The sequence below is a fragment of the Massilia sp. LMS1-1-1.1 genome (assembly GCF_040815535.1).
Classification (GTDB): Bacteria; Pseudomonadota; Gammaproteobacteria; order Burkholderiales; family Burkholderiaceae_D; genus Janthinobacterium; species Janthinobacterium aestuarii.
In genome coordinates this window covers 1-55,857 of the sequence record NZ_JBFPNG010000056.1, presented here as the reverse complement: position 1 = coordinate 55,857, position 55,857 = coordinate 1, and the positions used below count along the sequence as shown (strand labels likewise).

55 protein-coding genes (1 of these 55 only partly in view) are annotated in these 55,857 nt (G+C 62.5%); 35 read left to right on the top strand and 20 right to left on the bottom strand.

What is annotated here, in order from left to right; genetic code table 11:
- The 4 genes from MRBLMS1_RS24985 to MRBLMS1_RS24970 all read right to left on the bottom strand — a co-directional run.
- Window positions 1-1,437 carry the 5' portion of a serine hydrolase domain-containing protein gene (locus tag MRBLMS1_RS24985; RefSeq protein ID WP_485882748.1) on the bottom strand. It extends 9 nt beyond the left edge of the window, so the window shows 1,437 of its 1,446 coding nt (coding positions 1-1,437); the start codon lies at window positions 1,435-1,437; its stop codon lies off the left edge, out of view.
- An 85-nt stretch (window positions 1,438-1,522) separates the two neighbouring features.
- A complete protein-coding gene (locus MRBLMS1_RS24980; RefSeq protein ID WP_189396469.1) occupies window positions 1,523-1,864 on the bottom strand; it encodes an immunity protein Imm33 domain-containing protein in 342 nt (113 codons plus the stop codon).
- A gap of 7 nt (window positions 1,865-1,871) precedes the next feature.
- On the bottom strand, window positions 1,872-2,255 hold the full coding sequence (locus tag MRBLMS1_RS24975; RefSeq protein WP_485882745.1) for a hypothetical protein: 384 nt from the start codon (window positions 2,253-2,255) through the stop codon (window positions 1,872-1,874).
- Between the two features lie 281 nt (window positions 2,256-2,536).
- On the bottom strand, window positions 2,537-2,923 hold the full coding sequence (locus MRBLMS1_RS24970) for a hypothetical protein (protein ID WP_485882743.1): 387 nt from the start codon (window positions 2,921-2,923) through the stop codon (window positions 2,537-2,539).
- Between the two features lie 44 nt (window positions 2,924-2,967).
- On the opposite strand from MRBLMS1_RS24970, the gene MRBLMS1_RS24965 reads away from it, so the two are divergent.
- The 10 genes from MRBLMS1_RS24965 to MRBLMS1_RS24920 all read left to right on the top strand — a co-directional run bounded on the left by MRBLMS1_RS24965 (window position 2,968) and on the right by MRBLMS1_RS24920 (window position 9,952).
- Window positions 2,968-3,162 carry a hypothetical protein gene (locus MRBLMS1_RS24965; protein ID WP_034748139.1) on the top strand — a complete coding sequence of 65 codons (195 nt, stop codon included), beginning with the start codon at window positions 2,968-2,970 and terminating at the stop codon, window positions 3,160-3,162.
- Between the two features lie 66 nt (window positions 3,163-3,228).
- Window positions 3,229-4,242 carry an ATP-grasp domain-containing protein gene (locus tag MRBLMS1_RS24960; protein ID WP_485882741.1) on the top strand — a complete coding sequence of 338 codons (1,014 nt, stop codon included), beginning with the start codon at window positions 3,229-3,231 and terminating at the stop codon, window positions 4,240-4,242.
- Window positions 4,224-5,090 (top strand): SDH family Clp fold serine proteinase, encoded by an 867-nt coding sequence (locus MRBLMS1_RS24955; RefSeq protein WP_485882739.1) that lies wholly within the window; start codon window positions 4,224-4,226, stop codon window positions 5,088-5,090. Before MRBLMS1_RS24960 ends, MRBLMS1_RS24955 begins: the two co-directional genes overlap by 19 nt.
- Window positions 5,084-5,599, top strand: coding sequence for a MauE/DoxX family redox-associated membrane protein (locus MRBLMS1_RS24950; RefSeq protein ID WP_485882737.1), 516 nt, complete (start codon window positions 5,084-5,086; stop codon window positions 5,597-5,599). The genes MRBLMS1_RS24955 and MRBLMS1_RS24950 overlap by 7 nt, the downstream gene beginning before the upstream one ends.
- The gene (locus tag MRBLMS1_RS24945) at window positions 5,599-6,153 is read left to right on the top strand and encodes a hypothetical protein (protein WP_485882735.1); all 555 of its coding nucleotides are present in this window, start codon (window positions 5,599-5,601) and stop codon (window positions 6,151-6,153) included. The genes MRBLMS1_RS24950 and MRBLMS1_RS24945 overlap by 1 nt, the downstream gene beginning before the upstream one ends.
- Window positions 6,150-7,922, top strand: a complete 1,773-nt coding sequence (locus MRBLMS1_RS24940; protein WP_485882733.1) for an ABC transporter ATP-binding protein — start codon at window positions 6,150-6,152, stop codon at window positions 7,920-7,922. Before MRBLMS1_RS24945 ends, MRBLMS1_RS24940 begins: the two co-directional genes overlap by 4 nt.
- A 10-nt stretch (window positions 7,923-7,932) precedes the next feature.
- Window positions 7,933-8,334 (top strand): GFA family protein, encoded by a 402-nt coding sequence (locus MRBLMS1_RS24935; protein WP_485882731.1) that lies wholly within the window; start codon window positions 7,933-7,935, stop codon window positions 8,332-8,334.
- A gap of 160 nt (window positions 8,335-8,494) precedes the next feature.
- Entirely contained in the window at window positions 8,495-8,809 is a 315-nt protein-coding gene (locus MRBLMS1_RS24930) for a hypothetical protein (RefSeq protein WP_051990946.1), read from the top strand.
- Between the two features lie 33 nt (window positions 8,810-8,842).
- Window positions 8,843-9,649, top strand: a complete 807-nt coding sequence (locus tag MRBLMS1_RS24925) for an OBAP family protein (RefSeq protein WP_485882729.1) — start codon at window positions 8,843-8,845, stop codon at window positions 9,647-9,649.
- Between the two features lie 54 nt (window positions 9,650-9,703).
- Entirely contained in the window at window positions 9,704-9,952 is a 249-nt protein-coding gene (locus tag MRBLMS1_RS24920; RefSeq protein ID WP_010398340.1) for a DUF3297 family protein, read from the top strand.
- Window positions 9,953-10,028: 76 nt separating this feature from the next.
- Here MRBLMS1_RS24920 and MRBLMS1_RS24915 read toward each other — a convergent pair whose 3' ends face one another.
- The 7 genes from MRBLMS1_RS24915 to MRBLMS1_RS24885 all read right to left on the bottom strand — a co-directional run bounded on the left by MRBLMS1_RS24915 (window position 10,029) and on the right by MRBLMS1_RS24885 (window position 17,442).
- On the bottom strand, window positions 10,029-10,895 hold the full coding sequence (locus MRBLMS1_RS24915) for an HvfC/BufC family peptide modification chaperone (protein WP_485882728.1): 867 nt from the start codon (window positions 10,893-10,895) through the stop codon (window positions 10,029-10,031).
- Entirely contained in the window at window positions 10,885-11,814 is a 930-nt protein-coding gene (bufB, locus tag MRBLMS1_RS24910; protein ID WP_485882726.1) for an MNIO family bufferin maturase, read from the bottom strand. The genes MRBLMS1_RS24915 and bufB overlap by 11 nt, the downstream gene beginning before the upstream one ends.
- The gene (locus tag MRBLMS1_RS24905; RefSeq protein ID WP_485882724.1) at window positions 11,814-13,838 is read right to left on the bottom strand and encodes a ferritin-like domain-containing protein; all 2,025 of its coding nucleotides are present in this window, start codon (window positions 13,836-13,838) and stop codon (window positions 11,814-11,816) included. The genes bufB and MRBLMS1_RS24905 overlap by 1 nt, the downstream gene beginning before the upstream one ends.
- A gap of 271 nt (window positions 13,839-14,109) precedes the next feature.
- Window positions 14,110-14,757, bottom strand: a complete 648-nt coding sequence (locus MRBLMS1_RS24900; RefSeq protein WP_070302371.1) for a hypothetical protein — start codon at window positions 14,755-14,757, stop codon at window positions 14,110-14,112.
- Window positions 14,754-15,608 (bottom strand): hypothetical protein, encoded by an 855-nt coding sequence (locus tag MRBLMS1_RS24895; RefSeq protein WP_485882722.1) that lies wholly within the window; start codon window positions 15,606-15,608, stop codon window positions 14,754-14,756. Before MRBLMS1_RS24895 ends, MRBLMS1_RS24900 begins: the two co-directional genes overlap by 4 nt.
- Before the next feature lie 81 nt (window positions 15,609-15,689).
- Window positions 15,690-16,508: a glutaminyl-peptide cyclotransferase gene (locus MRBLMS1_RS24890; RefSeq protein WP_485882720.1), complete on the bottom strand. Its 819-nt coding sequence runs from the start codon at window positions 16,506-16,508 to the stop codon at window positions 15,690-15,692.
- Between the two features lie 25 nt (window positions 16,509-16,533).
- A complete protein-coding gene (locus tag MRBLMS1_RS24885) occupies window positions 16,534-17,442 on the bottom strand; it encodes a LysR substrate-binding domain-containing protein (protein WP_485882717.1) in 909 nt (302 codons plus the stop codon).
- 102 nt (window positions 17,443-17,544) lie between these two features.
- Here MRBLMS1_RS24885 and MRBLMS1_RS24880 point away from each other — a divergent pair, with 102 nt between their 5' ends.
- From MRBLMS1_RS24880 to MRBLMS1_RS24805, 16 genes are all read left to right on the top strand, one after another.
- On the top strand, window positions 17,545-18,003 hold the full coding sequence (locus tag MRBLMS1_RS24880; protein ID WP_485882715.1) for a CidA/LrgA family protein: 459 nt from the start codon (window positions 17,545-17,547) through the stop codon (window positions 18,001-18,003).
- Entirely contained in the window at window positions 18,000-18,689 is a 690-nt protein-coding gene (locus tag MRBLMS1_RS24875) for an LrgB family protein (RefSeq protein ID WP_485882713.1), read from the top strand. The genes MRBLMS1_RS24880 and MRBLMS1_RS24875 overlap by 4 nt, the downstream gene beginning before the upstream one ends.
- Before the next feature lie 94 nt (window positions 18,690-18,783).
- A complete protein-coding gene (locus MRBLMS1_RS24870; RefSeq protein ID WP_485882711.1) occupies window positions 18,784-19,890 on the top strand; it encodes a hypothetical protein in 1,107 nt (368 codons plus the stop codon).
- A 64-nt stretch (window positions 19,891-19,954) separates the two neighbouring features.
- The gene (locus tag MRBLMS1_RS24865; protein ID WP_485882709.1) at window positions 19,955-21,040 is read left to right on the top strand and encodes an HBL/NHE enterotoxin family protein; all 1,086 of its coding nucleotides are present in this window, start codon (window positions 19,955-19,957) and stop codon (window positions 21,038-21,040) included.
- A gap of 5 nt (window positions 21,041-21,045) precedes the next feature.
- Window positions 21,046-21,849 (top strand): hypothetical protein, encoded by an 804-nt coding sequence (locus MRBLMS1_RS24860; RefSeq protein ID WP_485882707.1) that lies wholly within the window; start codon window positions 21,046-21,048, stop codon window positions 21,847-21,849.
- Window positions 21,850-21,939: 90 nt separating this feature from the next.
- Window positions 21,940-23,031: a tRNA 2-selenouridine(34) synthase MnmH gene (gene mnmH / locus MRBLMS1_RS24855; protein WP_485882705.1), complete on the top strand. Its 1,092-nt coding sequence runs from the start codon at window positions 21,940-21,942 to the stop codon at window positions 23,029-23,031.
- 45 nt (window positions 23,032-23,076) lie between these two features.
- Window positions 23,077-24,141 (top strand): selenide, water dikinase SelD, encoded by a 1,065-nt coding sequence (gene selD / locus MRBLMS1_RS24850; RefSeq protein ID WP_485882703.1) that lies wholly within the window; start codon window positions 23,077-23,079, stop codon window positions 24,139-24,141.
- A gap of 35 nt (window positions 24,142-24,176) precedes the next feature.
- The gene (locus MRBLMS1_RS24845; protein WP_485883330.1) at window positions 24,177-25,049 is read left to right on the top strand and encodes a putative selenate ABC transporter substrate-binding protein; all 873 of its coding nucleotides are present in this window, start codon (window positions 24,177-24,179) and stop codon (window positions 25,047-25,049) included.
- 130 nt (window positions 25,050-25,179) lie between these two features.
- Window positions 25,180-25,992 carry a phosphonate ABC transporter ATP-binding protein gene (locus MRBLMS1_RS24840; RefSeq protein WP_485882701.1) on the top strand — a complete coding sequence of 271 codons (813 nt, stop codon included), beginning with the start codon at window positions 25,180-25,182 and terminating at the stop codon, window positions 25,990-25,992.
- A gap of 11 nt (window positions 25,993-26,003) precedes the next feature.
- Complete coding sequence (locus MRBLMS1_RS24835) at window positions 26,004-26,816, top strand: PhnE/PtxC family ABC transporter permease (protein WP_485882699.1); 813 nt, start codon at window positions 26,004-26,006, stop codon at window positions 26,814-26,816.
- On the top strand, window positions 26,813-27,616 hold the full coding sequence (gene phnE, locus MRBLMS1_RS24830) for a phosphonate ABC transporter, permease protein PhnE (RefSeq protein WP_485882697.1): 804 nt from the start codon (window positions 26,813-26,815) through the stop codon (window positions 27,614-27,616). The genes MRBLMS1_RS24835 and phnE overlap by 4 nt, the downstream gene beginning before the upstream one ends.
- A 25-nt stretch (window positions 27,617-27,641) precedes the next feature.
- Complete coding sequence (locus MRBLMS1_RS24825; RefSeq protein ID WP_128141428.1) at window positions 27,642-28,007, top strand: hypothetical protein; 366 nt, start codon at window positions 27,642-27,644, stop codon at window positions 28,005-28,007.
- Between the two features lie 56 nt (window positions 28,008-28,063).
- Entirely contained in the window at window positions 28,064-28,708 is a 645-nt protein-coding gene (locus tag MRBLMS1_RS24820) for a hypothetical protein (RefSeq protein ID WP_485882695.1), read from the top strand.
- 2 nt (window positions 28,709-28,710) lie between these two features.
- Complete coding sequence (locus tag MRBLMS1_RS24815; RefSeq protein WP_456149811.1) at window positions 28,711-29,196, top strand: N-acetyltransferase family protein; 486 nt, start codon at window positions 28,711-28,713, stop codon at window positions 29,194-29,196.
- Between the two features lie 27 nt (window positions 29,197-29,223).
- Window positions 29,224-29,808: a hypothetical protein gene (locus tag MRBLMS1_RS24810; RefSeq protein ID WP_485882692.1), complete on the top strand. Its 585-nt coding sequence runs from the start codon at window positions 29,224-29,226 to the stop codon at window positions 29,806-29,808.
- Between the two features lie 290 nt (window positions 29,809-30,098).
- Window positions 30,099-30,689 (top strand): hypothetical protein, encoded by a 591-nt coding sequence (locus tag MRBLMS1_RS24805; protein ID WP_485882690.1) that lies wholly within the window; start codon window positions 30,099-30,101, stop codon window positions 30,687-30,689.
- Here the strand turns inward: MRBLMS1_RS24805 and MRBLMS1_RS24800 are convergent, their stop codons facing one another.
- From MRBLMS1_RS24800 to cyoA, 7 genes are all read right to left on the bottom strand, one after another.
- Window positions 30,690-31,226, bottom strand: coding sequence for a response regulator transcription factor (locus MRBLMS1_RS24800; RefSeq protein ID WP_034748067.1), 537 nt, complete (start codon window positions 31,224-31,226; stop codon window positions 30,690-30,692).
- On the bottom strand, window positions 31,216-32,565 hold the full coding sequence (locus MRBLMS1_RS24795) for an ATP-binding protein (protein WP_034748064.1): 1,350 nt from the start codon (window positions 32,563-32,565) through the stop codon (window positions 31,216-31,218). Before MRBLMS1_RS24795 ends, MRBLMS1_RS24800 begins: the two co-directional genes overlap by 11 nt.
- Window positions 32,549-33,376 carry an SURF1 family protein gene (locus tag MRBLMS1_RS24790; protein ID WP_485882687.1) on the bottom strand — a complete coding sequence of 276 codons (828 nt, stop codon included), beginning with the start codon at window positions 33,374-33,376 and terminating at the stop codon, window positions 32,549-32,551. The genes MRBLMS1_RS24795 and MRBLMS1_RS24790 overlap by 17 nt, the downstream gene beginning before the upstream one ends.
- The gene (gene cyoD / locus MRBLMS1_RS24785) at window positions 33,373-33,759 is read right to left on the bottom strand and encodes a cytochrome o ubiquinol oxidase subunit IV (RefSeq protein WP_034748058.1); all 387 of its coding nucleotides are present in this window, start codon (window positions 33,757-33,759) and stop codon (window positions 33,373-33,375) included. The genes MRBLMS1_RS24790 and cyoD overlap by 4 nt, the downstream gene beginning before the upstream one ends.
- Window positions 33,756-34,394, bottom strand: a complete 639-nt coding sequence (cyoC, locus tag MRBLMS1_RS24780) for a cytochrome o ubiquinol oxidase subunit III (RefSeq protein ID WP_034788486.1) — start codon at window positions 34,392-34,394, stop codon at window positions 33,756-33,758. The genes cyoD and cyoC overlap by 4 nt, the downstream gene beginning before the upstream one ends.
- Window positions 34,387-36,390, bottom strand: coding sequence for a cytochrome o ubiquinol oxidase subunit I (gene cyoB / locus MRBLMS1_RS24775; protein ID WP_034748052.1), 2,004 nt, complete (start codon window positions 36,388-36,390; stop codon window positions 34,387-34,389). Before cyoB ends, cyoC begins: the two co-directional genes overlap by 8 nt.
- Window positions 36,391-36,474: 84 nt before the next feature.
- A complete protein-coding gene (gene cyoA, locus MRBLMS1_RS24770) occupies window positions 36,475-37,458 on the bottom strand; it encodes a ubiquinol oxidase subunit II (protein ID WP_046682726.1) in 984 nt (327 codons plus the stop codon).
- Window positions 37,459-37,675: 217 nt separating this feature from the next.
- Between cyoA and MRBLMS1_RS24765 the strand changes: the two genes are divergently transcribed.
- Complete coding sequence (locus MRBLMS1_RS24765) at window positions 37,676-39,022, top strand: MFS transporter (protein WP_485882682.1); 1,347 nt, start codon at window positions 37,676-37,678, stop codon at window positions 39,020-39,022.
- A 365-nt stretch (window positions 39,023-39,387) separates the two neighbouring features.
- On the opposite strand, the gene MRBLMS1_RS24760 is transcribed toward MRBLMS1_RS24765, so the two are convergent.
- The gene (locus MRBLMS1_RS24760; protein WP_485882680.1) at window positions 39,388-39,840 is read right to left on the bottom strand and encodes an Hsp20/alpha crystallin family protein; all 453 of its coding nucleotides are present in this window, start codon (window positions 39,838-39,840) and stop codon (window positions 39,388-39,390) included.
- Window positions 39,841-40,122: 282 nt separating this feature from the next.
- On the opposite strand from MRBLMS1_RS24760, the gene MRBLMS1_RS24755 reads away from it, so the two are divergent.
- From MRBLMS1_RS24755 to MRBLMS1_RS24740, 4 genes are read left to right on the top strand one after another with little or no spacing between them, the layout of a single operon-like run.
- Window positions 40,123-43,605, top strand: a complete 3,483-nt coding sequence (locus MRBLMS1_RS24755; protein ID WP_485883328.1) for a response regulator — start codon at window positions 40,123-40,125, stop codon at window positions 43,603-43,605.
- Complete coding sequence (locus MRBLMS1_RS24750; RefSeq protein WP_139089123.1) at window positions 43,605-44,486, top strand: CheR family methyltransferase; 882 nt, start codon at window positions 43,605-43,607, stop codon at window positions 44,484-44,486. Before MRBLMS1_RS24755 ends, MRBLMS1_RS24750 begins: the two co-directional genes overlap by 1 nt.
- Complete coding sequence (locus MRBLMS1_RS24745; RefSeq protein ID WP_128143197.1) at window positions 44,476-45,666, top strand: hybrid sensor histidine kinase/response regulator; 1,191 nt, start codon at window positions 44,476-44,478, stop codon at window positions 45,664-45,666. The genes MRBLMS1_RS24750 and MRBLMS1_RS24745 overlap by 11 nt, the downstream gene beginning before the upstream one ends.
- Before the next feature lie 7 nt (window positions 45,667-45,673).
- Window positions 45,674-48,565, top strand: a complete 2,892-nt coding sequence (locus MRBLMS1_RS24740) for a hybrid sensor histidine kinase/response regulator (RefSeq protein ID WP_485882677.1) — start codon at window positions 45,674-45,676, stop codon at window positions 48,563-48,565.
- Window positions 48,566-48,574: 9 nt separating this feature from the next.
- Here the strand turns inward: MRBLMS1_RS24740 and MRBLMS1_RS24735 are convergent, their stop codons facing one another.
- Window positions 48,575-51,775 carry a PAS domain-containing protein gene (locus tag MRBLMS1_RS24735; protein ID WP_485882674.1) on the bottom strand — a complete coding sequence of 1,067 codons (3,201 nt, stop codon included), beginning with the start codon at window positions 51,773-51,775 and terminating at the stop codon, window positions 48,575-48,577.
- Window positions 51,776-51,915: 140 nt separating this feature from the next.
- Between MRBLMS1_RS24735 and MRBLMS1_RS24730 the strand changes: the two genes are divergently transcribed.
- The 4 genes from MRBLMS1_RS24730 to MRBLMS1_RS24715 all read left to right on the top strand — a co-directional run bounded on the left by MRBLMS1_RS24730 (window position 51,916) and on the right by MRBLMS1_RS24715 (window position 55,718).
- Window positions 51,916-52,821, top strand: a complete 906-nt coding sequence (locus MRBLMS1_RS24730) for an alpha/beta hydrolase (protein ID WP_485882672.1) — start codon at window positions 51,916-51,918, stop codon at window positions 52,819-52,821.
- Window positions 52,818-53,327, top strand: coding sequence for a hypothetical protein (locus MRBLMS1_RS24725; RefSeq protein WP_485882670.1), 510 nt, complete (start codon window positions 52,818-52,820; stop codon window positions 53,325-53,327). Before MRBLMS1_RS24730 ends, MRBLMS1_RS24725 begins: the two co-directional genes overlap by 4 nt.
- A gap of 216 nt (window positions 53,328-53,543) precedes the next feature.
- A complete protein-coding gene (locus MRBLMS1_RS24720) occupies window positions 53,544-53,714 on the top strand; it encodes a hypothetical protein (protein WP_485882668.1) in 171 nt (56 codons plus the stop codon).
- A gap of 1,212 nt (window positions 53,715-54,926) precedes the next feature.
- Entirely contained in the window at window positions 54,927-55,718 is a 792-nt protein-coding gene (locus MRBLMS1_RS24715; protein WP_485882666.1) for a hypothetical protein, read from the top strand.
- The last annotated feature ends 139 nt before the right edge of the window (window positions 55,719-55,857 follow it).

Genomic DNA, 55,857 nt, shown 5'->3' with positions numbered 1-55,857 from the left:
ACCCAGCACGCGCAGGCGCGCCACGGCGTGCGCATTGCCCGGGTCCAGTTCCAGCGAACGGCGGTAATGCGTGACAGCCAGCGCCTTGGCGCCGTCCGCCTCGCAGGCTTCGGCCAGGCTGTCGTGGCCATTCGCCCCTTGCGGGTACAGTTGCACACCCAGCTGGAAGACGGCCACGGCCTGTTTCGGCTGCTGCCGGCCCAGCAGGCGGTAGCCCCAGGCATTCAGGTCGTCTTCCGTGGGTTCCGGCAGGCCATGCTGGCGCAGGATGGCCGCCAGTTTCTTGTCCAGCCCGTCGAAACCGGCGCTGGCCGCCTGCTTGCGCAGCAAGTGCGCGGCATACGCGCCGCCGCGCTGCTGGCGCAGGGCGGGAAGATAAAAGCCGGCGACGGTATCGATCAGCTGTTCCGGCTGGCCGCCAGCCAGGTTGCTGAGGATAATGACGGCCAGACCATCGTTCGGATACACATAAAATGCCGAGCGGCCACCGCCGATGCCGGCCACGGCGCGGTGGCCATCGCGGCCGATGGTGGGCCAGCCCAGCGCCCACGGCGCCGGCTTGCCGTCATTCAGGCTGGTCGGCTGCCACAGCCGCTCCACACTGGCAGGTGCAAGCAAGCGTCCCGACTGCAGCGCGATGAGCCAGTTGGCCAGTTCGCCCGCATTGCTGTTGATGCCGGCCCCGGCGCGCATAAACAAGGGAAAGTCTTCGATCACGTTGCGGTAGCCGTTGCCGCCCCGGCCCAGCACGTAGGAACTGGCCTTGTTGGCGACCACGTCCTTCGCGTCGCCAAAGCCGCTGTGCCGCATGCCGGCCACGTCAAACTGCCGGCGCTGGATAAAAGTAGTAAAGGGCTGGCCGCCTAGCCGCTCGATCAATTGCGCCAGCAACACATAATTGGTCTGGTTGTAGCGGTAGCGCTGGCCTGGCGGGGCTTCCACGACCAGCGCCTGCACGGCTGTCCAGGCCGCATCGGCGTCGTCCGGCAGCGGCCCCACCAGCTTGCCGCTGCGCTGGTCCAGCACGTCGGGCAAGCCCGAGGTATGGTTGAGCAATTGCGTCACCGTCACGGCTCGCCAGGCGACAGGCAAGTCCGTCAGGTACTGGCCAATCGGTGCGGCCAGGTCGATCTTGCCCTCTTGCACCAGCTGCATCACAGCCACGCCAGCAAACGCTTTCGTTGCCGAGTTGATGGAAAACAGGCTCGTGCCCGTCACGGGCACCTGGTATTGCAGGCTGGCCAGGCCAAAGTTGCGCTTCAGCACAACCTTGCCATGCTGTATCACGGCCAGTTGCAGCCCTGGAATCTGGCGCTCCTGCATTTCGCTGCGCACGAAGGCGGCAATATCATGTTCGGCACGCGATGTCTGCGCATGGCTGGCGGGAACGGCGGCAAGCGCCATGACGAGCAGGACGGACGGGAGGCGTGGCTTCACGATGCGGCTTTCGGCAGGAGAAAACGGAACCGCAGCATCCCATACCTATTTGTCAACGTCAACGACAATCTTGCCAGTCAGAAAGTTACTCGTCCAGCCACACATCCTCGTACCCTTCGCGGTCGAGAATGAACCTGGCACCGCTGGGCAAGGCCAGGTAATCGACCACCTGCGGCAGCATCTCGTGCAGGTGTTCCGCATGCAGGGGCTGGTAAAAGCCACTGGCGTCGTCGTGTTCGCCGCAGTGGATGAACCAGCTGATGGTGCCGTTTTCCGGCAACTCGATGCGCGTGCCGTAGATCGGCGACTGCGCCAGGCTGCCGATGGCCAGGGCCACCATGGGTTCGGGCGCTTGCGCCGGCAAGCCGAATTTGTCGCAGATGCGCTGCTGTTTTTCGCTGATCAGTTCAGTCAGGTTCTTCATCATCTTGTTCTCAGGATCCGATGTAGCGGTAATGGAGGCGCAGCGCGCCATCGTGGCCAGACATTTCAAGGTGCAAAATCGCTTCGCCCGGCTTGCCATCGGCCAGCAGCAGGCATTCCAGGCCCAGCGACCCGGCGTCGGTGGCATACACGTCGACGGGAAGACGGCCGCCCTTGCCCGGCACGAAGGCTTGCGCCAGCGGCGCCAGTGACAATGCCTGGTCCGCCGCAAAATAGCTGTCGAGCATTTCGATGATCTCGTCGGCCACGCCCGGCGACAGGCCCCAGTCGCGTTGCAGCGCAACAGGATCGCGCCCGTCGAGCGTCTGCACGAAGGCCGCTGCCTGCGCGTATGCCAGCTGACGCAGGCTGTCGGTAACTGCCATTTCCATCATGTGGCTCCTGCCCTGTCCATTCAACAGGCGCCATTATAGTGCGTGGCCGCGCGCCTAGGCTATCCGTTTGCCATCCATAATCAGACCGCTTGCCGGTCATTTAAATCGGTACTCTTATTATTTATCGCACTGCAATAATATAATCGGTCGGCGTGATATTTGGTGAGTATTCAAAACAGATAATCGCGAATACGATTGATTTTCAATTGACGCTTATTTATTCCGGCGCTAATATCGAATGGCCATAGACCATGGCATACAGTGCAAGCAGTACTTAACCATCACAAGAGGATAGTACAATGCAAAATCAAACCAAATTGTTCGCGTTCAAACTGGCTGAAAAACAGGTGCAAAAACAAGCGGCGCCCGCCACTGCCTGGAAAGTGCGCGACGGCGTCGCCGTGGCTGGCTGCACCGCAGTCGGCACCCATGATCAATATCGCGACTCTTCGCGTCTCAGGCCGAACGACAGCGGCCAGTATTGCTGATCTTCGCAGCACCCTGGAACCTCGCCCCTGGCGGGGTTTTATTCCAATCCCGACTTGATGAATTGGCGCCAATTGCGGCGCAGTATATTTCTGCGCGCGGCATTCATAATAAATACCAACATTAACTGATTCTTTATCGACGAAGAATTTTAAAATCCGGTATTTAAAAACCGGCGCCACTGGATATTCAATAAGCGGTACTTAACCACGACAAGAGGATGACAATGCAAAAACAGAATCAAACCAAGCTGTTTGCTTTCAAACTGGCGGAGAAAGAGGCAGACAAGGAAGTCAAGCAACCATGGCAGGTGCGCGATGGCGTAGCCGTGGCCGGCTGCACGTATTACGGCGATCCGGAAGATTACAATCTGCGCGACAGTTCGCGTTTTTCCCCGAACGATACGGGCGTGTATTGCTGATACCCTAGCCAACTGAAGGCCTTGCCACGGCAAGGCCTTTTACTTTCCTTCGCCGCAGGCCCCTGAATGCATAAAAAGGTATTGATTATCAGCCATAGCGGCGATCTGCACGCCGACCTGGTTTCCCCTATCCTGGCCGAGCGCGGCCATGCCCCCTTCCGTATCGATCTCGACGCCTTTCCCCGCGATTACCAGCTGTGCCAGCGTCTGCTGGACGGCCGCGCCAGTGCGCGCCTGCGCCGCTTGCCCGATGGTGACTGGCTTGATTTGCAGCAAGTGGGCGCCGTCTGGCTGCGCAAGCCGGCCGACTATGCCTACCTCAGCGCCGACCTGACGCCGCAGGAACGTGCCTACGCCCAGCTGGAAACGGAGCAAGCGATCTTCAGCGTGCTGTACAGTCTCGATTGCTACTGGCTCAGCCATCCGCTGGCCCTGCGCGGCGCCCAATGGAAAGGTGAACAGCTGGCGCGGGCCGCGCGCATAGGTTTCCGCGTGCCCGCCACCGTGATTACCAACGTACCCGACGACGTGCGCGCTTTCCGCGCCACCGTCGGCGGCCCCATCATTTTCAAATCCATGTCCACACCCAGCCTGGCCGCCGAAGCCGTCGAAGACGTGGACAGGGTCAGCAGCGGCCTCGGCACCACCATCGTCGACGACGCCATGCTCGATAGCCTTGACGCCGTCAGCGAACTGAGCTGCCAGTTCCAGGAATATATCGCCAAGCAATATGAATTGCGGGTCACCGTAATCGGCAAGCGCCTGTTTGCCGCGCGCCTGTATTCCCAGGACGATGCGCGCACGGCCATCGATTCGCGCGACATGTCGGCCCCCATCCGCTATGAAGCCACGGCCTTGCCCGATGACATACGGCAGCGCTGCCTCGCTTTCGTGCACAGCTATGGGCTCGAGTATGGCGCGCTGGACCTCATCGTCACGCCCGAAGGCGAATATGTTTTCCTGGAAAACAATCCTGTTGGTCAATTTTTGTATGTGCAACAACTGGTGCCCGCCTTGCCCCTGCTGGAAAGCGTGGCCACTACCCTGATCGAAGGAGCCTTATGCCGCAGCCAGACCTGAACCAGATCCCCGTCCAGCTGCGCGAACTGGAACTGGCGCGCGACAGCCGTGCCATCGTCCTGGCCGCCTCGCACCTGGACATGGAACTGCTGCCCGCTCTGTATGAACTGTGCCAGGGCATCGGCCCCGTGGCGCGCCTCGACGTGGTGCTGCACGGCCGCGGCGGCATCGTCAACGCGGCGCGGCGCATCGCCCTTCTGCTGCGCCAGCATGCGCGCCACCTGAGCTTTATCGTGCCCTTCCACTGCCAGTCGGCCGCCACCTTGCTGGCCCTGGGCGCCGATGAGATCATCGCCGGCGACCTCGCCCTGTTCTCGCCCATCGACCCGCAGCTCGATGGCGCCGACGGCGGCTCAATATCCAGCCTGGACATCAAGGTGTTTGGCGACATGGCGCAGCAGTGGTTCGGCGTCGATGCGGCCGAGGCGCGCCAGCAATCGCTGTCCCTGCTGTGCGGCAGCATCTTTCCCCCTTCCCTGACGGCCTTCTATCGCACCACCCTGGAGCTGGCGCAGATCGGCGAGGAATTGCTGGCCTGGCAATTGCCCGATGCCACGCCAGAAGCGCGGCGCGCCATTGTCGCGCAACTGGTGACCGGGTACCACTCGCACAACTATGCGTTGACGCGCGAAGAGCTGGCGCAGCTGGGCTTGAACATGGCCCGCGATGCCCACGCCGAACGGCTGGGCTGGGCCATCTCGACGCAGTTGCAATCGAGCATAGGCGGCGCCCTGCGCAGCGCGCCCGACGAGCCGTGGAACGATGCCCTGCTGGCGTCGCGTGACGGCGTGCAGCTGCGGCGCCAGCGTCCGGGCGGCTTCGCGCCGCTGTGGAGCACGCAATGCTGACATCTCTCGCGTTTTTGTCCGATATCGCGCGCTATGTCATCGCCTTGCTGCTGCTGGCGGCCAGCGTGGGCAAGCTGCGCAGCTACGGGGACTTTCGCGGCAACCTGGCCACCTCGTTCGGCGTGCCGCCCGCTGCCGCCAGAGCGGTTGCCCCGGCCCTGGTGGCGGTGGAACTGCTGCTGGCCGGCTGGCTGCTGGCGGGCGGCACGCAGCAGCCCATGCTGCTATCGCTCTTGCTGTTGAGTACCCTCACGGCCGTGCTGGCCTGGCGCTACTTCACGCACAGCGTGGTGCGCTGCAGCTGCTTTGGCGAAGCGGCGCGGCCCGTGTCGCAGTACGACCTGCTGCGCAACGTGCTGGCGGTCGGCATCAACGGTGCCTATTTCGCATTTGAGCAGACGGCATCCCTGCCCGTCGCCACCTCAATCCTGGCCGCCGGACTGGCGGCCATCGTCTGCGTGGCCGTGATTTCCCTGCACGATATCGCCACGTTGGCAAAGGCCGGCTGATGGATGATACGACCTTGCAACTGGCGCTGGCGGCGCTGGCGTTTGCCCTCGCCGGCAATATCTGGCTGACCCTGGCCGTGCTGCGCGCCAGCCGCCGCGAACGCATCGCGCCCACGGCTTTGGCACCGGGCGAGCCGCTGGCGGCAGTGCAAGCCCGTCCGCTGCTTGGCGGCGCGCGTTTCCAGCCGGGCGCCAGCGGCCAGGCGGCCGTGCTGCTGTTCCTGGCCAGCCGCTGTCCGAAATGCGCGGAAAAGCTGGCCGGCATCGAGCAGTTGCTGCCGCTGGCGCGCGAGGCCGGTCTGGCCCTGTGGCTGGTCAGCGAAGAGCCGGCCCGCCGGCTGCGCGCCTTTTTGCCCAGCAGCATCTTGCGGGAAGCCACGGCGCGGCTGACGCTGCGCGATTACCGGCGCGTGAACCCGCTGATGAGTTCGCCTTCCTATGTGTTCGTCAATCACGAGGGCACGGTGGAAGCAGCCGGCCTGGTCGGTGATGAAGACTGGCTGGCCCTGGCCGAACAATTGAACGCCGAACCGTCGCAGGAGCGCGCCGCATGAACCATGTAAACATCGGCCCCCATCTGGAACGCCTGCGCCTGCTGTACCCGGTGCGCTGGCGCATCGCCGCCGGCCTGCTGTGCATGGCCCTCACCGTGGGCGCGCAGCTGGCCTTTCCGCAAGCCATCGCGTATTTCATCGATAACGTGGCGGAACTGACGCGGCGCGGCGTTACGCCGGGCATGGTGGGCGCCATGCTGGCCTTCAGCCTGCTATATGCGCTGGCCTCTGCCGCCCGCTTCTACCTGCTGCAATCGAGCGGCCACATGATCGTCATGGGCGTGCGCCGGCGCCTGTTCGACGTGGTCATCAACCAGCCCATCGCCTTCTTCGACAAGCACCATGGCGGCGAGCTCAACAGCCGGCTCACGTCCGACGTGTCGGCCCTGCATGAAAGCCTGACCATCGGCGCGGCCAATGCCCTGCGCTCGCTGTGCGTGTTTTTGGGCGGCATCGCCATGCTGCTACAGCTGTCACCCATGCTGAGCCTGCCGCTGGCCTTGTTCATTCCCATCAGCCTGTATCTCGGCAAATTATCAGGCAGCAATTACCGGCAGCGTTCGCGGGCCATTTCCGCCACCCTGGCCGCCAGCGGCAAGGTGGCGCAGGAATACTTTGCCCATGCGCGCCTGGTGCAGGCGTTCAACCAGCAAGGCGGCGCCATGGCCCGCTACGCGCAAGCGATGCGCGAACTGCTGGGTGTGTCCCTGGCCGGCACGCGGCTGCTGGCCGTGTTCCAGGGCGCGCAGGGCTTGCTCGCCTTCGTTGCCCTGCTGACCACCCTGTGTTTCGGCGCCCACCTGATCGGCCAGGGCCGCTTGAGCGTGGGCGAGCTGACGGCCTTCGTCATCTATGCCAGCATGGTGACGGACACGGCCGGCTCCATCAGCGAATTCTGGAACACGTGGATGCGCACGATGGGCTCGACCGACCGCATCTTCGAGATCCTGCGCAGCCACCGTCCCGTGCCCGAAGCGGCGCCGCAACCGCCGCTGGCCGGCCATATCGCGCTGCGCGACGTGCGTTTTTCCTACCCCGAGCGCACCCAAGTGACGGCCCTCGACGGCGTCAGCCTGTCCATCCGCGCGGGCGAAAAAATCGCCCTCGTCGGCGCTTCGGGCGCGGGCAAGTCCACCATCGCCAGCCTGGTGCTGGGCCACTACCAGATAGACGCGGGCAGCCTGCAGTTCGACGGCATCGATGCGCACGTGCTGGGCGTAACGCAGCTGCGGCGGCAGATGGCCGTGGTGGAACAGGAACCGGCCCTGTTTTCCGGCAGCATCGCCGACAATATCGCCTTTGCCGTGCCGGACCGGGTAGTGGCGCGCGAAGCGATGGTGGCGGCGGCGCGCCTGGCGCATGCCCATGATTTCATTGCGGCCTTTCCGGACGGCTACGAGACCCTCGTCGGCGAACGGGGCGTGCAATTGTCCGGCGGACAGAAGCAGCGCATCGCGATTGCCCGCGCCATCCTGCGCGCGCCGAAAATCCTCGTCCTGGACGAAGCGACGAGCGCGCTCGATGCCGCCAGCGAACAGCAGGTGCAGCTCGCGCTCGATACCCTGATGCAAGGATGCACCACCATCATCATCGCCCACCGTTTTTCGACGATTGTGAAAGCGGACCGCATCATCGTCATGGACAAGGGCCGGATTTGCCAGCAAGGCACGCACGCCGAGCTGCTGCGCGCGGGCGGCCAGTATGCGCGGCTGATGCAGCAGCAGCTGTCGCAATTCCAGCAGTTGCATGACAGTACGGCAACCCTGTAAAGTGGCCCAGATGAAAAAAACCTACCATGGCAGTTGCCACTGCGGCGCCGTGCGCTTTGCGGCCCAGATCGACCTGGCGGCCCCCAGCCTGCGCTGCAACTGTTCCTACTGCCTGAAAATCCGCTGCTGGGCCAGCCTGGTCCCGCCTGCGGATTTTCGCCTGCTGGCCGGTGAAGCGGACTTGAGCGAATACCGCTTCGGCGAGCGCCGCGAACGCCATTATTTTTGCCGCCATTGCGGCGTGCGCCCGTTCGGCCGCGGCGATTCGCCCCGCAGCGGCCCGTTCGTCGGCATCGGCGTCAACTGCCTCGATGACGCATCAGCCGCCGAGCTGGCGCAAGTGCCCGTCACCTTTGTCGATGGCCGGCATGACGAGTGGGATGCGCCGCCGCAGGAAACGCGGCATCTGTAGTAGCAATCTAGAAATGGTTGTCATCCACCACAGAGTTTTCCTACGTGGCGACAAGTCGTGTCCCTATGGCTAAGCCCGACGCAGGCAGCGAGAATGGTCTCAACGGTGCAGCCAATGTTGAACCGGATGATTACGCAAACCAACCATAGGGGACATGACCATGACTTCGAACAGCAACGACAAATCGGGCGGCCAATCGGACAAACAGCAATCGGGCCAATCGGGCAGCCAGCAGTCGGACAAACAGTCCGGCACCCGCCAATCGTCGGGCGGTACCCAGGGCGGCACGCACGAGCAGCATGTCGAGGCAGGCCGCCAAAGCCACAAGAATGACGGCGACAAGCAATCGGGCTCGCAGCAATCGGGCCAACAGTCGGGCCAGCAATCGGGTTCCGGCACGGGCACGCGCGGCGGCACGCATGAGCAGCACGTGGAAGCGGGACGTCAAAGCCACAAAAATGACGACAAATCCTGATCCCGGTGGCATGGCCCGAGGCGCCTTCTTGATATGAAAGCATTGACGGCCATGCTGTGCACCGGGCTGGCCATGGGCCTTGCCGCCTGCGGCGCCAGGAATACGGCATCAAACGTGGAGGCTCCGGGCGCACCGGCCGGGGTCTCCACGCGCGTGCTGGACGCGGGTGCCGACGCATTGCAAGCCCGGCCGCCGATTGCGGCGCTGAACGCCTACCTTGACGGTTTTCATTTTTATAATGGGAATCTGCGCGGCCAGATGGAAGCGCACCATTATTGCGCCATCGTCAATGAAGAGCTGATCCAGTGCGTGATCTACGATGGCAATGTCAAAGATGCCAAGCTGATGGGCGTCGAATATATCGTCAGTGCCAGGCTGTACGAAGGTTTGCCTGCGGCGGAAAAAGCGCTGTGGCACAGCCATGTGCATGAAGTCAAATCAGGCCAGCTGATCGCCCCCGGCATTCCCGCCGTGGCCGAGAAGGCCTTGATGCAAAAACTCGTCGCCACGTATGGCAAGACCTGGCATACCTGGCACACGGATGTACACAAGACCTTGCCCTTGGGCGTGCCGCAACTGATGATGGGTTTTACGGCCGATGGCCAGGCCGACGCCGCCATGGTTGCCGCGCGCGACCGCCGTTTCCGCATCGATTCGGCCGAAAGACGCCGCCAGCGGGCCGATATCGCCGCGCCAGCCATCATAGACGGGGCCGATGCCTGGCAGCACGGCACGACCATCCAGCTGGCCGACCCGACCGGAACGCAGCACGGCTCCTCATTGCCACCGTCACCGTCCACGCACACGGCCGAACCCGCCATTTCGCGTCCGGCCAGATAGCCGGCACGCGAAAGGCCGTTGTCTGTAACCGCATTCTGGGCGATAATGACGGCCATGAACGATACCACCACCTTACCCCCATTGCCCGATCGCCTGTCGATCGACCCCAGCAGCCCTTATCACGTTGCAGCCGTGTTCGAGAACGACGTCGGCATCCGCTTCAACGACAAGGAACGTCTTGACGTGGAAGAATATTGCATCAGCGAACGCTGGATCAAGGTCGCTTCCACCAAGTCGCTCGACCGCCGCGGCCGTCCGCTGCAGATCAAGCTCAAGGGCAAAGTCGAAGCGTTTTACCGTTAAGTAATACTTGCAGTTGTTGCTGCAGTGTCATCGAGGCCGATTTTTATCGGCCTTTTTTGCGTCCGCCGCCGTCCGCTCACGCATCGGTGGTGACCAGCCCCGCTGCGGCCGCCATGGGCAGCCACAGCATCGTGTCGGCCAGCACCTCGTCCGGCTCCCGGCCACTGGACTGCGCCGCCTGCCGCGCACACTGCGCGAGCGGCGCGCCGCCGGCCTGCGCCTGCAGGCAATAAAACTGCCACGGCTGCAACTCCTGCATGGCAAGCCGGTAATGCAGGCGCGAAATGGCGACAAAGGCAGGACTGGCATCCGGCTGTGCCGGCACGGCGTCGTCGGGCGCGGCTTGCGCCTGCTGCCAGTAGGCGCACAGGGGGAACGACAGCGCCAGCAGCCGCGTGCACGGCGCCAGACGCCAGGCCGGTGCCATTCCCAACATCAAGTCCAGGCCGGAAGGCAACAGGGGTGGCGCCAGCTTTTCCAGCCCCGGCGCCCTGCCCGCCTCGCTGCGCGCCCGCTCCAGCTGCGCCAGTTCGACGGCAAAGCGCAAGGCGTCCCCCGGTGCGCCGGCGCCACGCTGGCTGGCGGCGAGAAACTCGGCAAAACCGCCGCCCAGGTCATACAAGGTGGGGGAAGCGGATGGGTGGCGCCACACATAGGCGCGGGCAAAAAAGGCGAACAGCTCGTCGCCCATGACCTTGCGCAAGACGGGATAGTCGGCCTGCAGGCATTCGAGCAGGCGCTGCACGTAGCCGTCCGCATGGATGTGCAGCGGTGCCGGCCCGCCCCGCGCCCGTTTCAACACTTGCTCCTGCGTCAGGCCGTGGCGCTCGCTGGCCAGCTGCGCGCCGTGCACGGCGCCGCCGGGCGCCGTCATGGCCGTCAGGAACCAGGCCTGCAATTGCGCCAGCGGTGTGTTGGCATCTCCGGCGGCGTTACGGCGCATGGGCCGCCTCCAGGTGAAAGCCCAGCGGCGTCGAGACGGCGGCGGCAACCTTGGCCGGCGCCGCGTCCGCGAATTCGCCCCGCACCGCCGCGCGCGCCTTGTCCAGTTCAAGCAGCAGTTGCGGATACGGGGGAATCTCCGCATCCCATTCCAGCAAGGCCGACACGCCGCCCGTCAGCTGCTGCGCCAGCGCGTACAGGCGCCAGACGGCGGCCGGCACGGGCGCATCGTGGGTATCGATCAGCATGGCGCCGCAGACGGTCGGCCCGGCCAGATGGATCTGCACGATGTGGTGGTGCGGCAACTGGCGGATGTAGGCGGCCGCATCATAGCCGTGGTTATGCGCGCTGACGTGGACATTATTGACGTCGAGCAAGAGCCCGCAGCCCGTGTCCTCGGCCAGGCGCCCCAGGAATTCCCATTCCGGCATGCTGGACTGCGCAAACTCCACATAGGTGCTGGGGTTTTCCAGGATCAGGGGACGTCCGAGAAATTCCTGCACCTGCCGCACGCGCGCGCCCACGTGGCGCAGGCTGGCTTCGTCCAGCGGCAGCGGCAGCAGGTCGTGGCTGTTGAGCGAGGCGGCGCCCGTCCAGCACAGATGGTCGGAAATCCACGCGGGCCGGATCTCGGCGGCCAGTTGGCGCAGCTTGCGCAGGTAGGCCAGGCTCAGGGGATCGCTGCTGCCGATCGACAGCGACACGCCATGCATGACGATGGGCACCTGCGCCGCCACCTGCTCGAGCACATGGCGCGCATAGCCGTGGTTGTCGATGAAATTCTCGCTGATGATCTCGAACCAGTCCACTTGCGGCCCATGACGCAGGATGTGCTCATAGTGCGGCGGGCGCAGCCCCACGCCCAGGCCCAGGTTCGGCAAGCCCAGGCGCGGCCGCGTCTCGTGCAGGATGCCCCGCATCAGGTCGACGGCGGCAAGGCCAGGCGCAGGTCGGTGGGCGCAGGCGACGCTCCCACCGGCGTGCCGCGCGCCGCCATCACCTTGCCGTAGGCTTCCCAGGCCTTGTCGTAGACATTGTCGCCCAGCGCAAAGCTCATCGTCTGACCCAGCGGCTTGCTGCGGTGGTCGGGCGCGGGGCCGAAATCGTACAGGGTCATGGTGGCGGGCTCGGGCGGTTCCTTGCCCGTGGTGTTCGGATACAGCTGCGAAGCCGAAATCGGCACGGCGCAGCCGCCGAAGCTCGCGCATTTGTTGTCGCTGGGCGCGCTGTAGACTTTATCGGCCTCCGGTGGAGGTGGCGGCACGTAGCATGGCGAACCCGGCGATGCGGCGACCTTGACCGAGTGACCGCAGGACGAACCGCCCGTGTCGGCCTGGGCAAAGCCGCAGCCGCCCTGGGCGTGGCAGCCGTTGGAGCCGCGGCACGTATGGTAGACGGCCAGTGCGGCGCAGGTGGACGACGCTTCGCCCTCCAGGTGCATGCCCTGGCAGGCGTGGTACAGCACGCTCTTGTCTGCCAGCGGCACGCCCGTCGCCAGGTTCGGCGCCTGGCCCAGCACGGCCCAGCAAATGGCCATGCGGTCGCCCGCGCCCACCATCGACGGATACGGGAAGTCCAGTTGCTGGTTCAGCCAGTACTGGTCCAGCACGGAAGTGATGCCGTAGATGGCGCCCGTGGCCACCGTGCTCAGCATTCCCAGGGTGCCGCTGGCATCCTTCAGGCGGTTCAGGGCGCCCGCCACGTCGGCCGGCGCGGGGATGTTCTTCGGCGCGGTGGCCGGGTTGTAGCGCTCGTTGGTCAGCATGGCCTCGCTCCAGCGCTGGCCTTCCCTGTGCCAGCCGGCCCAGGTCTTCACGGGCAGCATGGACTTGACCTGGCCGAAGCGCTCGTAATGGTCGAACGGGGCGCTGTCGTGACGCGCCTGGGCATCGCGCGATTCGGCCTCCTTGCCATTGTTCGTGTAGGACGGGTAATCGCACTGCAAGGCGGCCAGGTCTTCGCGGTAGTCGGGTTGCACGGCCATCAGACGCTGCGCAGCGTCCCGGCGGTAGCGCTGGATGGCCGCTTCGCTGCCCTCGCCCTGGTCCGTGATGGCCGCCATCATGTCGATGGCCTTGTTGAACGAACCCGTCTGGCCGCCATCCTGGTCCTGCGGGCCGAAGCAGGTGTCGAAGCGGGGAAATTCCGCCCGCGCATGGCCCTGGACACGGCTGTTGAACATGTCTTGCTGCACCGAACCGTTGACGAACAGTTTTTGCCACAGGGTCTGGCCATCCGTGTATTCGATGCTGATGTAGCGCGCATAGCATTCGTACATATAGCCGATGGTGCCGAACAGGGGCAGATCGTGCACGTGCTTGCCCGGCGTCCAGCCCGGCAGCGGCACTTCCGGGAAGTATTTCGTGTGGTCCTGGCTGTCGAACTCGGCCAGCTGCGCGCGGGCCTGCTGTTCCGGTTGCTCGATGGCGAGGAACAGCTCGCACTGGTTGTCGTTCAGCTCTTCCAGGTTGACGCGCACGTGGCGGTAGCCGGACGTGTCCTGCAAGTCGACGATGTGCGGGATCACCGTGCAGTGCTCGCCGTAGCAGGTCCAGCCATGGTCCTGCGATTGCAGCTCCGACCCCGTGAAGCATGGCGCCGTGCCGATGGCCGTGGCCAGGTTGGCCGCCATCTGCAGGTGCAGCATTTCCTGGATGAAGACGCTGAAGATGATATTGAAGGCTTTCTGCTCGGCCAGTTCGGGGCGGGCCGTCGTGCCCATGCCCGGCCACTGGCGGCCTTCATAATACGTGATGCCTTTCGAGTTGATCTGATGCGTGCCCTGGATCGAATACATGGTGGCCATGTACAGGGGAATGGTGAACAGTTCCACGCTGACAGCCGCCTGGGCGATGGCGCGCACGGCCGCCGTATCAGTGGCCAGCATGTCGAGCGGACGATTGCTGATGGCGGGCTGGGTGCTTCCTAAAACGGGCATTTTCATTCTGTCTCTCCACAGGAAGGATGCGTTTCGGATATCGCGGCCGCACCGCGCCATCTGCGCGCGCTGATTACGGCAAAGAAATCATACGCCTGGGAAAGATACTTTTGCGGCAAGATTTATGCGCTGACCGGGAGGCAGCGCAGCCTGCATTACGCCATGAAAATAGGCGTTTTCGGCCCACATTCGATGACAATTGAATAGAATCGGCAAAACGCACGCGTGTATAAGCGCCGCACCGGCAGGCGCCGGCGCGTGGCTTGCATGGTGATAGTCAGGCGGCCGGCGGCGGCTGGAAGGCGCAGAAACCGGGCCACTGCTCGCGGCTGTCGCATACTTTCAGGCAACCTTTATTATCCTTGAACGTGGCGACGACCTTGATGGGAAAACCATAGTGTGGCGTGGTGGCCAGGAAGGCCGATGAGCAGCTTTGCTCGTTGCTGAAGCGGAAAGTGATTTCTTCGCGGCGGCCCTTGCGCTCAAAGCTCAGCATGAAGGTTTCATTGCTGTTCCACTGCGCCTTGCCCGGCACGCGGAAGCGGTAGCGCGGGTTGCCCGCCTGCTGGCCATCCAGTTTCTGGCCAAAGACGCGGCTGCTGGCGGTGGCCGTCTCGACCTTGGCAACCGGATACACGACGCCAAAGATATAGGTGCCGGCAAATCCCTGGTCGAAGCCTAGTCCCTTCTGGTAAAACGGCACGACGATGTGCGGCGCGCCCGTGTACTCGACGGTATTACGCGCCGTCGTGCGCGACGTCAGCTTGTCATCGGGCTCTTTGCCGAAGACCACGTCCAGTTCCAGCAAGGCTTGCTGCTTGTCGATATCTTGCGCCAGATAATCCTTGGGGAACGTTTCGCCATGCACGCAGCCGGCCAGCAAGGAGGCGGCGCAGCAGCCGGCGATCAGTTTGGATATTGTCATGGCTGTTTTCCTTCCGGCGGCGCGGAAATGAGGCCCAGCCCCGTCACTTGCAAGCCGTTCTTGCCTTGTTTCCATTCAAATTGCTGGCCGAACCAGGCCAGTTCCAGTTCGCGCCGGATGCGGATCGAATCCGTGCGGCCCTTGCCCGCCTTGATGGCGGCGCCCGCCTGCGCGGAAGCGGCCTCCGACAAGGGTTTGAGCCACCGTTGATAGGTATCGGGCGGCAAGGCCAGCACGCCGGCGACGCCGTCGTCGCGCGTGGCGACAATAATCCCCACCTTCGTCAGCGCATTCGTCAGATAGGCGCCGCGCCGCCCGTCGGGCGAGACGGAGACCAGCATGGCATGCGGATAGTCGCCGCTGACGTTGCCCGGCACGTCAAACCATAGCAGTTCGCCCGTACCCGTATCAAGCGCGCGGCCGTCGCGGGGAAACAGCAGCATCTCGGGACGGCCAGGCTGCGGCACACCCCATTCGGGGTCGCGTTCCGTGCGCACCATGTTGTCGCGCTGCAAGGGACTGATGGGGCGCATCAGCGGTTCGCCATTCTGCACGCCGATCAGTATCGTGCCCTGGCCCGTATAGCCCTTGGTAAAGGCCAGCAGCATGGGCTGGCCTTCGCGCGTGGCCTTGATGGGCCGCACTTCCACCACTTCGCGCGCGCCGCCGGGCCAGTAGCCGTGCCGGCGGAAAGACAAGGTGACGAGAGCGTCGTAACGGCCATTCGTGACGGCAAAGTCGCCGTATTGCCTGACCACCGGCATGTTGGGCGTCTGGGCCTGTGCGGCGGGCCAGACGGCGGCAAGCAGGCTGGCGGCGGCCGCCAGGCGGCATAAAGAGAGAGACAGCATGGCATCCTGTAAAGGTCGCACCGGGCGAAGAATCAGAATTCTAAACGATTCCTCGCCAGCAACACTGCCCAATTGAAAACATCAACGGCGCTGGATTTCGATCAGCTCGATCTCGAACAGTTTCGGCCACAGTTTGCCCGTGACAAACAGGCGCTTGCCGCGCGCATCCCAGGCGATGCCGTTGAGCACGGCATCGGGATTGGCCGTGCCCCGCTGTTCCGGCGGCAGCAAGCCCGTCAGGTCGATCCAGCCGACAACCTTGCCGCTGGCTGGGTCGATGCGGGCGATCACGTCCGCGCCCCACACATTGGCGTACAGCTCGCCGTCGACCATTTCCAGTTCGTTCAGACGCTCGATGGCACGGCCTTCCGCCTTGACTTCGAAGCGACGCACCTCGGCCAGGGTTTTCGGATTGAGCACGCGGATGGCGGAGCTGCCGTCGCTCATGTAGACGAATTTGCCGTCACTGGCCAGGCCCCAGCCTTCGCCCTGGTAGCTGAAGGTGCGCTTGAGTTTGAAGGTTTTCTGGTCGAAGACATAACCGGTCTTCGACACCCAGGTCAGGCCCAGGATTTCATCGCCCACGTCCGTGATGCCTTCGCCGAACACCTTTTTGTCGAGCATGCTTTTCTGCAGGACCTTGCCTGTCGTCAATTCCACCTTGCGCAGCGAAGACTGGCCGTTCTGGCCCGTGCTTTCATACAGATGACCATCCTTGAACAGCAAACCCTGGGTAAATGCCTGAGGGTCGTGCGGATAGGTATTCTTGACGAAATAGCCATACACGGGAATGGCGGCCTGGGCATAGCCCATTTCGCTCATCAGTCCCACCGTGCATAACAATCCCAGCAGCAGCGAACCTGCCGTGCGTTTCAGTCTGGTTTTACCTGTGTTCTTCATATGCTTGGCGGTGGTTGGCGAGCGGCTATTGTAATCGCCCGGGCTGCGCCATGCGCGCCCTGACGAGCTCGAGCCAGGCCCGGGCGGCAAACGACAGCCGCCCTCCGCGGCGCCAGGCCAGCATCAGATTCCACTCCACGGGCGGACCTTCGAGGGGAATGACTGTAAATTGCGTTTGATCCAGCGTATCGCAATACATCTTCGGCAGCAGGCAGATGCCCACGCCCAGCTGTACCAGCGAGGCAATAAAATCCCACTGCCCGCTGCGGCCCGTGACGCGCGGGGCGAAACCGGCCCGCTGGCAAGCGTCGAGCACGATGTCGTTCAGGGCAAAGGCGGCGCCGTAGAAAATGAAGGGGCTGTCGGCCAGTTCGGCCAGGGCCACCGAGGCGCGTCCCTGCCACGGCGAGCCGGGCGCGGCCAGCAGGCACAGCGGCGAGCGCACGAGGGGCAAGGCTTCGAAATCCTGCCAGGTGGCCGCATTGCCCGGGTAATCGAGCATGGTGCCCAGTTCCACCGTGCCGGTGCGCAAGTCGCGCTCGATCGCTTGCGTGCCGCTTTCGTACATCTTCAGCTCGATACCGGGATAGCGCTGGTGGTACTCGGCCAGCCACGGCGCCAGGGTCGAGTGCGTTTGCGGCGACACGCCGACTCTCAGTTCCCCCCGTTCCAGCTGCTGCAGGTCGCGCAATTCCACCTTCAGTTCCGCGTGCAGGGCCAGCAGTTCATGCGCGCGCGACAGCACCACCTTGCCCGCGTCCGTCAGGGTAAAGCGCTTGCCCGCGCGGTCCAGCAAGGCCAGGTCCAGCGACTGTTCCAGCTGGGCGACCATCTTGCTGACGGTGGGCTGCGTCACGTGCAGCTTGGCGGCCGCGCGCGTAAAACTGGCTTGCTCGACCACTTCGACGAAGTAGCGCAGGGAGCGGATATCCATGATGCATTCCAAATTCGAATGATAATCATGAGTTTAAGTCATTTTATCTTTTGATGCGGGGTCCCTACAATGAAACCTTCCCCTGCCGCTTGAAAGCCTGCCGTGAAAGCCGTCCCTTATTCCACCACCGCCCCACTCTCCGTCCCTGCCTGGCGCCAACCCGCGCAGACCGTGTGGCAAGTGGGCATCTTGATCGCCGCTTGGTGGCTGGCCGACAGGGCAGCCTTCGCCCTGCACCTGCCATTTTCCGGCGGCGTCGTGGGCCTGTTCGTGCTGGTGGCCTTGCTGCTGGCAGGCTGGGTGCGGCCTGCCGCCATCGAACTGGGCGCGAACTGGCTGCTGGCCAATATGCTGCTGTTCTTTATCCCGCTGGTCGTGTCCGTGGTGCAATTTACGCAGCTGTTGAAGTCTCAGGGTGTGATGCTGTTCGTAAATATCGGCCTGGGCTTTGCCAGCGTGATGCTGGCCACGGCTTTCACCGTGGAATGGGTGTGCCGCTATGAACGCAGCTTGCGCCTGAAAAAACTGCTGCGCCAGCGCACAACCCGGGCGCAGGCATGAATACCGTGCTCCTGTCGCTGCTGTTCTTGCTGCTGACCCTGGTGCTGTTCTACGCCAACCAGGCGCTGCATCGCCGCCATCCGCACTTCTTGCTCACGCCCGCCATCTGCACCTCGGCGTTACTCATCATCATCGTGCAGGCAACCTCGACGCCGTTCGCCACGTATTTCGGCGAGACGCGCTGGCTGCCGTGGCTGCTGGGACCGGCCACCATCGCCTTCGCGCTGCCTATCTTCCAGGAGCGCAAGCTGATCCGCAAGCACTGGCTGGCCCTGTCGCTGGGCAGCTGCGCCGGCATCGTCGCATCGGTCGCCGCTACCCTGCTGCTGGACCGCTTGCTGGGCGTGCATGGCGACATGGCGCGCAGCCTGCTGGCCAGGTCTGTCTCGACGCCGTTCGCGCTGGAAGCGTCGCGCCACATGGGCGGCTCGGCCCAGCTGACGGGCATCTTCGTCGTCATGACGGGCCTGTTCGGCCTGATGCTGGGCAAACCGCTGCTGAAACTGCTGCCCTTGCGCATGCGCATCGCCCGAGGCGCCCCGTATGGCGCGGCCGCGCACGGCTTTGGCCTCTCCGTGGCGCGCCGGGTCGGCACGGAAGAAGGCGCCGTGGCCAGCCTGACGATGATTTTCTCGGGCGTCGTGACGGTGCTGCTGGCGCCGCTGCTGGGCAGAGTATTGGGCTAGGGTTCCCACGGCGCGATTGCGGCAGGTCAAAGCGGCAAGCGCGGGTTGGGCGATAGTGTGCGGACTCCCGTTCGCCCACCATCCCGGAAATCCTATGGCAAGCACATCCAATCCAGGGCCGCAGGCCCTGCAAGTCGACTATTTTTCCGCCAGCGACCAGTTCCTGTTTACACAGACGGCCGCCAATCTGCTGGAGCAGCAGGCCAGTCTCGACCTTGACGCGCAAGTCGATGCCGGCCTGGCCTATCAGGTCAGCCAGTTCCAGTCGCAAATGAAGAGCCGGGCGACGACCGCCGGCGACCGCATCCTGCCCGCCTACATCGGTTTGCTGAGCCAGGCGACGGCCTTTGCCGCGCTATGGAACGCCGCCTATCAGCTGCAACGGCCCCGGCTGGCGCAAGCGGCGCAGGATGGCGCCACGCGCGCCGACATCGCGCAGGTCTACCGGCAACTGGCCGTGCAATCGGGACACATCAACCAGCAAGCCCAGGCGCTGACGGGTAACATGCGCGTCATCGCCGGCGAACTGGCGCCGCTCAACGCGGGCTTCAACACGGCGCTGTCCGCCACCATCGCCGCCCTGGGCGCCGCTGCCAGCGCGTCATCGGCCAGCATCGACCAGCTGAAGGCCGCCATCAACACGAATATCGCCGATATCGTCGCCGGCGCCAACAAGACGGGCGCTGCCGTCACGGAATTGATCGTCAAGACCATGACCACCATCAGCGATGCCCAGGGCGATGCCAAGGCTGGCAGCGGCGATGCCGCGCCATCGGGCGACTTCGTGGTGCAAGGCATCGATGCGGCGGAACAGGGCGTGGCCGAAACGGCCCAGGCCCGCGCGGCCCTGAACGCCAACAATGCCCTGCTGGCCAGCGCCTATCAGCAGCTGGCCGGCGCCGATGCGCTGGTGGCCGTGGCCAAGGTGGTGCAGGTACAGAACAGCCAGTTCAGCAGCGCCTTTCACAACGCACTCGATACGGCCCAGGTGCTGGCCGAGGACTGGGGCCAGTCGCCGCAAGCACCGCCAGCGACGGGCGTCAGCGCCGGTCTGGCCGCCTTTGCCAATGCCGTCGCCGGCATGGCCAGCAGCGCCGACGCCGAAACGCTGGGCGGTCAGCTTGATTACGCCAACACGGCGTGGCAGCTGCTGGCCGCCAGCCTGGCGCCGCTGGAGCAAGCCATGACAGGCGCTTCCTGAACGGTGCGCCACCGCTTGTTTATCCGACCGCTCACACAATGACCCATCCGACCAGGAGCCGCGCATGTCGAATCAAAACCAGGCAGCACAAGGCATCAGCACCGCCAACAAATCGCAGTGTTCACAAGCGTTGCTGATACAAACCTACGCCAACAGCATCAACGAGCAGCCCAGCGTGGACTTTTCGGGCGACGCCAATTTGCTGAAATACCAGTCGCAAATCAACGATGGCCTGAGCCAGGCGCAAACCCACGCCACGGCCTACCTGAATGTCATCCAGCCCACGATCATTGCCAACATCGCCAATATCGGCAATTACTACGCGCTCAACAATGCCGTGCTGACGGCCTTGCCAACCGGCTCGACGGAAGCGCAATGGATCGCCACCCTGACGGCGCTGCAACAGCAATCCCAGCAATACCAGACGGCCGCGAATGGCGTCGTCAGCAGCCTGCAGACCTTGCACGACAACCTGACCACGGATTCCGCCTCGTTCGCCACCACCGTCAGCGACTTGAACGCTGCCGTGAATGGCGACAATGGCGTGCTCAATTCCATCAACAGCCAGCTCGGCACCATCCAGGGGCAGATCGACGGCGCCATTGCCGGCACCGTGCTGAGCGGCCTGGCCATCGTGGGCGGCACCTTCATGGTCGTCGTCGGCGGCGTGGCCGATTTCGTCACGGCAGGCACGTCGACGCCGCTCGTGGTGGCCGGTGTTGCCGTCGTGGCCGCCGGCATAGGCGGCGAAGTGGCGTCGGCCATCACCCTGAAAAACCTCAACGATGAAAAGGCAACCTTGCTGGGACAGGAAGCGTCGCTGACGGCCGAAGTCAAGCTGGCCACCGGCATCAGCAGCGGCTATGCCAGCCTGTCGAACCAGGTGCAGGCAGCCGTGCAATCGGCCACGCAGATGGAAAACGCGTGGGAATTTCTCAGCAGCGACCTCGGCAGCCTGATCAGCGACTTGCAGCAAGGCATACAAAACACGGACACCATCCGCACCCTGTTCCTGACGGCCGCCAACACGGAAATGCAGGCCGTCACCACGGACATCACCACCATCAAGGGCCAGATGACGGGCGTCACCAGCATCGTCGCGCCCAAGGGCCAAACGGTGGGCGAAGCGGCCGTTGCCGCGGCGGCGTGAGTGCCATGGCCGGCCTGCTGACGCAAACCATCGCCAACCTGCTGGCCGCGCAGCAGCAGATCGCGGCCCTCGGTGGCTTGCCGCCAGCCGCCCAGCAGATCCAGGCCGGCTGCAACTCCTTGATCCAGCCCATGGTGACGCAGACGCGCGCGCTGCAACACGATGTTGCCGCCTTCGTCCAGATGGCAACGCCGCAGCTGGCGCAAGTACAAACCATGCTGTCGGCGCAGGCGCCGCTGCCCGATATCAAGGCGGCGATGTCGGCCCTGCAGCAGCAGGCACAGCAGCTGCAAGGCACGGCCAATGGCACGGCCGGCACGCTGACGGCGCAAACGGCGCAATTGATGGGCTATTTCAACCAGCTTGCCGGTGTCGAAGCGGGCTTGCAAAGCCAGGTCACGGCCTTGCAGGGGCAACTGGGCGACGCGCAAAGCGAACTCGATGCGGCGCAGAAGCGCTATTACTATCTGCTGGCGCTGGGTCCGTTCGGCCTCGTCGGTCTGGCCGTGGCGCTGGGCCTGTACTTGAAATGGAAGTCCGATGTCAGCGACCTGCAAGGCCAGATCGGCGGCTTGAACGGCCAGATCGCCGCCTTCAATGGCATGAAGGCGGCGTGCCAGCAGCTGGGCACGGATTGCCAGGGTCTCGCCGCCAGCATTTCAGGCGTGCGCAATGCCGTCAATTTTCTCGTCAGCGACTTGCTCGAAGTCAGCGGCGACCTGGAAGCGGGCGATGCCAGCGTCGTCATTGCCCTGATGGCGACGGCCGCCAGCACGGAACTGGCCACCCTGGGTACGGATGCGGCTTGAGCCGCCTGGCACCCATTGCTTGCAGGGACTGACGGCACGGGCGTTTATCGGGGATAATACGTCTTTCCCCTTGCCAGCACCCGCGCCACGATGAAATACCCCGCAGTTCAGCCTTTCAGCGATATCCTGCCCCGCTTGAGCGAGTTCGATGCCATCATCGATGTGCGCAGCCCGTCCGAGTTCGCGGAAGACCACTTGCCGGGCGCCATCAACCTGCCCGTGCTCGACGACGAACAGCGCGTACGTGTGGGCACCTTATATAAACAGACGAGCGCCTTCGAAGCAAAGAAGCTGGGCGCGGCGCTGGTGGCGAAAAATATCGCGCGGCATATCGAAGACGGTTTCCTCGGCCACCCGCAGCACTGGAAGCCGCTCATCTACTGCTGGCGCGGCGGCAACCGCAGCGGCGCCATGGCGCATATCCTCGCGCGCATCGGCTGGCCCGTCACGCAACTGGAAGGCGGCTACAAGGATTACCGGCGCCACGTGAACGCCGAGCTGGCCACCCTGCCCGAGCGCTTCGACTTCATCAACGTGCTGTGCGGCCCCACGGGCAGCGGCAAGAGCCGCTTGCTGCAAGTACTGGACACGCAAGGCGCGCAAGTGATCGACCTGGAGCAACTGGCGGCCCACCGCGGTTCCGTGCTGGGCGGCTTGCCCGAGGAAGACCAGCCATCGCAAAAAGCGTTTGAAAGCGCGCTGTGGCAGCAACTGCGCACTTTCGACCCGCAGCAGCCCGTGTTCATCGAATCGGAAAGCAAGAAAGTGGGCCGTTTGCGCGTGCCCGATGCGCTGATGGACAAGATGCGCGCGGCCGATTGCACGGACGTGCGCCTGGCCACGGACCAGCGCGTGCAATTGCTGATGCAGGACTATGAACATTTCGTCGGCGACCCGGCCCGCCTGAACGTGCAGCTGGCCCTGCTGACGCAGTTGCATGGCAAGGAGAAAATTGCCCACTGGCAGCAGCTGGCCACATCGGGCCGCATGGCCGAGCTGGTGGAAGAATTGCTGGTCCAGCATTACGACCCCGTCTACCGCCAGTCGATCGCCCGCAACTTCAGCCGCTACGCCCAGGCGACGCCGCTGGTCTTGCCCGATATTTCAGAACATGCCTTTGAGCAAGCCGCGCGTGCATTATGTGCTATCGTCGGCGACAACCGTACCGCCAGCGCCGCGTGATGCCTGGCTTGCCACCCAACTACCTATTTCAGCAGGATGAAGACCATGTCCGATAGCGCAGCAACAGCCAATACACCGATCCGATTGACCGAATTTGCCCATGGCGGCGGCTGCGGCTGCAAAATTGCGCCGGGCGTGCTGGCCGACATTTTAAAAGGCAGCGGCGGCTTTCCCCTGCCGAAGGAATTGCTGGTCGGCATAGAGACCTCGGATGACGCGGCCGTCTACCAGCTCAACGACGAGCAGGCGCTGATCGCCACGACGGACTTTTTCATGCCCATCGTCGACGATCCGTTCGACTTCGGCCGCATCGCCGCCACCAATGCCATTTCCGACGTGTACGCCATGGGCGGCACGCCCATCATGGCGCTGGCCCTGGTCGGCATGCCGATCAACAAGCTGCCGGTGGAAACCATCGGCCTCATCTTGAAAGGCGGCGAAACCATCTGCGCCCAGGCCGGCATCCCCATCGCGGGCGGCCACACCATCGATTCCGTCGAGCCGATCTATGGCCTGGTCGTGCTGGGCCTGGTCCACCCGTCGCAGGTGAAACGCAATGCGGGCGCGCGCGCCGGCGACAAACTGGTATTGGGCAAGCCGATCGGCGTGGGCATCCTGTCGGCCGCGCTGAAAAAAAATGCACTCGATGCGGGCGGTTACGCTTCCCTGATCGACAACACCACCAAATTGAATACCCCGGGCAAGAAACTGGCCCTGCTCGATGGCGTGCATGCGCTGACGGATGTGACGGGCTTCGGCTTGCTGGGCCATACCCTGGAACTGGCGCGCGGCGCCAAGTTGCAGGCGCGCATCACCATGGATGCCGTGCCGCTGCTGCCGCAAGTGCAGCAACTGGCGCAAAACGGCAACATCACGGGCGCCTCCGGCCGCAACTGGCAGGGATATGGCGCGCAAGTGGCGCTGGCCGACAGCCTGAGCGCCATCGACAAGGCGATTCTGACGGACCCGCAAACGGCAGGCCCCCTGCTGGTGGCCTGCGCGCCGGAAGCCGTCGAGCAAGTGCTGGCGATTTTCCGCGCCGAAGGCTTTGCCGACGCCACAGTGATTGGCGACGTGCTGGAAGGCACGACCGGGGTTTCCGTCATCTAATGAACAAATTTTTTTGCAAAGGCACTCCCATGACCATGTTCTCTAACTCATTTGGCAAGTTCCCCGCCATCCTGGCCACCGTCGCCGCTACCCTGGCCATCCACAGCGGCCTGGCGCAAGCGCAGCAAGTGTTGCGCGTGTCCGCCATCCCCGACGAAGCGCCTACGGAACTTCAGCGCAAGTTCAAGCCGCTGGGCAGCTACCTGGAGAAAAAGCTGGGCATGAAGGTGGAATTTACGCCCGTCACCGATTACGCGGCGTCCGTGGAAGGCTTGATCAATAACAAGCTCGACATGGTCTGGTTCGGCGGTTTTACCTTCGTGCAAGCGAACGTGCGCAGCGGCGGCAAGATCGTCCCGCTGGTGCAGCGCGAGGAAGACACGAAATTCCGCTCGGTTTTTGTGACCACCAGCAAGGACATCAATCAGCTGTCCGACCTGAAAGGCAAGAATTTCACGTTCGGTTCGGAATCGTCGACCTCGGGCCACTTGATGCCGCGCTACTACTTGCTGGCCGCCAAGATCAACCCGGACACGGACATGAAACGCATCGCGTTTTCCGGCGCGCATGACGCCACCGTGGCGGCAGTGGCCGGCGGCAAGGTCGATGCGGGCACCTTGAACATTTCTGTTTGGGAAAAACTGGTCGAAGCGAAAAAGGTCGACCCAAGCAAGGTGCGCGTGTTCTACACGACACCAGGCTACTACGACTACAACTGGAGCGTGCGCGCCGACATGAACCCCTCCGTGCGCAAGAAGCTGACGGACGCCTTCCTGGCGCTGGACCCGTCTACGGCCGAAGGCAAGGAAATCCTCGAATTGCAGCGCGCCACCAAGTTCATCCCGACCAAGGCCGAGAACTACAAGGATATCGAAGCGGCCGCGCGCGATGCGAAGTTGTTGAAGTAACTTTATTGCCGAACCTGTCGGATTACGTCCTGCGGACTAATCCGACCTACGCTGTCCGTTGTATGGCGTAGGTCGGATTAGCGGCGCAGCCGCGTAATCCGACACCGCCAAAAAAAAATCGAAACATCGCATGACATTCCAACTTCACAAGGTCAGCGTCCACCACGCGGGCGCCACCGGCAATGCGCTGGCCCTGCGCGAACTCAGCCTGGACGTGGCCCAAGGTGAACAGATCGCCCTGATCGGCCCTTCCGGCGCCGGCAAGACCAGCTTGCTCCATACCCTGGCCTGCGCGCTGCGCCCCGAATCGGGCATATTGAACATTCTTGGCACTTCACCCTGGCAAGTCGCCAGCGCCGAGCGCCACCGCTTGCGTGCGCGCCTGTTCCTGGCGCCGCAAACGCCGCCGCTGCCGCCGCGCCAGCGGGTCGTCAACGCCGTGCTGGCCGGCCGCTTGCCGCAATGGAATTTGTGGACGGCCATCCGTTCGCTGCTGGCGCCCATCGACCCGCGCAGCGCGTGGGAGGCGCTCGGCAAATTCAACCTGCAAGACAAACTGTATGCGCGCGTCGACCGCCTGTCCGGCGGCGAACGCCAGCGCTGCGGCATGGCCCGCGCGCTCGTGTCGAACGCGGAAGTGTTCCTCGTCGACGAGCCCTTGTCCGCGCTCGACCCCACACTGGCTTTGCAGACGATCCATGTGCTGCAGGCCGAAGCAACGGAACGCAACGCCACCCTGATCTGCAGCCTGCACCAGGTGGAAATCGCCCGCGCCTGCTTTACGCGCATCGTCGCACTGCGCGATGGCCAGATCGTCTTCGACTTGCCTGGCGCCAAGGTCAGCGACGCGATGATCGCAGCGCTGTACCGCAACAAGGCCGACCCCGCGCCGCAATTCGAGGCCGTGGAAGCGAACTTGGACGCCGCGAGGCCCCTTTGCTGAAGAGCACCGCCATGCCGCGCGACCCCGCCTGGCGCGGCCGCCTGACCGCCGCCGCCGTCGTGCTGCTCGTGCTGTGGCCGATGCTGGTGCAGGCCGAATTCAAGCCGTGGATCTTATGGGATGCGCAAAGCCTGGCCGCCACCTGGCAATTCATCGCCAGCTTCGTGCCGCCCGCCCACTCGCTGGAATTTTTGCAACTGGTAGCCGTATCCAGCTGGGAAACCATTGCCATGGCGACGGCCGGCATGGCGCTGGCCATGCTGGGCGCCATCCCATTGACCTTGCTGGTGACGGAGCGGCTGTCGATTTCGCGCATCGGCTCTGGCCGAGTGTCGCCGCTGGCTGCCAGCGTGCGCCACGCCGTGCGCGCGCTGCTGGTGTTGCTGCGCAGCGTGCCGGAACTGGTCTGGGCCTTGCTGCTGGTGCGCATCGTCGGCCTGGGACCGACGGCGGGCGTGATCGCCATAGCCCTCACCTATTGCGGCATGCTGGGCAAGGTGTACGCGGAAATCCTTGAATCGTCGGATGCGTCCGCCTGCAACGCCCTGCTCCACAACGGCAGCGGCCGCTTGAAAGCCTTGCTGTACGGCGCCTTGCCCGAGTCGGCCGCCGAACTGGTGTCGTACACGATTTACCGCTGGGAATGCGCGATCCGCGGCTCCGTCGTCATGGGTTTTGTCGGTGCGGGCGGCCTGGGCCAGCGCATGGATGAATCGATGAAGATGATGGCGGGCAGCGAACTGGCCACGATGCTGATGGTGTTCGTGCTGCTGGTGGCGGGTGCAGACGCCGTGTCCGCCATGCTGCGCCGGAGGCTGGCATGAAGCATCACCTTGACGCCATGCTGCCCACCCCGTCGCCCGTGCGCTGGTCGACCTGGGCCTTGCTGGCCGGCTTGCTGCTGCTGGTCATCGCCAGCTTTGCCACCCTGCCCCTGAAATGGGGCGAGTTCTTCAGTGCGGACGCCGTGCGCACGAGCGCCGACTTCCTGCACGGCTTCGCCCCGCCCGAGCTGGCGCCGAACTTCCTCATGAAAGTGGGCGTCGCCACGTTCGAGACCCTGGCCATGTCGGCCATCGGCACGGTGATCGCGGCACTCGTGGGCGCACTGCTGGCCCTGCCCGCCAGCGGCCGTTTTGGCAACGTGGCGCGCAATGCCACGCGCGCGATACTCAACGTGCTGCGCTCGATTCCCGAACTGGTATGGGCTTCGATTCTGCTGATCGCCGCCGGCCTGGGCCCATTCGCGGGCACCCTGGCGCTGGCGCTGCACACGATGGGCGTGCTGGGCCGATTGTTTGCCGATGCGTTTGAGAATTGCCCGCCCTTACCGGCCGCCACCTTGCGCATCAATGGCGCGCGTCCTGCCGTGGCGTTCCTGTACGCCACCTTGCCGCAGTGCGGGCCGCAGATGATGTCCTACACCTTGTACCGCTGGGAAAACAATATCCGCGCCGCCGCCATCCTCGGCGTCGTCGGTGCGGGCGGCCTTGGGCAGATGCTGAAATATCACCTGTCGCTGTTCCAGATGCAGAACGCCGCTACCGTCATCGTCGCCATGCTGCTGATGGTGGCAGCCGTCGATGGCCTCAGCTACCTGCTGCGCCGCGCGATGACCCGTTAATTATTAATTTTCACAAGGAAAATCCATGTCAGGCTGGTGGACCATTATCTCGACAGACACGCCGGAGCAAATGGCCGACATGACGAAAGTCAACAAGGACGCTTTTCTCGCCACGTGGGAAGCGGGCCTGTTCGGCGCCGACTGGATCGCGCAACTATGCCAGCAAGGCAAGGCGACCCAGCTGGCTTTCAACGGCTTTCCCAACCGCTACACGGCGCCGGCGAACGTCGTCGTGCCCCTGCTGCAGGCGGGCATCGCCGAGGCGCAGGATGGCGAATTTCCGCAGGACCGGCTCACAGGCTGGCCCGGTTGCATTACCGTGCACCAGGACCGCATCGCCGCCTGTAAGCCCGGTCAACTGCTGACCATCGAAGTGTGGGATCAATCGTAAATGATGATCAAAGGCAAATGGTTTAGACTGATGCGCAGCTGCAACTAGAGGAGTTCATGATGGGATTGACAATTTCGGTCGGCGCCCTTGCCGACCTGCAGGAAGAAGACCCGGAAGGCGCGCAGTGGCTCGTCACCGCTTTGGAAGAAGCCAATCTGCTGCTGCAAAAGGCGGGGCTGCCACAGCACAGCGAACCGGCCACGCTGCCGCAACTGGACTCGCGCGTCATGCTCGATTCCTTTCCATACAGCTTCCTGCACACCCTGCGCCGCGCGTATGCCCATGCGCGCCTCGATGCGCAATGGCGTGCCACGCCATTGGCCGAGGGCGAGGATGCAACGGAGGATCCGGTGCTCGATGCAGCGCAGGATGACTTTGACAGCCACCTGATCTGCCATTCCGATTGCGAAGGTTTTTATTTCCCCCTCGTCTTCGAGGAAGTCATTTTTGCCGATGAGGAACACGCGCTGCTGGGCGGCATGCTGGGTTCCTCGTACAGCCTGCGCGCTGAACTGGTCACGGTCGCGCCCGCGCTGGGCATCTTCCTGCTGGGCGACGAACTGAGCGATGAAGAAGCAGCCCGCATCAATGCGCGCATCGACGCCGAAGACGGCCTGGAACGCGAACTGGTCGCCTGGCTGGCGGCTTACGAGGCATGCCGGCTCAGCATCGAGCACAAGACGGCGATCGTCTTCAATTAAGCATGCTGATACGCCCCACCACCGCCAGCGACTGGCCGGCCCTGAAAGCCACGCGCCTGGCCGCCCTGCTCGACGCGCCCACGGCCTTTGGCGCCAGCCACGCCAGCGCCGCCGGTTTTGCCGATGCCGACTGGCAGCAGCGCGCCGTCAGTACGCCCCAGCGCACATTTTTCCTCGCCTTTGACGGAGAACACCCCATCGGCCTGGCCGCGCAAGTGGTGGCCGGCAATGGCGAGTGCCATCTGATCGCCATGTGGGTACATCAGGAATATCGGGGCATGGCCGTGGCGCAGGGCTTGGTCGACGCCGTGAAACAATGCGCCGTGAACAATGGCCATCGTCGCCTGGTGCTCGACGTGGCGCCGGAGAACACCCGCGCCGTCACGTTTTACCGGAAACAGGGCTTTGTGTTTTTGCCGGTATGGGAAGCGCTGGAAAGCCATCCGCATATCCAGGTACAGAAGATGGAGTGGCTGGCGTCGGCATAGGTATTAATCATAGAAAGGTGCAAAGCGATGTGGCGATCTATTTCCACACTCCTGATATTGACTGCCCTTGCCGGCAAGGCGAGCGCAGCAAATATTCCCGATATCGTTCTTGAATATGCGCATGCGTTTGCGCAAACACAGACGACGGACAAGCAACTACCGACGCCGCCAGCCGACTACGCGCAATGGTTCTTTCAAGGCTTGACCCATCCATCGGGCGGGATCGTGACGCAATCGGCCGCCATGCGCGATGCCTACACGAATGGCCAACGCTATTGGCGCGATCATCCGTCCGAACGGGCCAACATCATGGCAGGCTATGGCTACCGTGCCATCGAGCGCGATGGCCTCTGGTCGCGGGGATTTGAAAAGAGCGTTTTCCAACCGGCCCATGCTGATCTGGACGGTGACGCCGGCGCATGGTGGTTCAACTCCTTCGGCGGCGTTGCATGGCGCGACGTCGGCCTGGTGGCACCCAATTCAAGCCATGAACAGCCGCGCGTGCATATTGTCGGCTATCTCAGTCCCAAAGGCCATTATGGCCATCTGGGCGCCTATGAACATGAAGTCCTGGTCACGTCGGGTGCCGCCGTGCAAGCCGCAGATCATTGATGGCGGAAAACAGCGATTTCAAGCACTCCATTCATCCCGATTGACATCCTGTCTTAAAAACCTCCTCGCGCCTGTATTTTTTTCTACACTCTGCCAAGGTGGGATTACTTGGGATTCAAATGAACAGGATAAATATGCGTGCAATAGCTGGTCTTATGCTGTGTTTATGCAGCGCCGCGGTGCGAGCCCAGGCGGATACGGCGCAAGCCACGGAGCCATCCGCTCAGGATGTCGCGGCGTCAGTCAATGTAAAGGGCATCCGGGACCCGGACTGGAAGCCCTACAGTGCCATGCTCAAGGGCGTCAAACGCTTCGAGGAAAAACATGGTCTGGCGCCTGGCGCGCAGCTGCGCTTCATCCTGGAACCGCGCCGTGCCGATGTCGACATGCACACCATCGCGCTGCGGCTGGAAAGCGACGAAGCGGCTATGGCCATACCGCTGGGGGAGCGCAATATCTTCACCTTGCCCGTCGAACAAGGGCCGCTATATGAAAAGGCCGAGCTGACCGTGAACCGCAAGGCGGGATCGGTCAGGTGGATTCCCTACGTCAGGAGCGCGGCGGCCAGCGACACCATCCGCCGCCTGGGCGACCTGCGGCTGGCGTGCGAAGTCCATTGGGCCATCGACAAGGACACCTTGCCTTTTGCGATGCGCACGGCGATGGGCGCATTGGGCGGACCATGCAATTTCGTGTCGCAAAAGGGCACCTACAGCTTTTCCGAACCGCGGCGCATCACGGCCGCGACCATCAGCTACAACGGCAAAAGCGCGCCCGTGCCCTTCAGCGGCTCGTCGTTTACGCCGCCGCTGCGGGAGCAGGACTGGAGCGACGACAGCGTTGTCGAGCTGACGTTCGACAATGAACAAGCTGCGCGGTGATTATTTCACCCGCTGCTTTTCCAGCTTGCGCGCCAGGGTACGCCGGTGCATGCCGAGGCGGCGGGCTGTTTCCGAGATATTGAAATCCGTCTCGGCCAGCATTTCGTGGATGCGTTCCCATTCCAGGGTCTTGATGTTGGTGGCGCGGTTGGTCAGTTCGATGTCGGCATTGCCGGCCACGTGGCCGAAGGCCGCTTCGATGTCGTCCGTGTTCGACGGTTTCGCCAGGTACTGGCAGGCACCCAGCTTGATCGCTTCGACGGCCGTGCCGATGCTGGCGTAGCCGGTGAGCACGACGATCAGCATGTCCGGGTCATGCTGGTGCAGCATCTGCACGCAGGCCAGGCCCGAGGTGTTCCCATTTAACTTCAGGTCGACGACGGCGTAGTCGGGGCAATGCTGCTCAAGCAAGGCGCTCGCTTCGTCGAAATTGGTGGCCAGGATGACCTGGTAGCCGCGCCGTTCGAACGAGCGGCCCAGGGTGCGGGCAAACGCGGCATCGTCTTCCACGATCAGTAACAGACGGTCATCCTGCATGGTGGTCGCTTTCTCTTTCCAGTTTGATGGCCGCCAGCGGCAAGGCCAGGTGCACCACCGCCCCCCCCTGCACCCGGTTGCGCGCCGTCACTGTGCCGCCCAGGGTACGCGCGACATTGACCACCAGGAACAAACCGAGGCCACCGCCGGGCTTGCCCTTGCTGCTTTGATACGGCTTGCCCAGGTGCGTCAGCATCGACGGCTCGAAGCCGGGGCCCGCATCGGTAATGACCAGGTGCAAGGCATCCGCTTCGCGCGTCGCTTCGAAACGCAACCACTCGGGTGACGCTTCCAGCGCATTGTCGAGCACATTGCAAATGGTTTGCTTCAGGGTCGAATCGAAGACGACGGGCACGTCGTGCTCGATGCGGTTATCGTATTCGAAACCCTGGATCGGGCGGCTGGTGCGCCACTCGTCGACCAGGTCGTTGAGGAAGGTATTGATCGTCGTTTTCACGGAAGATTCCCCGCGCGCCTCGCCCGCCGACAATAAAATGCCGCTGACGATGCTCTTGCAGCGCTGCAACTGGGCCTGCATTTCCGTGATTTCTTCCAGCAGTTCGCTGTTCTTGCTCAGTTCCGGCATGCGGCGCCAGTCGCCGAGGATGACGGAGAGTGTTGCCAGCGGCGTGCCCAGCTCGTGCGCGGCGCCAGAAGCCAGCAAGCCCATGCGGATGATGTGTTCTTCTTCCGCCGCGCGCTGGCGCAAATCCGCCACCTTGGCGTCGCCGGCGCGCTGGTTGCGGTTGATGCGCGTGATGAACACCACCAGCAAGGCCGCGTTCAGGATGAAACAGATCAGCAAGCCCTGCACGTAAAGGCTGGAAAAGCCCCGCTCGGGGTCGATCGGCAGAATCAAGGGGCCGGGCAGCAAGGCCAGGCCGGCCAGACACAGGCTCGTGATGGCCACCATGATCCACGTCGACCACACTTCCAGCAGCACGGCGCTGAGGATGACTTGCAGTAAGTACAGGAAGGCAAACGGATTGCTGATGCCGCCGCTCAGGTAGAGCTGGGCCGTCAGCACGGTAACGTCGACCAGCAAGGCGAGGAACAGGGCCGTGTTGGAGACTGGCTGGCGTTCATGCCAGCGCAGCAGGCTGGCCAGATTGAATGCGATGAGGCAGGACAGCACTTCGAGCATGTAAGGCACGGGCAAGGCGATGCCCAGTCCCACGCCCACGCCGAAGATGGTGCTGATCTGGCCGATCACGGCCAGCCAGCGCAGCTGGATCAGCAGTTTCATGTTCTGGTGGCCGGCCGGATGTTCCATCTCGGCCGCCACCGCGCCGCGCTCTAACACTTCGCGGTTGGGCAGGATCTCAATCCTGCCCGGCATGGTCGCTCTCTTGCGTGCCGGCGCGACGGCGCGCGCGGCGGCGCTTGTCTTCGCGCACGATCCACCACGTGATGCCGGCCACCATCAGGGCCAGCGCGAACCACGTCAGGGCGTACACGAGGTGGTTGTTGTGAAAGGAAATCACGGTCAGGCCGCCGACGGGCGCGTCGCTGGCCGTTTCCGATTTTGCCTTCGCGTCGACAAAATATGGCGCCACGTTGGTCAGCATGTGCGAAGCGCCGATGGCGGCCACGTCGCGCGAATACCAGTGCTGCGTGGCAGGACTGTTTTCGCGCAAGAAACCACCGCCCGTCTCGCTGACGCGCAGCAAGCCGTCGATGTGCACGATGCCGGCCGGCGTACTGGCGGCGATGCCTTCGCGTTTCGGCACGAAGCCACGGTTGACCAGCACGGTGCTGCCATCGGCCAGACGCAATGGCGTCATCAGCCAGTAACCGCTGCCCAGTGCCGTCGTTGCTTGCACCAGGGTATTAAAAATGGGGAGATAGGTACCGGAGAGTCGCACATGGCGGTATTCATCCGTTTGCTGCGTGATGCTGGCCCAGGCTGCGGGTCCAGGTGCGTCCGTTGCGGGCGCATGTACGCGTTGTTCGACGCGCTCGATCAGGTCAAGCTTCCAGAACAGGCGCTTGACTTGCCAGGTGCCCAAGGCACAGAAACCGGCAAACAAGATCCCCGCCAGCAAGGCCAGTGCATATCGCACGACCATGCCGCGTGGGCCTGGCGCGGCATCTTGCGATGCGGCGCCAGGGGCGCGCCCGGTGTTGCTTGGGCGCGTATTACTCATCATGGAGCCGTTTTCGTATGCATGTACTCAGGCATCAGATCCGGCATCATGTTGTGGTTCATGTGGTACATGACCCACAGGGAACCGGCCATGGCAATGCCCACGATCATGATGGTGAAGATCAGCGCCATCATGTTCCAGCCGCCTTCGGACTTGGTGTTCATGTGCAGGAAGTACACCATGTGTACCACCACTTGAACAGCCGCGAACGCCAGCAGGACCAGGCCCATGGTGCCCGAGTTGGTGATGGCTTTCGTCATCACCAGCCAGAACGGAATGGCCGTCAGGATCACCGACAGGATGAAACCGATCGTGTAGCTTTTCAGGCTGCCATGATCGTGGTTGTCATGGTGGTGGCTATCGCCGTGTGTGTGGTGGTCGCTCATGGCAGCACTCCCATCAGGTAGACAAAGGTGAAGACGCCGATCCAGATGACGTCCAGGAAGTGCCAGAACAGCGACAGGCACATCATGCGGCGGCCGTTTTCCGGGGTCAGGCCATGTTTGTTCAACTGGAACATCAAGGTCACGAGCCAGATCACGCCGAACGTCACGTGCAAGCCGTGGGTACCGACCAGCGCGAAGAACGACGACAGGAACGCGCTGCGCTGCGGACCGGCGCCTTCGTGGATCAGATGAATGAATTCATACATTTCCAGCGACAGGAAGGCCAGGCCGAACAGGCCCGTGATGCCCAGCCAGACCAGGGTGCTGCGCAATTGCTTGCGCTGCATGGCCAGCATGGCGAAGCCGTAGGTGATCGACGACAGCAGCAGCATGGCCGTGTTGACGGCCACCAGCGGCAGGTCGAACAGCGCGGCGCCCGTCGGGCCGTCCGCGTAGCTGCGGCCGACCACGGCGTACGTGGCGAACAGACAGGCGAAGATCAGACAATCGCTCATCAGGTAGAGCCAGAAACCCAGCAAGCTGCCGTTTTCCGGGTGGTGCTCGCGCACAAAGTAGCTGCGCGTGCTTGGTGCGGCGCCAGCGGCGCCGGTGTTATGGGCGATGGTATCAGACATGGCTGCTCAGCAATTTAGTATAAGCGTCTTCGGTACGGACCACTTCTTCCGCAGGAATGTAGTAATCGCGCTTGTAGTTAAAGGTATGGACGATGATGGTAACCATCATGATCACGAAGCCAATGCTGGCGACGAGCCACATTTGCCAGATCAGGCCAAAACCGACCAGTGCGGACAGTGCGGCGATCACGAAACCAGCCCAGGTGTTCTTCGGCATGTGGATCTTCGTGAAACCGGACGTCGGACGCTGGTAACCGTGTTTCTTCATGTCAGTCCATGCATCGAGTTCGTGCACTTGTGGCGTGAAGGCGAAATTATAGTCTGGCGGTGGCGACGACGTCGACCATTCCAGCGTACGGCCACCCCATGGGTCACCGGTGACGTCGCGCAGGGCGTGACGGTTACGGTAGCTGACGAAGAACTGGATCAGCATGGAAGCGATACCCAGTGCGATCGAGACAGCGCCAAACCAGGCGATGATGGTCCAGATTTGCAACGATGGATCTTCGAAGTGATTGACACGACGGGTCACGCCCATCAGGCCCAGCACGTACAGCGGCATGAAGGCCAGGTAGAAGCCGACGAACCAGAACCAGAACGAGCACTTGCCCCAGAACACGTCGAGCTTGTAGCCGAAGGCTTTCGGGTACCAGTAGTTAATCGCAGCGAAGACACCGAAGACCACGCCGCCGATAATCACGTTATGGAAGTGGGCGATCAGGAACAGGCTGTTGTGCAGCACGAAGTCAGCTGGTGGTACGGCCAGCAATACGCCGGTCATGCCGCCGATGGTGAAGGTGACCATGAAGCCGATCGTCCACAGCATGGGCAGTTCAAAGCGGATACGGCCGCGGTACATGGTAAACAGCCAGTTGAAGATCTTCGCGCCCGTCGGGATCGAAATGATCATCGTCGTGATGCCGAAGAAGGAGTTGACGCTGGCGCCCGAACCCATGGTGAAGAAGTGATGCAGCCATACCAGGTACGACAGGATCATGATGACGCAGGTGGCGTACACCATCGAGGCGTAGCCGAACAAACGCTTGCTGCTGAACGTGGCGACGACTTCCGAGAACACGCCGAACAGCGGCAGGATCAGGATGTAGACCTCCGGGTGACCCCAGATCCAGATCAGGTTGACGTACATCATGGCGTTGCCGCCCAGTTCCGTCGTGAAGAAGTTAAAGCCTGCAACGCGGTCCAGCGACAGCATGGCCAGCACAGCCGTCAGTACGGGGAAAGCGGCGACGATCAGGATGTTGGTGCACAGTGCGGTCCAGGTGAAGACGGGCATTTTCATCCAGGTCATGCCTGGCGCGCGCATCTTGACGATGGTGGCGATCAGGTTGACACCGGACAATAGCGTCCCGACCCCGGCAATCTGCAAGGACCAGATGTAATAGTCTACCCCCACGTCCGGACTGCCGACGATGCCCGACAGCGGCGGATAGGCCAGCCAGCCCGTGCGGGCGAATTCGCCGACGAACAGCGACGCCATGACCAGGGCGGCGCCCATGGTGGTCATCCAGAAGCTGAAGTTGTTAAGGAATGGGAAAGCCACGTCGCGCGCGCCGATTTGCAGCGGCACCACGTAGTTCATCAGACCCGTCACGAAAGGCATCGCGACGAAGAAGATCATGATCACGCCGTGGGCGGTGAAGATCTGGTCGTAGTGATGCGGTGGCAGGAAGCCGGCATTGTCGCCAAAGGCGACAGCCTGCTGGGTACGCATCATCAGCGCGTCGGCAAAGCCGCGCAGCAGCATGACGAGGCCCAGGATCATGTACATGATACCGATTTTTTTATGGTCGATACTGGTGATCCAGTCGCGCCACAGGGTACCCCAGACGCGGAAATACGTCAGTGCCGCAACGAGTGCGATACCGCCCAGGGCAACCATGGCAAAGGTCACCAGCAGGATAGGTTCGTGAAATGGAATTGCATCCCAAGTCAGACGGCCGAATATAAGCTTCGTCAGATCAATATGGTCTAGCATTGTTACTCTCAGAGAAAAAAGGGAGGCGCCAGGCAAACGGCGCCAGTATCTGCAGCGCAATGCGCTGCGGGATTCATGCAGTTGTTACTTGGCTTGAACGCCCTTTTCAACCACTGCATCGCTAGCGACTACTGCCGTTACGGCCGCTACCGGGCTATTTGCCATCGTCAACTTATATGGCTGGACCGGCGTCACGCACAGGGCGTCGGAAACGATGGTGCGGTTCAGGATTGCCTTGTACAGGTCGTTAGGCACCGCGCTGTAACGGCGGACCGGGTCGCGTTCGCTAGGCTGGGCCAGCGACAGGTAGTCGTCGCGGTTCAGCGCGCCGCCACCGGCACGTGCCGATTCCACCCATTTGTCGAAGTCCGCATCATTGACACCGTGGAACTTGAAGCGCATGCCCGAGAAACCGGCACCGCTGTAGTTCGCGGAGAAGCCCTTGTAGACACCAGGCTTGTTGATGACGGCATTCAACTGCGTTTCCATGCCCGGCATGGCGTAGATCTGACCTGCCAGTGCGGGGATGAAGAACGAGTTCATGACGGACGACGCGGTGATCTTGAAGCGGATTGGACGATCGACAGGCGCGTACAGTTCATTCACGGAAGCGATGCCTTGCTCCGGGTAGATGAACAGCCATTTCCAGTCCAGGGCTACGACTTCGACGATCATCGGCTTATGGCTGGCAGGAATAGGACGGTTGGCGTCGATACGGCTCAATGGGCGGTATGGATCGAGGGTGTGGGTGCTGATCCAGGTCAGCAGGCCCAGCACGATAATGATCAACAGGGGCGCGCCCCAGATAATCAGCTCGAGGCGAGTCGAGTGGTCCCAGTCCGGCTCGTATTTGGCCGCGGTGTTGTTTTTTCTATAGCGCCATGCGAAAAGCAGGGTCAGAGCGATTACCGGAACGATAATCAACAGCATCAGCAATGTCGAGATGACAATCAGATTGCCTTGCTGAACTGCGATGTCACCAGACGCATTCAGTACCACCGTATTGCAACCAGCCAACAATGCGAGAGGTAAAAGAAGCAGTCCGCGACGAACTTTTAATGAAAACATACAGGAAAGTCCAGTACAGGGGATGAAGATATGGTACTGTATTCTCACTGGAGCGCGTTGGCAATTGGACGTTTTGTCCACCCCCTTGCTCGGATTTTCACTGGATGATTGCGGAGTTTTCCTACAGCTATCCATTGAATAGTCCTACTCCGGGCGTGAGACACCCGGGGTATGTTACGCGTTGGCCGAACTCGAAACTATATTGGAGACGATCATCATGTCCAGCACGCGCATACACAGCGGGGATGTACCCGCCGACTTTTCCCCCCACTCCCTGCGCGACGCACGCGGGGCCGGCACGGTCGAATCGCATATCGACCCCGGTGAGATCGCCGTCGGCGTGATCATCGGCCGCGCTTCCGAATACTTTGACTTCTTTGTCTACGCCATCGCCTCGGTGCTGGTGTTTCCACGCGTCTTCTTCCCGTTTGAAGAACGCCTGGAGGGTACATTATATGCATTCCTGATTTTCTCGTTCGCCTTCATCGCCCGTCCGTTCGGCACCGTGATCTTCATGGAGATCCAGCGCCGCATGGGACGCAGCGCCAAGCTGACGTTCGCCCTCTTCCTGCTGGGCGTGTCGACGGCCGGTATCGCTTTCCTGCCGACGTATTCCCACCTGGGCTTTGCCGCCATCATCTGGCTGTCCGTACTGCGCATCGGCCAGGGCGTGGCGCTGGGCGGTTCGTGGGATGGCTTGCCGTCGCTGCTGGCTCTGAACGCGCCGGAAAACAAGCGCGGCTGGTACGCCATGCTGGGCCAGCTGGGCGCACCGACCGGCTTCCTGATCGCCGCCGGCCTGTTCTGGTTCATGCTGACCACCCTGACGGATGAAGACTTCCTCGACTGGGGCTGGCGCTATCCTTTCTATGTGGCTTTCGCCATCAACGTGGTAGCCCTGTTTGCCCGTCTGCGCCTCGTGTCGACGAATGAATATGCGCGCCTGCTCGACGAACGCGAACTGCAGCCCGTGAGCGTGTTTGAAATGAGCCGAGGCCAGGGCCGCAACGTGCTGATCGGCGCTCTCGCCGCGCTGGCCAGCTACGCGCTGTTCCACCTCGTCACCGTGTTCCCGCTGTCGTGGATTTCCGTCTACCAGACGCGTTCCGCTTCGGACTTCCTGCAAATCCAGATGCTGGGCGCCGTGCTGGCCGCCGTCGGCGTGGTGATCTCCGGCGTGCTGGCCGATAAAGTGGGCCGCCGCACCACCTTGGGCGTGCTGGCCGTGCTGATCGCCATCTTCAGCGCCTTCGTGCCGACCCTGATGGGTGGCGGCAATACGGGCCAGGACGTCTTCATCCTCGTGGGCTTCAGCCTGCTGGGTTTGTCCTACGGCCAGGCAGCCGGCGCCGTGACGGCCAACTTCCCTGCCCGCTTCCGCTACACGGGCGCGGCCCTGACGTCCGACCTGGCCTGGCTGGTCGGCGCCGGCTTCGCCCCGCTGGTGGCGCTGGGCCTGTCGGCCAACTTCGGCCTCGCCTATGTCAGCTTCTACCTGCTGTCTGGTGCCGTCGCTTCGCTGGCCGCCCTGAGCCTGAACCGGGCGCTGGAAATCCGCGACTGACATATATAGAGGCAATCCGGGTGGCAGCGCGCCGCCATCCGGAACACCCCAGGAAACGCCGGCACCGTCCGGCGTTTTTTCGTAGGTCGGCTTAGCCCGCAGGGCGTAAGCCGACAGGCGCCGCCACGAAGCTGTCAGATTACGCTGCGCTAATCTGACCTACGCAGCTAAAACTGACATATATATAGAGAGTCAATTGGGGTGGCAGCGCGCCGCCATCCGGAACACCCCAAAAACGCCGGCACCATCCGGCGTTTTTTCGTAGGTCGGCTTAGCCCGCAGGGCGTAAGCCGACAAACGCCGCCACGAAGATTGTCAGATTACGCTGCGCTAATCTGACCTACGCAGCTAAAACCCGGCCCGGCTCACTGTATCGACAGTTGCCGCCCACCCGTGCCTTCCCTCTTCGGCAAGTCCAGCAGCAGCACGCCATTTTCATAGCGGGCTTGCGCGCCGGCCTCGTCCACCTCGTGCGGCAGCACGAAACTGCGGTACTGCTGGCCGTACTCGCGTTCGCTGCGCACGGTCTTGCCGCCGCCGTCGCGCGTCACTCTTTCATCCTTGAGTTCGGCGCTGATGGAGACGCGGTTGCCGTCGATGGAGACCTTGATATCGTCCTTGTTGACGCCGGGAATATCCGCCTGCACCTGATAAGCTTGTTCGGTTTCGGAAATATCGACACGCATGCGTGCCGAACCGCCATCGCGCAAGCGCAAGGCGGGCGCGAAAAAGTCGTGCATGAATTCTTCCATGTCGCTGAACGGGTCAAAACGTGCCAGCGGGTTTTGCGGATCGCGACGGATCAGTTGATTAGCCATGATGTCCTCCTGCATGGGCTGGTTTGCACACGGCGGCCGTCTGCTTGGACGTCGCCGCCTCCTGCATCTTAGGATGTCAACAACCAATCTCTTTGATCTGCCTCAATCGTGGCCACCTTGATTTTTCCTCTACTTTCATCTGTGCGCTACCCCGCATTGCACTAGCTTGCGCCTGCGAAAAATGTCCCAAGGCTGTTATGCTAGCGCACGCTATGCTTGACCACCAGAAATCTTGCATTTCAATTAAAATTGATTTTTTCGCGACAGCCTTACACGTACATGATGAATACCAAGACCCCGATCGACTCCTTCAGCTTTCGCCGCATCCTCGCCCGCAACGTGACCTTGCCGCTGGTCATTGGGGTCGTCACGGCCCTCGTGTTCGTCGCCCTGATCGCCTACCTGCTGTCGGCCCTGCGCTCGGTCGAGCATTCCGAACGGGTAATCGGCAACGCGAATGAAGTCATGAAGCTGTCGGTCGACCTGGAAACGGGCATGCGCGGCTATTTGCTGACGGGCGATGAAACGTTTTTGGCGCCGTATAAATCGGGCAAGGCGAAGATCGCCGTGGAAATGACCACCCTGCTGGACCTGGTATCCGACAGCCCCATCCAGGTGGACCGCTTGCGCCGCATCCGCGCGCTGCAAGGCCAGTGGCTCGATTACGCCGAAGGCGTGATCGCCCAGCGCCGCAACAACCAGGAATTCCTTGCGCGCGTGCGCCAGGGCGAAGGCAAGCTGGAATTTGACGAAATCCGCCGGGAATTCCTCGCCTTCCTGTCCATGGAACAGCGGCTGCGCCAGGAACGGGCCGATACGGCCGAAAGCCGCACCATGCTGGCCGTGGTCGTGTTCCTCATCCTCAGCCTGGGATTGTCGGGCTTGCTCGCCTACCTGGGCCGGCGCGAACTGCTGCGCCTGTCCGATATCTACAACGATGCGCTCGAGCAGCGCGGCAAGGACAATGACGTGCTGCAGGAGCAAGCGTGGCTGCGCACGGGGCAGACGGAACTGGCGGCCCACACGAGCGGCCAGCTGGGCCTGCCGCAACTGGGACGGCACGTGCTGGATTTCCTCGCCCACCGCCTGGACGTGGCCATCGCCACTCTGTACGTGGTCGACGAGGATGGCAGTCTGCGCCGCACGGCCGTGTACGGTTTCAACGAACAGGGCGTCAAGGAAAAACAGGTGTTCAAGCTGGGCGAAGGCCTGGTGGGCGAGACGGCGCGCGAAAAACGCCTCAAGCATGTGCAGCAAGTGCCCGAGAATTACCTGACCGTGACGTCGAGCCTGGGCCGTGGCGCGCCGCTGGAACTGGTCCTGGCGCCCGTCAACAATGAAGGCGTCGTCAACGGCGTCATCGAACTGGGCTTTACGCATCCCGTCAGCGCCCGCGCCAAGGAATGGCTGAACCTGATTGCCGCGAATGTCGGCACCTCGCTGGAAGCGGCCCTGTACCGCCAGCGCCTGCAAAATGTTCTCGAAGAAACCCAGCAACTGAATGAAGAACTGGAAGTGCAGCAGGAAGAACTGCGCACGGCCAATGAAGAGCTGGGCGAACAGTCGCGCGTGCTGGAACAGTCGCAAGCCCACCTGGAAGAGCAAAAGGCGGCGCTAGAGCAGTCGAACGGGCAACTGGCCGTGCAGGCGCTGTCGCTGGACCAGAAAAACATGGCCATCGTCCAGGCGCACGCCCAGCTGGAAGCGCGCGCGGAAGAGCTGCAGCGGGCCAGCCGCTACAAGTCCGAATTCCTGGCGAACATGTCGCACGAGCTGCGCACGCCACTGAACAGCTCGCTGATCCTGTCCAAGCTGCTGTCGGACAACACCAGCGGCAACCTGACGCCGGAGCAAGTGACGTTTGCGCAAACCATCTATTCGGCCGGCAACGATTTACTCACCCTCATCAACGATATCCTCGACATTTCCAAGGTCGAGGCAGGCAAGCTGGAATTGACCCCGGAAGCCGTGCCTTTCGACGAACTGCTCAGCAGCATGAAGATGCTGTTCGGCGCCCAGGCGCAGCAAAAGAAACTCGTTTTTGACGTCAAGGTGGCGCCGGACTCTCCGCCGTCGCTCGTCAGCGACCGCCAGCGCCTCGAGCAAATCCTGAAAAACCTGCTATCGAACGCCATCAAGTTTACGGATACGGGTACCGTCAGCTTGCACGTGAGCAGCGGCGCGGACGGCCAGGTGCGCTTCCAGGTGCAGGATTCGGGCATCGGCATCGCCGACGACCAGCAGCACAAGATTTTCGACGCCTTCCACCAGGCCGACGGCACCACCAGCCGCCGCTATGGCGGCACGGGTCTGGGCCTGTCGATTTCGCGCGACCTGGCCGCCTTGCTGGGCGGCAGTATCGAGCTGGCCAGCACGCCAGGCCAGGGCAGTACGTTTACATTGGTGCTGCCGGCCGTCATGCCGGAGCGCGCCGTGGAAGCGGAGCCGGCCCCGGCCGCAGTGCCGCAAGCACCCGCAAAAATCGCGGCCGCCGCACCCAAGCCGGCGCCCGCCGCCAAGCCCGTGCCGCTGCCCACCTTCCAGGATGACCGCGACAGCGTGCCAGCCGTCAAGACGGGCCAGCGTTCCGTGCTGGTGATCGAGGATGAACCGTCGTTTGCCGGCATCCTGTTCGACCTCGCGCATGAAATGCAATACCGCTGCCTGGTGGCGCACGGCGCCGACGAAGGCTTGCGCCTGGCCGAGGAATTCCTGCCCGACGCCATCCTGCTCGACATGGGCTTGCCGGACCGCCCGGGCTTGCTGGTCTTGCAGCAGCTCAAGGAAAACCCGCTGACGCGCCACATTCCCGTGCACATCGTGTCCGGCAACGACCAGATCCAGGAAGCCATGCAGCTGGGCGCCATCGGCTACGCCACCAAGCCGCGCACGCGCGAGCAGCTGAAGGAAGTGTTCCGCAAACTTGAGTCGAAATTCACGCAGCAGATGAAACGCATCCTGCTGGTCGAGGACGACGAACGCCAGCGCGAAAGCGTGGTGCACCTGATCAGCGACGACGACGTGGAAATCACGGCCGTGGCCCTGGGGGAGCAGGCGCTGGAATTGCTCAAAACGCAGATTTTCGACTGCATGATCATCGACTTGAAGCTGCCCGACATCCAGGGCAACGAATTGCTCGAACGCATGGAGCATGAAGAACTGTGCTCGTTCCCGCCCGTCATCGTCTACACGGGCCGCAACCTGAGCCGCGAGGAAGAAGCGGACCTGATGAAGTATTCGCGCTCGATCATCATCAAGGGTGCCCGTTCGCCCGAACGCCTGCTCGACGAAGTCACCCTCTTCCTGCACAAGGTGGAATCCGAACTGTCGAGCGAACGCCAGGGCATGCTGCAGCAGGTGCGCAGCCGCGAACGCGTATTCGAAGGGCGCAAGATCTTGCTCGTGGACGACGACGTGCGCAATATCTTTGCCCTGACGAATGCGCTGGAACAGCGAGGCGTGGTGGTGGAAATCGGCCGCAACGGCTTCGAAGCCATCAGCAAGCTCAACAGCGTGGACGATATCGACCTCGTATTGATGGATGTCATGATGCCGGGCATGGATGGACTGGAAGCGACGCGTTTGATCCGCGCCGATGGCCGTTACAACAAGCTGCCGATTATCGCCATCACGGCCAAGGCCATGAAGAATGACCAGGAAGAATGCCTGCAGGCGGGCGCGTCCGACTACCTGGCCAAGCCGATCGACCTCGATCGTTTGTATTCGCTGCTGCGCGTGTGGATGCCGAAGATGGAACGCATCTGATGTCCCAGCGCACCACGGACGCGCAGCTGCACGCGCTGATGGAAGCGCTGTACCAGCGTTACAGCTATGATTTTCGCGACTATTCCCTGCCCTCGCAACGGCGGCGCCTCAATCATGCGCTCGACCGTTTGCATTGTGCAGATGTGCCTGCCTTGCAGCGGCGCGTGCTGGACGACCCGTCCGCCTTTGGCGACCTGTTGCAGATTTTGACCGTGCCCGTCACACAAATGTTCCGCGACCCGGCATTTTTCCGCGCCTTGCGCGAACACGTGGTGCCCGTGCTGAAAACCTACCCGTCGCCGACGATCTGGGTGGCCGGCTGCTGCACGGGGGAAGAAGCGCTGTCGCTGGCCATCGTGCTGCACGAGGAAGGCTTGCTCGAGCGCAGCACGATTTACGCCACCGACATCAATCCGCAAGCGCTGGCCACGGCCGCGCGCGGCGCGTATCCGCTGCACCGGCTTGAAGAATATGGCGCCAACTACCTGGCCGCGGGCGGCCTGGGCCAGCTGGCTGACTATTACACGGTCGAGCATGCCACGACGCGGTTCCAGCAGGGTCTGCTCGACAAGATCAACTTTGCCGACCACAGCCTGTCCACGGACAGCGTGTTTATTGAAACGCAATTAATTTTGTGCCGTAACGTCTTGATTTACTTTAATAAAACCTTGCAGGAACGGGCCCTGGGCCTGTTCCAGGACTCGCTGTGCCACCGGGGTTTCCTGGGCCTGGGCAGCAAGGAAAGCACGCATTTCACGCGCTTTGCCCCCGACTTCGAGCCATTGCCGGGTCCTGAAAAGCTCTACCGCAAGCGTGCGCCGTCGCACGCCGCTTCCCACTACGCTGGACGGCACATGCCAGGAATGAAACATGATGAATGAAACAAGCACCAAACTGCTGATCGTCGACGACTTGCCGGAAAACTTGCGCGCGCTCAACGCGCTGATCCGCGAGAGCGACCGCAGCGTCTACCAGGCCTCGTCCGGCGAAGAAGCGCTGGCCTTGCTGCTCGAGCACGATTTCGCGCTGGCCATCCTCGACGTGCAAATGCCCGAGATGGATGGTTTTGAACTGGCGCAATTGATGCGCGGCACGGAAAAGACGCGCCACATCCCCATCGTCTTCGTCACGGCGGCCGGCAAGGAAATGAATTTCGCCTTCCAGGGCTATGAAAGCGGCGCCGTCGACTTCCTGCACAAGCCGCTCGACATCAATGCCGTGCAAAGCAAGGTCAACGTCTTCGTTGCCCTGCACCAGCAGCGCAGCGAAACGCGGCGCCAGGTGCAGGCACTCGAGCACAGCCGCCAGCAGCAGGAAGCGCTGCTGAAGGAATTGCGCGCCACGCAGGCTGAACTGCAGCGCTCGCTGCGCCTGCGCGATGAATTCATGTCCATGGTGGCGCACGAACTGCGCACGCCGTTAAATACGCTGTTCCTGGAAACGCAGATGCGCACCGTCAACCTGGAACGGGGCAACCTGGCCGCCTTCGAGCCGGACAAGCTGGGCAAGATGGTGGCGCGCGACGGGCGGCAAATCCGCAGCATGGTGCGCCTGATCGACGATATGCTCGACGTGTCGCGCATCACCAGCGGCAAGCTGTCGATCCGCCGCGAAGCCGTCGACCTGACCTGCCTGGTGCGCCGCGTGGCGGACGACCTGGGCCCGTATGCGGCCGCCACGGGCAGCGTACTGGAAGTGATGGCCTTCGAGCCCATCCACGGTTTCTGGGACGCCTTCCGCGTCGAGCAAATTGTTGTCAACCTGATCAGTAACGCCGTGCGCTACGGCCAGGGCCAGCCCGTGGAAATCAGCCTGGCGCACACGCAGAACAGCGCCGTCATCGAAGTGCGCGACCATGGCATCGGTATCAACGCACGCGACCAGGAGCGCATTTTCGACGCGTTCGAGCGCGTCATGCACCAGGACCGCACGGGCGGACTGGGCCTGGGCCTGTTCATCACCAAGCAGCTGGTCGATGCGCATGGCGGCGCCATCACCCTGCAAAGCCAGCCCGGCAATGGCGCCCTGTTCAGCGTCACCCTGCCGCTGGCCGGCAGCTGAGGCCGGCATGACCAGCACCCCCGTCCCCCGCAGCCAGGCCGGCGCCAGCGGCGTCGCCTTTTTGCTGCAACTGGAACGCCGGCTGCGCCTGCTGCAAGACACGGGCGAGATTCTTTCCCTGTCGGCGCAGCTGCTGGGACAGCGCCTGGGCGCCCAGCAAGTGGCCTGTTTCGATATCGACCAGACCCTGCAGTGCCCCACCCTGCAGCATGCGTGGAGCGATGGCCTGGCACCGGGCGCCGCCGGCGATTATTTCCTCGGCGATTACGCGGCAGGCCTGGCCGATGCCCTTGCCGCCGGCCAGGCGCTCGCCGTCAGCGATGTGGCGAGTGATCCTCGCACGGCCATGCCGGCCGCGCTGGCCGCGTTCGCGCGCCTGGGCATCCGTGCCTTCCTGAACATTCCGATTGCCAAGGATGGCCAGCTGGAGGCCGTGTTCGTCGTGCACAGCAGCGCGGCGCGCCTGTGGCATGCGGAGGAGATCGAACTGGCCGTGCAAGTGTCGGAACGCGTCTGGTCGACCATTTTGCGGGCCCGGGCGGAATCGCGTTTGCGCGCCCTGACTGCCAGCATGGAAACGCAAGTGGCCGAGCGCACGCGCGAATTCGGCCGCACCTGGAACGTCAGCCCCGACTTGCTGGGCGTGCTCAACCTCGACGGCTATTTCGAACACTCGAACCCCGCCTGGCAAGCTACCCTGGGCTGGTCCAGGGAGGAAATCCGCACGACGAAATTTTTTGAACTGATCCACCCGGACGACTTGCCGCGTACCTATGCGGCCTGGGATGCTGCCAACCAGGGCCAGCCGGCGCTGCGCTTCGAGAACCGCTACCGCCACAAGCTGGGCGGCTGGCACTGGCTGTCGTGGGTGGCCGTGCCCGAAGGCGAGAAGGTGTATTGCAGCGCGCGCGACATCACCGTGGAAAAGAAGCTGGAAGCGGACCTGGCCGCGCGCAACAGCGAGCGCGAGCGCCTGTGGCGCAGCGCGCAAGACCTGATGGTGGCCATCGATGCCGAAGGCTGCTTTGCCGCCGTCAACCCGGCCGCCGGCGCCATCCTGGGCTGGCTGCCCGAGGAAATGCTGGGCCGCAGCCTGTTCGACTTCGTGCTGCCCGAGGATGCCGCCGCCACGCGCCAGGCGCTGGCGCAAGTGACGCAGGAGGCCCTGCCCAGCTTTGAAAACCGCTACCGGCACCGCGATGGTGGTCACCGCTGGCTGTCGTGGGTGGCGGCCATCGAAGGCGACCTGATTTTCGCCACCGGGCGCCACGTCACCTTGGAAAAGGAAGCGCAAAGCACTTTGCGCAGCATGCAGGAATCGTTGCGCCACAGCGAGATGGCCCTGCTGCAATCGCAAAAGCTCGAAGCGCTGGGCAAGCTGACGGGCGGCGTGGCCCACGATTTCAATAACGTGCTGCAAATTATCTCGGGCAATCTTCAGCTGCTGCAGCTGAGCCTGGATGACGACCCGCTGGCCGCCAAGCGCATCGCAAGCGCCTCGGCCGCCGTGGAACGGGGTGCCAAACTGTCGGCCCAGCTGCTGGCCTTTGCGCGGCGCCAGCCATTGAAACCGCTGGTGACGGACCTGGCGCAGCTGCTGCGCTCAACGGAAGAGCTGCTGCGGCGCGCCACCGGCGAAACCATCGAAACGCGCTGGCTGCTGGCCGACGACTGCTGGCGCGCCCTGGTCGACCCGCACCAGCTGGAAAACGTCATCCTCAACCTGGCCATCAATGCGCGCGACGCCATGGATGGCCAGGGCCAGCTGACCATCGAACTGAGCAACATCGTGCTGGGCAGCGACTACGCGGCCCGCCATGCGGACGTGGCGCCCGGCGACTACGTGCTGCTGGCCGTCTCGGATACGGGTACAGGCATTCCCGCCGAGCTGCTGGACAAGATTTTCGAGCCGTTCTTCACAACAAAGAAGGAAGGCGAAGGCACGGGCCTGGGCCTGTCCATGGCCTACGGCTTCCTGCGCCAGAGCGGCGGCCACCTGACGGTGGACAGCCTGCCTGGTCATGGCAGCACCTTCCGCATCTATCTGCCGCGCTCGCTTGAAGCGGAAACGGAACTGCCGCTGCAACTGGGCGGCCCCGTGCTGGGCGGCAAGGAAACCATCCTCGTCGTGGAAGACGACGTGCACGTGCAGACGACGGTGGTCGACATGTTGCGCGGCTTGGGTTACGTCGTGCTGCGCGCCAGCGATGGCGAAAGCGCGCTGGCCATCATCGGCAGCGGCGTTCCCATCGACCTGCTGTTTACGGACGTGGTGATGCCAGGCAAGGTAGCCAGCACGGCGCTGGCGCGCCAGGCCCGCGTGCTGCTGCCGCAGCTGGCCGTGTTGTTTACCTCGGGCTACACGCAAGACGCCATGATGCAGGGCGGCCGATTGGAACCGGGTGTCGAGTTGTTGAGCAAGCCGTACCGGCGCGAAGACCTGGCGCGGCGCATCCGCCACCTGCTGGCCAATGGCCGCCACGTGACGGCCCTGCACCAGTACCGCGCGCAACTGGCGCCGCCGCAACCTGCCGCACCCGCACAGCCGGCGGGACGACATATTTTATTGGTGGAAGACAATGCAGACGCGCGCGCCATGACGAGCGAATTGCTGGCCATGCTCGGTCATACTGTGCTGGCCGTGGGCACGGCCGAGGAAGCCTTGCCCCTGCTGGGCACGCCGGGACTGGACTTGCTGCTGACCGATATCAGCCTGCCGCGCATGTCGGGCGCCGAGCTGGCCGAACTGGCGGCGCGCGACTATCCGCAGCTGGAAGTGGTATTTTCCACCGGCCATGCACCGGCCAATTCCGGCGTGCTGGACCCGCAAGCGCGCTTCCTGGTGAAACCATTTACCGTCAAGCAATTGCAGCAAGCCTTGCTGGCGCCAGCCGAGTAAGCCTCTAAGTTAGTAGACGTCGAGCCGGCGCGCCTTCAGTGCGCTGGCCAGCTCTTCCAGACCAAACGGTTTGCGCAGGAAACGGGCGCTGGCGTCCTGCATCAGGCTGGCGCCCCAGTCGTGGCCGGAAGCAAACACCACGTCCAGCTGCGGCCAGTGCGCGCGCGCATGGCGCGCCAGTTCCAGGCCGGACATGGTGGGCAGGCTGATGTCCGTCACCAGCACGTCCAGGCCCGGCATGGCCAAAAGCGGCATGGCCGCTTCCGCGCTGGCCACGCCGTGCACGGTGTGTCCCAGCATATTGAGCATTTCCGTCGTCATTTCGCGCGCATCGTCATTGTCTTCCACCAGCAGGATGCGCCGCCCGGAAGGGTCGGGCGCGCCCACGAGGCGGCGGTCGGCCAGCAAATGGCGGATGCGCCGCGCCAGGTCTTCGCGCTGGTACGGTTTGCTCAACAGCTCCACGCCCGGGTCCAGCCGCCCACCCTGCATGATGGCGTTGTGCGTGTAGCCCGAGGTAAATAGCACGGCCAGCTCCGGCAGCAGCAGCCTGGCCTGCTGCGCCAGCTGCTTGCTGCTGACGGGACCGGGCATGACCACGTCCGTAAACAGCAGGTCGATGGCCACGCCCGTGCCCAGCAGGGCCAGGGCCGAGGCGCCGTCATCGGCATGCAGCACGTCGTAGCCGAGGCCGCGCAGCATGTCGACCACCGTGTGCTGCACGGGCGCATCGTCTTCCACGACGAGGATGGTCTCGCCACCGCCCAGCACGGGACCCGTCAGGCTCGGTGGCGGTTCGGCCAGTTTTTCCAGCGAACGGGGCAGGTAAATCTTGAACGTCGTGCCGGCGCCCGGTGCGCTGTGCACCTTGATGTGGCCCGCGCTCTGGCGGATGAAACCGTACGCCATGGACAGGCCCAGGCCCGTGCCCTCGCCTTCGCGCTTGGTGGTGAAGAAGGGCTCGAAGATCTGGTCGATCACGTCGCGCTCCATGCCATGGCCTGTGTCGGTGATGGTCAGCAGCACGTATTGCCCCTCCAGCACGTCCGCATGCTGGCTGGCGTAGGCGGCGTCGAGCGTGACGTTGCTCAAGGTAAAAGTCAGGCGTCCGCCCTTGTCCATCGCATCGCGCGCGTTGATGGCCATGTTCAGCAGCACGTTTTCCATCTGGTTCGGGTCGACCAGCGTATGCCACAGGCCGTCGCTGATGAAGGTTTCCTCGGTAATCGCTTCGCCCAGCGCGCGGCGGATCAGCTCATGCATGCGGCGCAGCAAACGCCCCAGGTCCGTCACCAGCGGTTTCAATGGCTGACGCCGCGCAAAGGCCAGCAGCTGCGACGCCAGCTTGGCGCCCCGGTCGACGGCCGAGGCGGCCGAATCGAGGCGGCGGGCCGCCTGCGGATTGTCGGCTACCGTCAGTTTCAGCAACTGCAAATTGCCGGAAATGATTTGCAGGACGTTGTTGAAATCGTGGGCCACGCCGCCCGTCAGCTTGCCGATCGATTCCAGCTTTTGCGCCTGCAATAAAGCTTGCTCGCTGCGCACCAGCGCCAGCCGCGCCTCTTTTTCATCGGTGACGTCGCGGCCGATGGCATGGATCAGCTTTTGCGCCGGCACGGCCGTCCAGGAAATCCAGCGGTAGCCGCCATCGCGGCGCCGGTAGCGGTTTTCCATGCGCAAGGTGGGCGCGCCATGGGCCAGCCGCGACAAGTCCTGCAGGGCCGCCATGCGGTCATCGAGATGCACGAGGCTGATGAAGTCCATGCCCAGCGATTCGACTTCCGGGCGCTCGAGGATCTTGCTCCAGGCGGGATTGACGGCGATGATCATGCCGGACAGGTCCGCCACCAGCATGATGTCGGTCGACAGCCGCCACATGCGGTCGCGGTCGGCCGTGCGGTTGGCCATTTCCACTTCCAGCGAGGAATTCAGGTAGGCCATTTTTTCCAGCACGTTCTTCTGTTCCTGCACGTCCGTATTCGTGCCCACCCAGCGCAGCACCTTGCCCGCCTCGTCGAACAGGGGCAAGGCGCGCGCGAGGAACCAGCGGTAGGCGCCGTCGCTGGCGCGGCGCATGCGGAACTCCTGCTCATAGGCACTGGCCGTGGCGACGGCCCGGTCCCAGCTTCTCTGCGTGGTCTGCACGTCGTCCGGATGCACGCAGTGGCGAAAACCGCTGGACACGAGCGACTTCATCGATTGTCCCGTGTATTCGCACACCTGTTCGTTGACCCAGTAGGTGGCGCCGCTGCCATGCGCGAGCCAGGCCTGGTTGGGCATGGTCGAAGCAAGCGAACGGAACTGCGCCTCGCTGTCGAGCAAGGCATTGCGCGCCTGCCAGTGTTCGTCGATATCCTCGCACGAGCCATACCATTTCACGGCCTGGCCGCGCTCGTCCCGGCGGCAATATGCGCGCGAATGCACCCAGCGGTACTGGCCATCCTGACGGCGCACCCGCATTTCCTGGTCGAAAGGCTGGCCGCTGCCCACCGCTTCGCTCCAGGCCGCCAAGGAATGGGGAATGTCTTCGGGGTGGATGGCTTCCAGCCAGCTGGTGCCCAGGCCGTTGCCGCCCGTCCATTCGCGCCAGCGCTGCGCGACATAGTCGAGCTTGCCGTCGATATCGGCCGTCCACAGCACTTGCGTGTTCAGTTCGATGGCGTAATGAAAGTGTTCACGGCTGTCGTGCAGCGCCTGTTCCAGCTGGCCCCGCTCGATGACATGCGCGGCCACGCGCGCGGCCAGCGCCAGCAATTCGATCTCCGGTTGCGTGGGATGGCATGTCACCTGGAAAAACAGGCCCAGCACGCCCAGGATATGCCCCTTGGCGCCGAACACGGGGGCGACCCAGCAGGCGCGGTAGCCGTGCAGCAAGGCTTCCTTGCGCCCCGCGCTCCAGTGTACGTCGCGCGTGATGTCGCCGCAATACACGGGCGCGCCGGAAAAGGCCGCCGTGCCGAACGGGGATGGCTGTTCGCCGCCGTGGCGCAAGGCCAGGCACAGGTCTTGTGGCAGGCTGGGTGCGGACAAGCCGCAAAAGCGGTCGGACTCGTCGATCAGCACGAGGCAGGCATGCGCGCCGCCGTCGGCCAGCGCTTGCAGCGCCAGCAACAAATGCTCCAATGCATGGGCCAGGTCGGCGCCTGCCGCGATGCTGCCCAGCGCACTATGCTCGGCGTCCAGCAAGGAAAGAATGTTGTTTGCGTGCACCGTGTCGATAAGGGGAAAACTGATGCCCGGAATATACCATGGGGCAACCCTCTTGCAGGAGGAAAACAGCCCATCGTTTGATCTCTACGTGCACGTGCCCCTATGCTAAAGTATTGCTCTCTTCTCAAGCGAATTCCAGCATGCCTACTTCCCTGCCGTCCTCCCTGATCGCCACCGCCCTGCTCGCCTGTGCCCACGGCGCCGTCGCCGCCCCGATGAGCCTGGACGACTACCTGGCCCTGAACGGCCCACCGCCCACGGCGCAGATCGCCTATGGCCCCGCGCCGTCGCAATACGCGCAGCTGTTCCGGCCAGCAGGCGCGGGACCGTTCCCCGTCGTCGTGCTCGTGCATGGCGGCTGCTGGACGGTGGCCTTCGGCGGCATCAAGCAGATGCGCAACGTGGCCGGCGCCCTCGTCGCGCAAGGCATCGCCGTGTGGAATGTCGAGTACCGCCGCGTGGACGAGCCGGGCGGCGGCTATCCGGGCACCTACGAAGACATGCACGCGGCACTCGACAGCCTGCAGCAGCACGCGCCCCAATACCAGCTGGACACGACCCGCATCGTCGCCATGGGCCACTCGGCCGGCGGCCAGCTGGTGCAATGGATCGCAGGAAGGGAAAAACTGCCAAAGACCAGCCCCCTGTACCGCGACAAGTTCCTGCCATTGAAAAACATCGTCAGCCTGGGCGGCCTGGCCGACCTGCGCCATGAGAAAGACTTGATCAAGACCAGCTGCGAGCGCGACATCGCCCAGCTGGCAGGCCAGCCCAGCGCAACGCGCCCCGACATCTACAGCGACACCAACGCCGCCGACCTGATCCCCAACGGCAGCCGCACCGTGCTGGCCACGGGAGAACTCGACACCATCTCCCCTCCCCGCGTGGCGCACGACTATGCGGCCAAAGCCAAAGTGGCCGGCGACCATGCGGAAGTGCTGATCTTGCCCGGCGCCAGCCACTATGACGAGATTGCGGCCACGTCGAATGCGTGGCGGATGATCTTGCCGGTGATCAAACAGATGCTGGCAATGGAGGCGAAATGAAGCGCGCCCTCGCCTGCACCCTGCTTGCCGCCTGCTCCACCCTGGCGTACGCCGCCGATACCGTGTCACTCGAACGCGGCTTGCTGCATGCCATGCAGCTCAAAAAGGGCACGACCGAACGCACGGGCACGTCCGGCCAGGCCATCCGCGCCTACCAGCACGCCGGTCTGGTCAGCAAGACGCCGCGCCAGCGCGCCGACTACACCGACTACTACCTGCTGGACAAGCCAGTGCCCTTCATGGGCCACGAACTGGTGCTGATCGAAGAAGAATACATCGACAAATACATAGGCTGCTGCGTCAGCCCCGGCGTCGGGATCACGCTGAAGGTCCAAGGCAGCATCAAGAAGCTGCAACAGCTCGCCCGCGCCAGCCGCTGCACCCTGACCGATCATATTGATTTTGCACATTACCTGCGCGAAGTGGCGATCAAGAACAAGGTGCCCAAGGCGCACTATGCATCCCTGAGCTGCCGCGAGCGCGATGCCGAGCGCGATGAGTCATGACGCCAGAAGCGGCCAATCACGTTAACGTGACAATGCGTGACAATGCGTGACTTTTCTCGCTCACTAATTCGTTATGCTCATTGCCGTAGTCGGCCAATACCGGTCAATACCGGCCAAACGAGGTCGTTGCCAAATTCTTGCACTTGGAGTAGTACACCTGCGGCAGCAGTGTGTATTGAAATAGTGGCGATTCAGATCGCATCATTGAGGGTATATATGAAAAAAACATTTCCACAGTTCATCAGCGTTGGTTTGGGCGTTGCGACTGGAACATTGCTTTACACGCGCTTCCTTGCGGAAGCTCATGAGTTCGATTGGGGGCGTGCTGCCTTTGTCGGTATATTTTGCGCAACGATAGCTTTTATCTGGCCATCAAAAAAGAATTGAGTTCGAACCTCACTTCGCGCTATAGCGAATCAATTCGCTTCAAGCTGGATCCAGCCAAGGGCGGTAAGCGGCCAAGAACTGACATTGCAGTTGATCCGCAGCGGCGTGCACCTCGCTGGATTGAGAAAAAAGGCGTACTCTGAAAAGTTCCCGAAAAACGCCTCAGGCTACAAAGTAACTCTTGCTAAAATGGTTACCAACAATCCGAGGGGTTGTGCAAAGCTGGATGCTGACGCTGAGTTTCAAGCGAAGCTACAGATGCTGCTACGGGAGACCAAGAAAATGCCAGTAGCGTGGTTACGAAATGAGTGTACAAAGCTTTTTCAAGAACGTGCGCGACCGGTAGCAGCGAACAAATGATAGGCTGACTTCGGCCAAAGACGGATGCCGATGAGCATATTTTTCGATTCACGGAGGGTAATATCAAAACACTTGCACGCGCCATAATATTCGCCACACAATATATAGATAGTCGAGCCGGTGACACCTCGGACGAGGATGTCGAGGCACTCGAAGAGATTTCAGCGGAGTTGAAAAATTCTTCCGTCGAAGAAAAAAACTGCCTTACCCAAACCGCAAAAGAGCTCGGACTTGAATCTTGGCTGGATGAAATGGGCATTGATTAAGTGCGCAGAAAAGGATATCAGAAGGCCGATGTCGGCCAGAAGCAGACATTGCCACGACGTCATCTTTGCTAAAAGAGGGAGTATGATGGCCTTATCACATTGATCGTTTTGATAAGTTATGCCAGTGTATTTTAATCTCGGTCACGGCGCCAAGCCGCTAGACCATGCGGAAAATTATCCGTGGCCTTTTGACGTTGATATTTGTTTCGAGGCGGTTCGACATCCTATTGCGTTTAGCGAGGGGGTGGGGTTTGGCTCGGCCGGTTGCATGGTAGCCGCGACTGAGGCCTTGGAGCAAAAGTGGCGCGAACACTTTGAAATTACGAAGTCGATATGGCTGATTCCGTATATAGAGAATCTAGCGCAAGGCATACCTCTACCCCGTGATGAGATTTTGAGTCGCTTCAAAGAGTATAGCGGCAAGGAACCCGAGAGCTATGAGTCAAAATTCCCCTGACGGCCAAAAGAGGTCATACGCGTCGCTGACCCAGTTTGTTTCACTGACTGGAGGGCAAGGTGTCTGCTTTAGGGTAAAAACAGGCATTGAATAATATATTCAGTGCCAACCAACGGAGAAATCAGAGTGGTGAAGAAACCAACAGGGACTCTCGGTCCAAACAAAGTGACAGTTCAGCCGGACGGAATTATTGCCCACTCCTTCGAAAAGATTGCTTTTCCAAAAGAGAAAAATGCGGTTGAAGAAGTTATAGTCAGCAACTTTATCTCATCGATGAACGATTTGATGTCGCAAAGCCGTATGAAATGGTTTATGTCTGAACCAATACAAAATTCGGAAAACGATTTCGATTTTACGATTACTTTGCCCAATGGGAGCAAGGCATGGCTTGAGCTCATGGAGATCGCCCCGCTAGAACTGTTCGGTGGATACGACAAAGTACCCGGCAAATACAAGCCGTACGACCTCGCAAAAATCATAACTAGCATGATCATGAAAAAAGCAGTGCGCTATTCGGGCTCGATTGGAAAAGAGCTCCATTTGCTGACCTACATTACACACTGGGCCTTCACGCCAAGTGAAAGCCTGATCAACCTTTTGCGCGTTTTCATAGCTCAGGAGAGGCACCCGTTTGCCGGTGTGTATTTGTACTCACCGCTGGAGCTTGGTGTTGGAACTGGAAAAGTCTTGGCACTTGGCGACGCGAACCTACACGCGGGATTTAACCCAGAAGAATACAAAGACAACACAGTCATCAACTTGGATCCGACGAAGTTTCAGCTTGTCCAAGGGTCTGTTGACTCCTCACCGGCCAAACCGATGCTTTTGGTCGTCGATGGCGAACAAAAGAATGTGCATGAAAGGAATGTATCGCTGAGTTGCGAGAGCGATCACCGAACAACGAAAATCGAGGGTCTGTAGAGCAAGTGCAATGTCCGCTTTGGGGCCAGAGTGTGTGAAAACGCACCCCAATGTAAACGAGATTTTTTCTGAAGCGTTAATAGCTCATTTGACGTAATCAGGAGAGCAGGATGAAGCGTTTTGTCGAGGGAACCGACCG

Bases quoted from the DNA above. Each gene is read 5' to 3' on its own strand.
- MRBLMS1_RS24980 (WP_189396469.1), bottom strand. From the start codon at position 1,864: ATGATGAAGAACCTGACTGAACTGATCAGCGAAAAACAGCAGCGCATC.
- MRBLMS1_RS24975 (WP_485882745.1), bottom strand. From the start codon at position 2,255: ATGATGGAAATGGCAGTTACCGACAGCCTGCGTCAGCTGGCATACGCG.
- MRBLMS1_RS24965 (WP_034748139.1), top strand. From the start codon at position 2,968: ATGCAAAAACAGAATCAAACCAAGCTGTTTGCTTTCAAACTGGCGGAG.
- MRBLMS1_RS24960 (WP_485882741.1), top strand. From the start codon at position 3,229: ATGCATAAAAAGGTATTGATTATCAGCCATAGCGGCGATCTGCACGCC.
- MRBLMS1_RS24955 (WP_485882739.1), top strand. From the start codon at position 4,224: ATGCCGCAGCCAGACCTGAACCAGATCCCCGTCCAGCTGCGCGAACTG.
- MRBLMS1_RS24950 (WP_485882737.1), top strand. From the start codon at position 5,084: ATGCTGACATCTCTCGCGTTTTTGTCCGATATCGCGCGCTATGTCATC.
- MRBLMS1_RS24945 (WP_485882735.1), top strand. From the start codon at position 5,599: ATGGATGATACGACCTTGCAACTGGCGCTGGCGGCGCTGGCGTTTGCC.
- MRBLMS1_RS24940 (WP_485882733.1), top strand. From the start codon at position 6,150: ATGAACCATGTAAACATCGGCCCCCATCTGGAACGCCTGCGCCTGCTG.
- MRBLMS1_RS24935 (WP_485882731.1), top strand. From the start codon at position 7,933: ATGAAAAAAACCTACCATGGCAGTTGCCACTGCGGCGCCGTGCGCTTT.
- MRBLMS1_RS24930 (WP_051990946.1), top strand. From the start codon at position 8,495: ATGACTTCGAACAGCAACGACAAATCGGGCGGCCAATCGGACAAACAG.
- MRBLMS1_RS24925 (WP_485882729.1), top strand. From the start codon at position 8,843: ATGAAAGCATTGACGGCCATGCTGTGCACCGGGCTGGCCATGGGCCTT.
- MRBLMS1_RS24920 (WP_010398340.1), top strand. From the start codon at position 9,704: ATGAACGATACCACCACCTTACCCCCATTGCCCGATCGCCTGTCGATC.
- MRBLMS1_RS24915 (WP_485882728.1), bottom strand. From the start codon at position 10,895: ATGCGCCGTAACGCCGCCGGAGATGCCAACACACCGCTGGCGCAATTG.
- bufB (WP_485882726.1), bottom strand. From the start codon at position 11,814: ATGCGGGGCATCCTGCACGAGACGCGGCCGCGCCTGGGCTTGCCGAAC.
- MRBLMS1_RS24905 (WP_485882724.1), bottom strand. From the start codon at position 13,838: ATGAAAATGCCCGTTTTAGGAAGCACCCAGCCCGCCATCAGCAATCGT.
- MRBLMS1_RS24900 (WP_070302371.1), bottom strand. From the start codon at position 14,757: ATGACAATATCCAAACTGATCGCCGGCTGCTGCGCCGCCTCCTTGCTG.
- MRBLMS1_RS24895 (WP_485882722.1), bottom strand. From the start codon at position 15,608: ATGCTGTCTCTCTCTTTATGCCGCCTGGCGGCCGCCGCCAGCCTGCTT.
- MRBLMS1_RS24890 (WP_485882720.1), bottom strand. From the start codon at position 16,508: ATGAAGAACACAGGTAAAACCAGACTGAAACGCACGGCAGGTTCGCTG.
- MRBLMS1_RS24885 (WP_485882717.1), bottom strand. From the start codon at position 17,442: ATGGATATCCGCTCCCTGCGCTACTTCGTCGAAGTGGTCGAGCAAGCC.
- MRBLMS1_RS24875 (WP_485882713.1), top strand. From the start codon at position 18,000: ATGAATACCGTGCTCCTGTCGCTGCTGTTCTTGCTGCTGACCCTGGTG.
- MRBLMS1_RS24870 (WP_485882711.1), top strand. From the start codon at position 18,784: ATGGCAAGCACATCCAATCCAGGGCCGCAGGCCCTGCAAGTCGACTAT.
- MRBLMS1_RS24865 (WP_485882709.1), top strand. From the start codon at position 19,955: ATGTCGAATCAAAACCAGGCAGCACAAGGCATCAGCACCGCCAACAAA.
- MRBLMS1_RS24860 (WP_485882707.1), top strand. From the start codon at position 21,046: ATGGCCGGCCTGCTGACGCAAACCATCGCCAACCTGCTGGCCGCGCAG.
- mnmH (WP_485882705.1), top strand. From the start codon at position 21,940: ATGAAATACCCCGCAGTTCAGCCTTTCAGCGATATCCTGCCCCGCTTG.
- selD (WP_485882703.1), top strand. From the start codon at position 23,077: ATGTCCGATAGCGCAGCAACAGCCAATACACCGATCCGATTGACCGAA.
- MRBLMS1_RS24845 (WP_485883330.1), top strand. From the start codon at position 24,177: ATGTTCTCTAACTCATTTGGCAAGTTCCCCGCCATCCTGGCCACCGTC.
- MRBLMS1_RS24840 (WP_485882701.1), top strand. From the start codon at position 25,180: ATGACATTCCAACTTCACAAGGTCAGCGTCCACCACGCGGGCGCCACC.
- MRBLMS1_RS24835 (WP_485882699.1), top strand. From the start codon at position 26,004: ATGCCGCGCGACCCCGCCTGGCGCGGCCGCCTGACCGCCGCCGCCGTC.
- phnE (WP_485882697.1), top strand. From the start codon at position 26,813: ATGAAGCATCACCTTGACGCCATGCTGCCCACCCCGTCGCCCGTGCGC.
- MRBLMS1_RS24825 (WP_128141428.1), top strand. From the start codon at position 27,642: ATGTCAGGCTGGTGGACCATTATCTCGACAGACACGCCGGAGCAAATG.
- MRBLMS1_RS24820 (WP_485882695.1), top strand. From the start codon at position 28,064: ATGATGGGATTGACAATTTCGGTCGGCGCCCTTGCCGACCTGCAGGAA.
- MRBLMS1_RS24815 (WP_456149811.1), top strand. From the start codon at position 28,711: ATGCTGATACGCCCCACCACCGCCAGCGACTGGCCGGCCCTGAAAGCC.
- MRBLMS1_RS24810 (WP_485882692.1), top strand. From the start codon at position 29,224: ATGTGGCGATCTATTTCCACACTCCTGATATTGACTGCCCTTGCCGGC.
- MRBLMS1_RS24805 (WP_485882690.1), top strand. From the start codon at position 30,099: ATGCTCAAGGGCGTCAAACGCTTCGAGGAAAAACATGGTCTGGCGCCT.
- MRBLMS1_RS24800 (WP_034748067.1), bottom strand. From the start codon at position 31,226: ATGCAGGATGACCGTCTGTTACTGATCGTGGAAGACGATGCCGCGTTT.
- MRBLMS1_RS24795 (WP_034748064.1), bottom strand. From the start codon at position 32,565: ATGCCGGGCAGGATTGAGATCCTGCCCAACCGCGAAGTGTTAGAGCGC.
- MRBLMS1_RS24790 (WP_485882687.1), bottom strand. From the start codon at position 33,376: ATGATGAGTAATACGCGCCCAAGCAACACCGGGCGCGCCCCTGGCGCC.
- cyoD (WP_034748058.1), bottom strand. From the start codon at position 33,759: ATGAGCGACCACCACACACACGGCGATAGCCACCACCATGACAACCAC.
- cyoC (WP_034788486.1), bottom strand. From the start codon at position 34,394: ATGTCTGATACCATCGCCCATAACACCGGCGCCGCTGGCGCCGCACCA.
- cyoB (WP_034748052.1), bottom strand. From the start codon at position 36,390: ATGCTAGACCATATTGATCTGACGAAGCTTATATTCGGCCGTCTGACT.
- cyoA (WP_046682726.1), bottom strand. From the start codon at position 37,458: ATGTTTTCATTAAAAGTTCGTCGCGGACTGCTTCTTTTACCTCTCGCA.
- MRBLMS1_RS24765 (WP_485882682.1), top strand. From the start codon at position 37,676: ATGTCCAGCACGCGCATACACAGCGGGGATGTACCCGCCGACTTTTCC.
- MRBLMS1_RS24760 (WP_485882680.1), bottom strand. From the start codon at position 39,840: ATGGCTAATCAACTGATCCGTCGCGATCCGCAAAACCCGCTGGCACGT.
- MRBLMS1_RS24755 (WP_485883328.1), top strand. From the start codon at position 40,123: ATGAATACCAAGACCCCGATCGACTCCTTCAGCTTTCGCCGCATCCTC.
- MRBLMS1_RS24750 (WP_139089123.1), top strand. From the start codon at position 43,605: ATGTCCCAGCGCACCACGGACGCGCAGCTGCACGCGCTGATGGAAGCG.
- MRBLMS1_RS24745 (WP_128143197.1), top strand. From the start codon at position 44,476: ATGATGAATGAAACAAGCACCAAACTGCTGATCGTCGACGACTTGCCG.
- MRBLMS1_RS24740 (WP_485882677.1), top strand. From the start codon at position 45,674: ATGACCAGCACCCCCGTCCCCCGCAGCCAGGCCGGCGCCAGCGGCGTC.
- MRBLMS1_RS24730 (WP_485882672.1), top strand. From the start codon at position 51,916: ATGCCTACTTCCCTGCCGTCCTCCCTGATCGCCACCGCCCTGCTCGCC.
- MRBLMS1_RS24725 (WP_485882670.1), top strand. From the start codon at position 52,818: ATGAAGCGCGCCCTCGCCTGCACCCTGCTTGCCGCCTGCTCCACCCTG.
- MRBLMS1_RS24720 (WP_485882668.1), top strand. From the start codon at position 53,544: ATGAAAAAAACATTTCCACAGTTCATCAGCGTTGGTTTGGGCGTTGCG.